54 protein-coding genes (2 of these 54 running past the window's edge) are annotated in these 57671 nt (G+C 46.5%); 16 read left to right on the top strand and 38 right to left on the bottom strand.

Annotated elements, in window-relative coordinates; translation table 11 throughout:
• Positions 1 to 1198, top strand: the 3' portion of a protein-coding gene (locus ACPUEK_RS03240) for an aminotransferase class V-fold PLP-dependent enzyme (protein WP_425642313.1). The gene continues 20 nt to the left of window position 1, outside the view; 1198 of the gene's 1218 nt are visible here — the last part of the coding sequence; the start codon falls outside the window, past its left edge; its stop codon occupies positions 1196 to 1198.
• Positions 1191 to 1583, top strand: coding sequence for a SufE family protein (locus ACPUEK_RS03235; protein ID WP_425643050.1), 393 nt, complete (start codon positions 1191 to 1193; stop codon positions 1581 to 1583). Before ACPUEK_RS03240 ends, ACPUEK_RS03235 begins: the two co-directional genes overlap by 8 nt.
• Before the next feature lie 15 nt (positions 1584 to 1598).
• On the opposite strand, the gene ACPUEK_RS03230 is transcribed toward ACPUEK_RS03235, so the two are convergent.
• Together ACPUEK_RS03230 and ACPUEK_RS03225 are read right to left on the bottom strand one after the other, a co-directional pair.
• Complete coding sequence (locus ACPUEK_RS03230; protein ID WP_425642312.1) at positions 1599 to 2183, bottom strand: LysE family translocator; 585 nt, start codon at positions 2181 to 2183, stop codon at positions 1599 to 1601.
• Between the two features lie 138 nt (positions 2184 to 2321).
• Positions 2322 to 3209: a LysR substrate-binding domain-containing protein gene (locus tag ACPUEK_RS03225; RefSeq protein ID WP_425642311.1), complete on the bottom strand. Its 888-nt coding sequence runs from the start codon at positions 3207 to 3209 to the stop codon at positions 2322 to 2324.
• A 102-nt stretch (positions 3210 to 3311) separates the two neighbouring features.
• On the opposite strand from ACPUEK_RS03225, the gene ACPUEK_RS03220 reads away from it, so the two are divergent.
• Positions 3312 to 4070: an SDR family NAD(P)-dependent oxidoreductase gene (locus ACPUEK_RS03220; protein ID WP_425642310.1), complete on the top strand. Its 759-nt coding sequence runs from the start codon at positions 3312 to 3314 to the stop codon at positions 4068 to 4070.
• A 63-nt stretch (positions 4071 to 4133) separates the two neighbouring features.
• Positions 4134 to 5297, top strand: a complete 1164-nt coding sequence (locus ACPUEK_RS03215) for an MFS transporter (protein WP_425642309.1) — start codon at positions 4134 to 4136, stop codon at positions 5295 to 5297.
• Between the two features lie 47 nt (positions 5298 to 5344).
• Here the strand turns inward: ACPUEK_RS03215 and ACPUEK_RS03210 are convergent, their stop codons facing one another.
• Positions 5345 to 6181 (bottom strand): AraC family transcriptional regulator, encoded by an 837-nt coding sequence (locus tag ACPUEK_RS03210; RefSeq protein WP_425642308.1) that lies wholly within the window; start codon positions 6179 to 6181, stop codon positions 5345 to 5347.
• A gap of 72 nt (positions 6182 to 6253) precedes the next feature.
• On the bottom strand, positions 6254 to 7039 hold the full coding sequence (gene tcdA / locus ACPUEK_RS03205; protein ID WP_425642307.1) for a tRNA cyclic N6-threonylcarbamoyladenosine(37) synthase TcdA: 786 nt from the start codon (positions 7037 to 7039) through the stop codon (positions 6254 to 6256).
• 216 nt (positions 7040 to 7255) lie between these two features.
• On the opposite strand from tcdA, the gene ACPUEK_RS03200 reads away from it, so the two are divergent.
• Positions 7256 to 7996, top strand: coding sequence for a TrmB family transcriptional regulator (locus tag ACPUEK_RS03200; RefSeq protein ID WP_425642306.1), 741 nt, complete (start codon positions 7256 to 7258; stop codon positions 7994 to 7996).
• A 102-nt stretch (positions 7997 to 8098) separates the two neighbouring features.
• Here the strand turns inward: ACPUEK_RS03200 and ACPUEK_RS03195 are convergent, their stop codons facing one another.
• The 15 genes from ACPUEK_RS03195 to mnmG all read right to left on the bottom strand — a co-directional run bounded on the left by ACPUEK_RS03195 (position 8099) and on the right by mnmG (position 22255).
• Positions 8099 to 10003, bottom strand: a complete 1905-nt coding sequence (locus ACPUEK_RS03195; protein ID WP_425642305.1) for a propionyl-CoA synthetase — start codon at positions 10001 to 10003, stop codon at positions 8099 to 8101.
• 128 nt (positions 10004 to 10131) lie between these two features.
• Positions 10132 to 10569 (bottom strand): F0F1 ATP synthase subunit epsilon, encoded by a 438-nt coding sequence (locus ACPUEK_RS03190; RefSeq protein ID WP_425642304.1) that lies wholly within the window; start codon positions 10567 to 10569, stop codon positions 10132 to 10134.
• A gap of 176 nt (positions 10570 to 10745) precedes the next feature.
• Entirely contained in the window at positions 10746 to 11165 is a 420-nt protein-coding gene (locus ACPUEK_RS03185; RefSeq protein ID WP_067035531.1) for a F0F1 ATP synthase subunit epsilon, read from the bottom strand.
• A gap of 60 nt (positions 11166 to 11225) precedes the next feature.
• Entirely contained in the window at positions 11226 to 12602 is a 1377-nt protein-coding gene (atpD, locus tag ACPUEK_RS03180) for a F0F1 ATP synthase subunit beta (protein ID WP_067035528.1), read from the bottom strand.
• A gap of 28 nt (positions 12603 to 12630) precedes the next feature.
• Positions 12631 to 13491, bottom strand: coding sequence for a F0F1 ATP synthase subunit gamma (gene atpG, locus ACPUEK_RS03175; RefSeq protein WP_067035525.1), 861 nt, complete (start codon positions 13489 to 13491; stop codon positions 12631 to 12633).
• A 78-nt stretch (positions 13492 to 13569) separates the two neighbouring features.
• Positions 13570 to 15114: a F0F1 ATP synthase subunit alpha gene (gene atpA / locus ACPUEK_RS03170; protein WP_067035522.1), complete on the bottom strand. Its 1545-nt coding sequence runs from the start codon at positions 15112 to 15114 to the stop codon at positions 13570 to 13572.
• Positions 15115 to 15150: 36 nt separating this feature from the next.
• Positions 15151 to 15687 (bottom strand): F0F1 ATP synthase subunit delta, encoded by a 537-nt coding sequence (locus tag ACPUEK_RS03165; RefSeq protein WP_067035519.1) that lies wholly within the window; start codon positions 15685 to 15687, stop codon positions 15151 to 15153.
• An 11-nt stretch (positions 15688 to 15698) separates the two neighbouring features.
• Positions 15699 to 16169: a F0F1 ATP synthase subunit B gene (locus tag ACPUEK_RS03160; protein WP_067218933.1), complete on the bottom strand. Its 471-nt coding sequence runs from the start codon at positions 16167 to 16169 to the stop codon at positions 15699 to 15701.
• Between the two features lie 60 nt (positions 16170 to 16229).
• Positions 16230 to 16487 (bottom strand): F0F1 ATP synthase subunit C, encoded by a 258-nt coding sequence (gene atpE / locus ACPUEK_RS03155; protein WP_067035513.1) that lies wholly within the window; start codon positions 16485 to 16487, stop codon positions 16230 to 16232.
• Between the two features lie 67 nt (positions 16488 to 16554).
• On the bottom strand, positions 16555 to 17376 hold the full coding sequence (gene atpB, locus ACPUEK_RS03150; RefSeq protein WP_067035510.1) for a F0F1 ATP synthase subunit A: 822 nt from the start codon (positions 17374 to 17376) through the stop codon (positions 16555 to 16557).
• 46 nt (positions 17377 to 17422) lie between these two features.
• Positions 17423 to 17827: an ATP synthase subunit I gene (locus ACPUEK_RS03145; RefSeq protein WP_067218937.1), complete on the bottom strand. Its 405-nt coding sequence runs from the start codon at positions 17825 to 17827 to the stop codon at positions 17423 to 17425.
• Between the two features lie 180 nt (positions 17828 to 18007).
• Entirely contained in the window at positions 18008 to 18898 is an 891-nt protein-coding gene (locus tag ACPUEK_RS03140) for a ParB/RepB/Spo0J family partition protein (RefSeq protein WP_067218940.1), read from the bottom strand.
• A gap of 22 nt (positions 18899 to 18920) precedes the next feature.
• Positions 18921 to 19694, bottom strand: a complete 774-nt coding sequence (locus ACPUEK_RS03135; RefSeq protein WP_067035500.1) for a ParA family protein — start codon at positions 19692 to 19694, stop codon at positions 18921 to 18923.
• A 7-nt stretch (positions 19695 to 19701) separates the two neighbouring features.
• Positions 19702 to 20328 (bottom strand): 16S rRNA (guanine(527)-N(7))-methyltransferase RsmG, encoded by a 627-nt coding sequence (gene rsmG, locus ACPUEK_RS03130; protein WP_067035498.1) that lies wholly within the window; start codon positions 20326 to 20328, stop codon positions 19702 to 19704.
• A gap of 37 nt (positions 20329 to 20365) precedes the next feature.
• Positions 20366 to 22255: a tRNA uridine-5-carboxymethylaminomethyl(34) synthesis enzyme MnmG gene (mnmG, locus tag ACPUEK_RS03125; RefSeq protein WP_067218944.1), complete on the bottom strand. Its 1890-nt coding sequence runs from the start codon at positions 22253 to 22255 to the stop codon at positions 20366 to 20368.
• A 664-nt stretch (positions 22256 to 22919) separates the two neighbouring features.
• On the opposite strand from mnmG, the gene ACPUEK_RS03120 reads away from it, so the two are divergent.
• Both ACPUEK_RS03120 and ACPUEK_RS03115 read left to right on the top strand, forming a co-directional pair.
• Positions 22920 to 23546 (top strand): TetR/AcrR family transcriptional regulator, encoded by a 627-nt coding sequence (locus tag ACPUEK_RS03120; RefSeq protein ID WP_231872583.1) that lies wholly within the window; start codon positions 22920 to 22922, stop codon positions 23544 to 23546.
• Positions 23547 to 23590: 44 nt separating this feature from the next.
• Positions 23591 to 24571 (top strand): MDR family oxidoreductase, encoded by a 981-nt coding sequence (locus ACPUEK_RS03115; protein WP_425642303.1) that lies wholly within the window; start codon positions 23591 to 23593, stop codon positions 24569 to 24571.
• Between the two features lie 194 nt (positions 24572 to 24765).
• On the opposite strand, the gene ACPUEK_RS03110 is transcribed toward ACPUEK_RS03115, so the two are convergent.
• The 5 genes from ACPUEK_RS03110 to rpmH form a co-directional block, all read right to left on the bottom strand.
• The gene (locus ACPUEK_RS03110; RefSeq protein ID WP_425642302.1) at positions 24766 to 26889 is read right to left on the bottom strand and encodes a methyl-accepting chemotaxis protein; all 2124 of its coding nucleotides are present in this window, start codon (positions 26887 to 26889) and stop codon (positions 24766 to 24768) included.
• Between the two features lie 558 nt (positions 26890 to 27447).
• The gene (gene mnmE / locus ACPUEK_RS03105) at positions 27448 to 28827 is read right to left on the bottom strand and encodes a tRNA uridine-5-carboxymethylaminomethyl(34) synthesis GTPase MnmE (protein ID WP_425642301.1); all 1380 of its coding nucleotides are present in this window, start codon (positions 28825 to 28827) and stop codon (positions 27448 to 27450) included.
• A gap of 105 nt (positions 28828 to 28932) precedes the next feature.
• Complete coding sequence (gene yidC, locus ACPUEK_RS03100) at positions 28933 to 30585, bottom strand: membrane protein insertase YidC (RefSeq protein WP_067035482.1); 1653 nt, start codon at positions 30583 to 30585, stop codon at positions 28933 to 28935.
• Positions 30586 to 30680: 95 nt separating this feature from the next.
• Positions 30681 to 31076, bottom strand: coding sequence for a ribonuclease P protein component (gene rnpA, locus ACPUEK_RS03095; protein ID WP_067035478.1), 396 nt, complete (start codon positions 31074 to 31076; stop codon positions 30681 to 30683).
• A 6-nt stretch (positions 31077 to 31082) separates the two neighbouring features.
• The gene (rpmH, locus tag ACPUEK_RS03090; protein WP_082856320.1) at positions 31083 to 31217 is read right to left on the bottom strand and encodes a 50S ribosomal protein L34; all 135 of its coding nucleotides are present in this window, start codon (positions 31215 to 31217) and stop codon (positions 31083 to 31085) included.
• A gap of 528 nt (positions 31218 to 31745) precedes the next feature.
• Here rpmH and dnaA point away from each other — a divergent pair.
• The 4 genes from dnaA to gyrB are packed head-to-tail and all read left to right on the top strand — an operon-like array spanning position 31746 to position 38003.
• Positions 31746 to 33302: a chromosomal replication initiator protein DnaA gene (dnaA, locus tag ACPUEK_RS03085; RefSeq protein ID WP_067035474.1), complete on the top strand. Its 1557-nt coding sequence runs from the start codon at positions 31746 to 31748 to the stop codon at positions 33300 to 33302.
• Positions 33303 to 33335: 33 nt separating this feature from the next.
• Positions 33336 to 34433 (top strand): DNA polymerase III subunit beta, encoded by a 1098-nt coding sequence (gene dnaN, locus ACPUEK_RS03080; RefSeq protein ID WP_067035471.1) that lies wholly within the window; start codon positions 33336 to 33338, stop codon positions 34431 to 34433.
• 51 nt (positions 34434 to 34484) lie between these two features.
• Positions 34485 to 35579 (top strand): DNA replication/repair protein RecF, encoded by a 1095-nt coding sequence (recF, locus tag ACPUEK_RS03075; RefSeq protein WP_425642300.1) that lies wholly within the window; start codon positions 34485 to 34487, stop codon positions 35577 to 35579.
• The gene (gene gyrB, locus ACPUEK_RS03070; RefSeq protein WP_067035464.1) at positions 35580 to 38003 is read left to right on the top strand and encodes a DNA topoisomerase (ATP-hydrolyzing) subunit B; all 2424 of its coding nucleotides are present in this window, start codon (positions 35580 to 35582) and stop codon (positions 38001 to 38003) included.
• 82 nt (positions 38004 to 38085) lie between these two features.
• Here the strand turns inward: gyrB and ACPUEK_RS03065 are convergent, their stop codons facing one another.
• Positions 38086 to 38940 (bottom strand): SDR family oxidoreductase, encoded by an 855-nt coding sequence (locus ACPUEK_RS03065; RefSeq protein ID WP_425642299.1) that lies wholly within the window; start codon positions 38938 to 38940, stop codon positions 38086 to 38088.
• Positions 38941 to 39024: 84 nt separating this feature from the next.
• On the opposite strand from ACPUEK_RS03065, the gene ACPUEK_RS03060 reads away from it, so the two are divergent.
• Complete coding sequence (locus ACPUEK_RS03060) at positions 39025 to 39420, top strand: winged helix-turn-helix transcriptional regulator (RefSeq protein WP_425642298.1); 396 nt, start codon at positions 39025 to 39027, stop codon at positions 39418 to 39420.
• A 129-nt stretch (positions 39421 to 39549) separates the two neighbouring features.
• Here the strand turns inward: ACPUEK_RS03060 and gmhB are convergent, their stop codons facing one another.
• The gene (gene gmhB, locus ACPUEK_RS03055; RefSeq protein ID WP_425642297.1) at positions 39550 to 40107 is read right to left on the bottom strand and encodes a D-glycero-beta-D-manno-heptose 1,7-bisphosphate 7-phosphatase; all 558 of its coding nucleotides are present in this window, start codon (positions 40105 to 40107) and stop codon (positions 39550 to 39552) included.
• 148 nt (positions 40108 to 40255) lie between these two features.
• Between gmhB and ACPUEK_RS03050 the strand changes: the two genes are divergently transcribed.
• Positions 40256 to 41158: a lysophospholipid acyltransferase family protein gene (locus tag ACPUEK_RS03050; protein WP_425642296.1), complete on the top strand. Its 903-nt coding sequence runs from the start codon at positions 40256 to 40258 to the stop codon at positions 41156 to 41158.
• A 47-nt stretch (positions 41159 to 41205) separates the two neighbouring features.
• Here the strand turns inward: ACPUEK_RS03050 and ybaK are convergent, their stop codons facing one another.
• The 6 genes from ybaK to def form a co-directional block, all read right to left on the bottom strand.
• Positions 41206 to 41676: a Cys-tRNA(Pro) deacylase gene (gene ybaK, locus ACPUEK_RS03045; protein ID WP_067035452.1), complete on the bottom strand. Its 471-nt coding sequence runs from the start codon at positions 41674 to 41676 to the stop codon at positions 41206 to 41208.
• A 21-nt stretch (positions 41677 to 41697) separates the two neighbouring features.
• A complete protein-coding gene (locus ACPUEK_RS03040; RefSeq protein WP_417507349.1) occupies positions 41698 to 43146 on the bottom strand; it encodes a TrkH family potassium uptake protein in 1449 nt (482 codons plus the stop codon).
• 60 nt (positions 43147 to 43206) lie between these two features.
• The gene (gene trkA, locus ACPUEK_RS03035) at positions 43207 to 44580 is read right to left on the bottom strand and encodes a Trk system potassium transporter TrkA (RefSeq protein ID WP_425642295.1); all 1374 of its coding nucleotides are present in this window, start codon (positions 44578 to 44580) and stop codon (positions 43207 to 43209) included.
• 203 nt (positions 44581 to 44783) lie between these two features.
• A complete protein-coding gene (gene rsmB, locus ACPUEK_RS03030; protein ID WP_425642294.1) occupies positions 44784 to 46103 on the bottom strand; it encodes a 16S rRNA (cytosine(967)-C(5))-methyltransferase RsmB in 1320 nt (439 codons plus the stop codon).
• A complete protein-coding gene (gene fmt / locus ACPUEK_RS03025; RefSeq protein ID WP_067035440.1) occupies positions 46100 to 47098 on the bottom strand; it encodes a methionyl-tRNA formyltransferase in 999 nt (332 codons plus the stop codon). Before fmt ends, rsmB begins: the two co-directional genes overlap by 4 nt.
• A gap of 125 nt (positions 47099 to 47223) precedes the next feature.
• A complete protein-coding gene (def, locus tag ACPUEK_RS03020; RefSeq protein ID WP_067035437.1) occupies positions 47224 to 47730 on the bottom strand; it encodes a peptide deformylase in 507 nt (168 codons plus the stop codon).
• A gap of 223 nt (positions 47731 to 47953) precedes the next feature.
• Between def and dprA the strand changes: the two genes are divergently transcribed.
• The gene (gene dprA / locus ACPUEK_RS03015) at positions 47954 to 49162 is read left to right on the top strand and encodes a DNA-processing protein DprA (protein ID WP_425642293.1); all 1209 of its coding nucleotides are present in this window, start codon (positions 47954 to 47956) and stop codon (positions 49160 to 49162) included.
• 32 nt (positions 49163 to 49194) lie between these two features.
• On the opposite strand, the gene hslR is transcribed toward dprA, so the two are convergent.
• Positions 49195 to 49611, bottom strand: a complete 417-nt coding sequence (gene hslR / locus ACPUEK_RS03010; protein ID WP_425642292.1) for a ribosome-associated heat shock protein Hsp15 — start codon at positions 49609 to 49611, stop codon at positions 49195 to 49197.
• A gap of 63 nt (positions 49612 to 49674) precedes the next feature.
• Here hslR and cysQ point away from each other — a divergent pair, with 63 nt between their 5' ends.
• Positions 49675 to 50520: a 3'(2'),5'-bisphosphate nucleotidase CysQ gene (gene cysQ, locus ACPUEK_RS03005; protein ID WP_425642291.1), complete on the top strand. Its 846-nt coding sequence runs from the start codon at positions 49675 to 49677 to the stop codon at positions 50518 to 50520.
• 38 nt (positions 50521 to 50558) lie between these two features.
• Here cysQ and ACPUEK_RS03000 read toward each other — a convergent pair whose 3' ends face one another.
• Entirely contained in the window at positions 50559 to 51164 is a 606-nt protein-coding gene (locus tag ACPUEK_RS03000; protein ID WP_425642290.1) for a TetR/AcrR family transcriptional regulator, read from the bottom strand.
• A gap of 91 nt (positions 51165 to 51255) precedes the next feature.
• Between ACPUEK_RS03000 and fabF the strand changes: the two genes are divergently transcribed.
• Positions 51256 to 52530 carry a beta-ketoacyl-ACP synthase II gene (gene fabF / locus ACPUEK_RS02995; protein WP_425642289.1) on the top strand — a complete coding sequence of 425 codons (1275 nt, stop codon included), beginning with the start codon at positions 51256 to 51258 and terminating at the stop codon, positions 52528 to 52530.
• Between the two features lie 114 nt (positions 52531 to 52644).
• Here the strand turns inward: fabF and ACPUEK_RS02990 are convergent, their stop codons facing one another.
• From ACPUEK_RS02990 to ACPUEK_RS02975, 4 genes are all read right to left on the bottom strand, one after another.
• Positions 52645 to 53964, bottom strand: coding sequence for a TRAP transporter large permease (locus tag ACPUEK_RS02990; protein ID WP_197467799.1), 1320 nt, complete (start codon positions 53962 to 53964; stop codon positions 52645 to 52647).
• A complete protein-coding gene (locus ACPUEK_RS02985) occupies positions 53964 to 54515 on the bottom strand; it encodes a TRAP transporter small permease subunit (protein WP_067218990.1) in 552 nt (183 codons plus the stop codon). The genes ACPUEK_RS02990 and ACPUEK_RS02985 overlap by 1 nt, the downstream gene beginning before the upstream one ends.
• 70 nt (positions 54516 to 54585) lie before the next feature.
• Positions 54586 to 55611 carry a TRAP transporter substrate-binding protein gene (locus tag ACPUEK_RS02980; protein WP_425642288.1) on the bottom strand — a complete coding sequence of 342 codons (1026 nt, stop codon included), beginning with the start codon at positions 55609 to 55611 and terminating at the stop codon, positions 54586 to 54588.
• A gap of 432 nt (positions 55612 to 56043) precedes the next feature.
• Positions 56044 to 57671 carry the 3' portion of a methyl-accepting chemotaxis protein gene (locus tag ACPUEK_RS02975; protein ID WP_425642287.1) on the bottom strand. It continues 259 nt past the right edge of the window, so only the last 1628 of its 1887 coding nucleotides appear in the window; its start codon lies beyond the right edge, outside the window — the gene reads right to left on this strand; its stop codon occupies positions 56044 to 56046.

Genomic DNA, 57671 nt, shown 5'->3' with positions numbered 1-57671 from the left:
AATTCGAGATGAGTTTCCAATCCTGTCAATGGAAGCGAACGAGCACCCGTTGGTGTACCTCGACAATGCGGCCACCACTCAAAAACCACAGGTGGTATTGGATGCTCTGATAACCTATTACACCACCAGCAACGCCAATGTTCACCGGGGAGCCCATTACCTTAGTGATCGCGCCACCGCTCAATTTGAACACGCCCGCGATCGCGTCGCACAGTTTCTGAATGCGCCCGAAAACAGCTATGTCATTTGGACAAAAGGCACCACGGAAGCCATTAACCAAGTGGCTCATGGCCTTGAGTGGTGTATCACACCCGATGATGAAATCTTAATCACCAGTCTTGAACACCATGCAAACCTTGTCCCTTGGCAGCAATTAGCGTTTCGGACTGGCGCGCGCTTGCGTGTACTACCACTTACATCAAAGGGTGAGTGGGAGCCGGAATACGCCCATTACTTTAACGAACACACGCGTATTTTTGCCTGCACTCAGATATCCAATGCCATTGGAGTAAAGACTCCGCTCAAAGACATGCTAGCGGCGGCGAAAGCCGTAGGCGCCTTTACCTTAGTGGATGGCGCACAAGCCGTTGCTCATTATGAAGTGGATGTGACTGAGCTGGATTGCGACTTCTATGCTTTCTCCGGCCACAAGATGTACGGTCCAACAGGCATTGGCGCGCTATACGGTAAAGCCCATGCACTGGACGTGCTAACGCCTTTGCAAACCGGCGGTGAAATGGTCAGCCACGTGACCTACAACAGCACCGAGTTTAATACACTGCCCTACCGGCTTGAAGCGGGCACACCCAATATCGAAGGCGTGATTGGCCTTTCAGCAGCGTGTAATTTTCTAGCCTGCCAAGATCGTGAAGACATGCTGATCTGGGAGCAAAAGCTGGCGCGCTATGTCTACGACGAGCTGAAATTCAACAATGACATTGAAATTTACTCGCCTGCCACAGACACCACAGTGGTGTCTCTCAGTGTGCCCGGTATTCATACATTGGATTTAAACGGCTACTTGGACAGCCAAGGCATTGCGGTTCGTGCTGGCAGTCACTGCGCTCACCCGTTGATGGCACAATTAGGCGTCAGCAGCACCCTACGTGCCTCATTTGCTTGCTACAATACCCTATCGGAAGCCCGCCGCTTCTGTGATGTTCTTCTCGAAGCCATAGAGATATTAGGTGATGACTGAATTAAACCGCGACGCTATCCAAGCACAACTACAAACCTGCACAAGTAAAGAAGCTACCTTTAAAGAGTTAGTAAGCCTTAGCAAACAGCTTGAGCGACTGACGGATGCTGAAAAGATTGAAGAGAACAAGGTAAAAGGCTGTGAAAGTGCCGTCTGGCTGATTGAGCGCCAAGAAAACGGAGTGTGCACTTTCCAAGCCGACAGCGACGCCAAACTCATGCGTGGTGTCCTCGTAGTGATCTTAAGCCTTACTAATGGCCACAGCAAAGCCGAGTTACAAGCAATGGATCTGGCCGCAGAGCTGAATGAGTTTAACCTGTCTAGCTACCTCACCAGCTCTCGTACTAATGGGATATTGAGAATTTTACAGCAGATTCAGACCTAAACTGTCTCTGCTTTGTTAAAAGATAAAACCACTAATTCCTAATGCGATAAACATCACACCGGTAGCGCGATTAATCGCGACGAGGTGGTGTTGTAGCAAATGTGAGACTTTGTCGATCGCTGATGACACCAAAATATGAATGACCAAGGTAATCAATACCAGCTCTAAGGTCAGTAAGATCGCATAGGAAATAAAATGCCCTTGATCAGGAATAAACATTGGAAAGAGCGCCCCGAAGAACACTAGGGTTTTCGGGTTCAACAGCGAAATCAGTACGCCATTTTTAAAGCTGTAACCCTGTGCGGCAATGGTCATTTCACGGCTAGCATAATACAGCGCCTTAGCTCCCAAATAAGCAATATAGCCACTGCATAACCAGGTCATTACCTGAAACGCCATTTCACTGGAATGAATCACCGCCAACAGCCACGTATTGGCCAATAAAGATGCCAACATCAGCCCTGTGGCAATACCAAAAATCACCGGCAAGGTACGGCGAAGATTGTGGTTAATACTGTTACTGACCACCGCCAAACCACCAGGACCTGGGGAGGCAGCAGACGCCAAACAAACGGCTAAAAAGGCTAACTGACTTTCCATAACGCTCTCATTGATCGATTAAGACCATTAGGTTAAGCCGATTGCACGTTCTTATCTTGTAAAAAATTGCTGTCGATTTATGCAAGGAGCGAATAATAAGGTGGGATAAAAATACATCATACCCAACCAATATCAGCGTCATGACTCTGCCGCGAACGTCTCAATAGCAAAGTTAATAAAACTACGTAATCTTGGCGTCATACGCTGATCGCGATAATACAGTAACGACATGTGGCGCTCTTTGAACTGCCAATCTGGAAGCACCTGTACCAGAGTTCCCTTATTCAAAGGCTCATCCAACAATACTTTAGGCTGTAATATTAATCCTAAGCCAGCTAAAGCCGCATTCAACAAAGCATGACCACTGTTTAGAGAGACCATGGATGAAAAAGTCACCTCTAAACTCTTTTCAAATTGGTACAGTGTAAACGTCGTTCTTGCGCTAGGTGAAAAGCTGATCAGTTCATGGGCATGTAAGTCATTCGGATGTTTTGGTATACCACGCAAGGATAAATATTCAGGGGAAGCAGCCAGTACCATTTTGTAAGGCAAAAGCTTACGCTGAATTAGACGACTATCGGGGACTTTTCCAATACGGAAGGCAATATCAATCCCTTCAGAAATAAGATCAACATTACGATCCGTTAGTAGTATATCTAATTGCACTAGAGGAAAGGCTGCTCGATACGCACTGAGCGCTTTCATCAGCTTTGTGGCACCAAAAGTCTGAGGCGCCGTCACTCGCAAAAGACCGCGCGCATCATTTTGCTGAATTTCAGCCTCTAATTCTGCCGCAGCAACTCGTTCCAGAATATCTTTACATTGTTCAAAATAGCTTCTGCCAAAGTCGGTAAGATGCTGGCTACGAGTCGTTCGATTAAGTAATTTCGTCCCCAATTTTGACTCGAGGCCGCTAATATATTGCCCTACCATCGCAGAGGTAACATTCAGCTTGTCTGCAGCACGGGTCATTGAACCTGTCTCGACCGTTACAGTAAAGCACTGCATAGCCTTAAATAGATCCATTTAAAAGTAATCCTTTAAAGTGTTTTAAATATAACCCCAATTATACATCTAAAGTTTTTAATTATGATGCTTGATAACAAACACATTCACAGGAGCATCGTAATGATCGAAAGATTTCATGGCAAAAAGGTATTAATAACGGGCGCAGGGACAGGTATGGGCAAAGCTGTAGCGCTAAGGCTAGCGCAGGAAGGCGCTCAACTTATATTGATCGGTCGTCGAGCCAACCTTATTGATGAATTAGTCGCTCAAATAAATCAATCAGGAGGAACAGCTTTAGCCATTTCCTGCGATATGAGTGATGAATCGTCTCTCTTAGACACCATGACGCATATTCGTGAGCACTTTGGAGAGTTACACGGCCTATTTGCCAATGCTGGTATTTTAGGTGAATTCAGTCCATTAGTTACAACAAAGAAAGACACATTCGCTAAGCTAATAGAGACAAATCTATATGGCACTTTCCTAACCATTCAACAATGTCTTCCTTTGATGAAGGATGGCTCGATTGTAATTAATGCCTCTTGGACTACCCAGTCCGTTATGCCTGGAGCAGGAGCCTACGCAGCCACTAAGGGCGCCTTGCTTAGCATAATGAAAACGCTCGCGATTGAAGAAGGCATGCGAGGTATCAGAGTCAACACAATCAGTCCGGGCATTATTCTAACGCCTATGGCCGCTGACGCTCTGGATGACACTCTCAGAGATAAACTGGCATCACATTCCGCACTTAAAAGGAATGGTACGCCGGACGATGTGAGCGGCACTGTAGCTTGGCTACTTTCAGACGACTCCACCTTTGTGACAGGGCAAGACATTACAATCGATGGCGGTTACACCATTGGTGGTGCCCGGCTCTAATCCCAAAGCACACATTTCATATTCTCAATTATTTACTCGTCACTTTATCTGGAGATTGAATTCATGCCTGCTGCTATCAGAGCTTTGGCCATAGGAGCTTTTGCTATTTGTACCGGTGAATTTATTATCATGGGGCTTTTGCAAGAAATTGCTAACGACCTTAATACAACGCTTGGACAATCAGGTTTTCTGGTTTCAGGATATGCACTGGGGGTTGTTCTTGGTGCCCCCTTGCTGACCCCTCTGTTAATAGGATTAAACCGAAAGCCTGTGCTTATTGGTTTAATGCTTGTATTTACACTAGGTAATATTCTATGTGTCCTCGCACCAAACTATTCAACGCTAGTATGGGCAAGATTGTTTACCGCCCTATCACAAGCGTCATTCTTTGGGTTGGGTGCCGTTGTCGCAACAAAACTCGTGCCGGTTAATAAACAAGCTAGCGCCATCGCCGCTATGTTTTTAGGGGCTACACTTGCTAATATTTTCGGTTCCCCAATAGGCGCCTTAATCGGCCAAGCTTTTGGCTGGCGTATTACTTTTATTGTTATTGCATGTTTCGGGGGAATTGCAATGTTATCAATTGCTAAATTCGTTCCAGAAATACAGCGTGAACAAACAACAAACCTCGGCACAGAATTCAAAACTCTTATTCAGCCTCGAACGATTCGAGCTCTGTTGATCACCATGTTTGGTTTCGGAGGTAGCTTTGCAGCGTTTACGTATATTGCCCCCATGCTCTCTAGCTTAACGGGCATTGAAGATGAGTTTATACCACTAATACTTCTTGTATGTGGCCTTGGTATGGCCGTCGGCAATCCTCTAGGGGCGATACTATCTGGCCACAATGCCATTATAGGGGTACGAATAGCTTTAGGCGCATTAGTACTGTCCTTAGTCGTATTGCATTTTAGTGTGTACTCAACCGTCGCAATGATCATTGCTTGCTTACTATTTGGTGTTGCTATGTTCGCAACCATTCCAACCTTACAAACCTACGTTTTATCAGAGACTAAAAACGCTCCAGTGCTAGCTTCTGCTTTTAACATTGCAGCATTCAACTTAGGTAATGCAGGAGGAGCATGGCTGGGAGGTGCAGCAATAGATACTGGCACACACTTATCTCAGCTACCACTTATAGCAGCCGTTATTTGCACAATTGGTTTTATTTTAAGTGCGACAGTCAGTCAACAAATGCTAACTGCTAAAGGCAAGTTGATATCTTAGAATCTCCGAACATAGATCTTCTATCGATTCACTATCTTTGAACGGATCTAGATGTTGAATTGCTGTTTGTTGAATTGTTGTTGGTAAGCACTTGGCGAAATGCCCATGGCACTGACAAAGGCTTTGCTGAAGTGACTTTGATCGTGGAAACCACACTTTAGCGCCACATCCACAGCGCTGATACCGTGTTTAAGTTGCGCTCGGGCGTGATTTAAGCGTTGCTGGATTTGAAATTGATGCGGGGTCAGTTGGTAGCGACGTTTAAATTCTTTCATAAGATGGAACTTACTGATACCCGCCTGTTGCGCCACCGCATCCAGGGACAGTTTCTGGTCATAGCAATCGGCCAGTAAATCGCGCACCCACTCGATATTGGATTGTGCCTTGCTCAACGTCAGTGCCGCAGTTTGCTGGCTTTCTTGTAGTAACAAGTTTACCAGCAACATTTCCCAATGCTCTTCCACATCCAAAGCTTCAGAGCCGTGGGTCAGTTTATTCAACAAGCCGCGCATCTGCAGACTAAGACGCGCATCGTTGATCACACTTTGGCGAAAGTAAGGCGTTTGTGCCGTGCCAAACAATGAGTGGTTGAGCGCTCTCATACGCTCTTGAGATGGATATAACGCACGATAACGCCAACCTTCACCCTGTCCTTTGGAACCGGTATGCAGCTCATCAGGGCTGACAATAGAGAGTTGCTTCGGTAGCGCATTATGGCTCTCACCACGATGACTAAAATGCATCACACCAGCATCCACTACAGAAATAACAAAGCCTGCGTGGGCATGCTTACCAAATACCGTTTCGGTAAACCGCGCTTCAATCATTTCCAAGCCGCCTAGGGTCTGACTGGTAGAAACGTTGCAGAATTCGTTGGCGTGCATCCGGCCTCCAAGATAGCGTTACGTAGACTTCACACTACCAGCTTACAAGGCAAGACTCTTGTAAAAAATTGCTTAGGCTTGGTTGGCTTTTACTGCCAACTTTTCCAAAACGCGTCCCACCGCAACAAAGCCGAAGGTAGCAGTAACGACCGTGCTAGCGCCAAACCCTGTATCGCAATTCATCTTGGTCTCTGTATCCCCTCGACGACGTTGCTGAGAAACTGTACCGTCTAGCTGTGGGTATTTCAGCTGTTCTTGCGAGTACACACACTCAATATCAAAACGACGCTTAGTATTTCGAGTGAAGTTGTAATGGCGACGTAGAAAGTTTCTCAGTTTCGCCGCGAGCGGATCGCGCTCGGTACGCGCCAAGTCACAAATCTCAATTCGAGTCGGATCTAGCTGACCGCCTGCTGCACCGACGGTTATAACAGGACGCTTATTACGCTTACACCAAGCGATCAGAGCTGCTTTAGGTTTGATGCTGTCAATCGCATCTATAATATAGTCAAACGGCGTATCGAGCAGCTCAGGGATGTTTTCGGGCGTGATGAAGTCTTCAATGCAGTTCACTTGGCAGTTGGGGTTGATCAACTTAATACGCTCTGCCATAGCGTCGACTTTCGATTTGCCTATGTTGCCATCTAGCGCGTGGATTTGGCGATTGGTATTGGTGACACACACATCGTCCATATCGATTAAGGTAATCTGACCAATGCCTGAACGCGCAAGAGACTCAGCACACCAAGAACCTACTCCACCGATACCAATCACACAAACGTGGGACTGTTGAAAACAGTCATAGGCAGCATGGCCGTATAGGCGACGAATACCACCGAAACGCTGATCATCACTCACTCTTTTAACTCCTTGCAGAATCTTACCGATAAGGCAAAATAACGGCTTAGCCTAGCGGCGTCTAAATCATGACAAACACAACGCCCAAGGATGGGCGGGCGCGCCCTTCGCGGACAGGGACGTCCGCAGGGCGATGTTGTCATGTTTAGACGCGCGTCACTAAGGTCTCTATTCAACCATGCCTCTGGCGGCTGCGATTAAAACGATTAATAAAATATGCTGCATCAAGTGTTAGAACAACTCGGTCTTACAGAGCGTGAAGCCACGCTGTACCAAACTTTGCTTAAACTTGGGCCAGCGTCGATTCGCGATATTGCGGAACAATCAGGCGTTAACCGGGGTTCCGCTTACGAATCTCTCAAACAGCTGCAAAATAAAGGCGTCGTCAGCTACTTCCCAAAAGGCAAACGTCGCTTCTTCATGGCTGAGAATCCGGATATTCTGCTCAACCTTGCTGAAGAGCGTAAGCAGAACATAGAGAAGACCATTGATTCGCTCAAACACACGATTATTCCAAGCTTGGTGCAGTCCCAACCAATCTTTCACCACACCGACGTGCGTTATTACGAAGGTGACGATGGTATTGAGTGGGTATTGCGCGACATTTTAAACGTGGTGTCCCAGCAAGACCATAAGGAATACTGTGTATTTTCCTCCAAACCGATTCGTCCGTATTTATATCGACCGTTCCCAACGTACACTAAGCAGCGAGTAAAGCTGGGCATTAACGTAAAAGTGATCGCTTTAGGCGACGGTGGTGAAGAGGCTGAGCTGTCCGAACGTAAATGGATAAAAACTGAAGGCAGCGTCGATGCCAGCTACATCGCCATCTACCCACCCAAGTGTGCCATCATTTCGCTCGCGCGCGATAACTTCCCTTCGGCCGTGGTTTTAGAATCCAACGACATCGCCAAAGCACAACAAATTATCTTTGATACCCTATGGCGACTGTTGTAAGGCAAAAAATAGCCGTTATAAAAAAGCCCGAGCGTAGGCTCGGGCAACAGTGGAGTAACATGGCGCGGCCATGTTGGCTTGCTGAAAAACTCAGCTAGGCTGCTAACCCGCCAGTTTGTCGACAATGATGCCGCGCTCGGCCATTAAATCCTGAATGTCATGAATACTGTTTGGGTCGTCGATGGTGGAAGGAATATTAAACTCTTCTCCCGAAGCAATCTGACGCAGTAATTTACGCAGGATTTTACCAGAACGGGTTTTCGGTAACTTCGGTACCACCATAGCAATCTTAAAGCAGGCCAAGGCACCAATTTCTTGACGAACCAAGGCGACTAACTCTTCTTGGATTTTATCGGTGTGTTCTTCATAGCCATTTTTCAACAGTACCAATCCTAATGGTAACTGGCCTTTTAGATCGTCATTGATACCGATCACACAGCATTCAGCGACAGCATCGTGCATGGCGACAACTTCTTCCATTTCACCCGTTGATAGCCGATGTCCTGCCACGTTGATAACGTCGTCGGTTCGCCCCATGATAAACACATAACCGTCTTCATCAATGTAACCACCATCTCCAGAAGTGTAATAGCCGGGGTATTCACTTAAGTACCCCGACTTAAATCGATCAACGTCCCCCCAAATAGCCGGTAAACAACTGGGGGGTAGCGGTCTTTTTAAGGCGATACTGCCCTGCTCCATTGGTGCGAGCGGCTCGCCTCGATCATCCAGTACATGCACTTGAAACCCTGGGGATGGCACTGTCGAAGAACCTGGTTTGGCAATCTTCATTTCCAATCCTATTGGGTTAGCGCAAATCGCCCAGCCAGTTTCCGTTTGCCACCAATGGTCAACAACACATTTACCGGTGACGGCTTTAGTCCATTCGTACGTAGGGGGATCTAAACGTTCTCCTGCCATAAAGATGACCCGCAAACCGGCTAAGTCTTCTTTGTTGAGTAACTCTGCATGCGGATCTTCTTTACGAATGGCACGAAACGCCGTAGGCGCAGCAAACAAAGTCTTCACATCGTATTCTTTACAGACCCGCCAAAACTCACCGGCATTCGGCGTCATGATTGGCTTACCTTCGTACATCACAGTGGTACAGCCATAAATCAAAGGGCCATATACGATGTATGAATGGCCGACGACCCAACCGACATCCGATGCCGCCCAGAACACCTCACCCGGAGACATGTTGTAGATGGCTTTCATAGAATAGTTCAAGGCAACAGCATGACCACCATTGTCGCGAACCACACCTTTCGGTTTTCCGGTCGTCCCCGACGTGTATAGGATATAGAGTGGATCAGTGCCTTTAACAGGGGTACAGTCACACGGAAAAGCACTTTTTACTAGCTCGTTCCAGTCGTAATCTCTGCCTGCTTTAAGCTCTGCAAGTTCTTGTTCTCGTTGATAAACAATACAAGCATTGGGTTCATGCTTGGCTTGTCTCAAAGCTTCATCAAGTAACGGTTTGTAAGACACGATACGGCACACTTCAATGCCGCAGGAGGCCGTCACGATGGCTTTAGGCTTAGCGTCATCAATGCGTACCGCTAACTCATGGGCAGCGAAGCCACCAAAGACAACGGAGTGAATCGCCCCTAATCGTGCAACCGCCAACATGGCCATCAAAGCTTGAGGGATCATCGGCATATAAATAACGACTGTATCGCCCTTACCGACCCCTTGCTGCTTCAGTGCGCCCGCAAACACAGACACTTCACCTAACAACTCTTGATAGCTGTAAGTCTGCTTGGTGTTGGTCACTGGGGAGTCATAAATCAGCGCTGCTTGATCAGCACGGCCGTTAGCGACGTGATGATCAAGCGCGAGATAGCAGGTATTGAGTTCGCCATCAGCAAACCATCGGTCCATGCCATGCTCATCCTGTGAGAGCACGGTATGCGGAAATTGGAACCACTCTAACGCTTGCGCTTTTTCGCGCCAAAATGCCTCTGGTTCAGTACAGGCACGTTGATACTCTATTTGATATGACATGCAGGCAGACCTTTTATGTTTATTCTTTGCCAAACTTCAGATTGTCTACAATCTGAAACGTCGAAACCAAATATAGACGAAAAAAGCGCCAAAAAATCTAATACTAAAGGCTAATATTTGAACATTATTTATTTTTTGTCGACAAAATGAACCGATCTACGATTCTGTTCAATCACTTTAAGGCGTGCTACCGCTTCGCTTAGCTCTTTCAAAGCGCGGGTATGATCAAGATCATTGCCGGAGCTGCCTAAGTGCTCTTCCGCATGCTGCTTAGCCGCAAGAGCTTCTGCTTCGTCTAACTCGCCCGCTCGCTCTGCAAAGTCCGCTAACAGAATGACACGATGAGGCTGCACTTCCATAAAACCACCCGAAATATACAACAGCTCTTCACTGCCATCCTCTTTTACCAGACGAGCACTGCCCGATTTTAATAAGGTCAATAACGGGGCATGCCCTGGAAAGATGCCAACTTCACCCTGATCTGAAGGCGCAACAATATACCTCACAGGGCTCGAGTACAGCGTGCGTTCGGCACTAACAATGTCGCAAAGAATGGTATGACTCATAAAAACTCCTTTTTAAACTAAGTTGGGTGTTGTGCAGGATGCATAAACCCTTCCAACTTTCACAATGCTACTCCTTTTATAAGTCAGCATGTTGGGTAGATGCTTCTCATCACCAAATTATAGACATAAAAAAAGCAGCCCTAAGGCTGCTTTTTATGATCTGGATAACGTCTAGCTTATTTGCTTTGACGGAACTGCTGGATAGTACGTAGACGAGCTACGGCTTCCGCCAATTCAGCCGTTGCACGGCTAATATCCAAATCAGCATGTTGCTGATCCAACAGATCTTGAGCATGTTTCTTCGCTTCAAGTGCTGCCGCTTCATCAAGGTCGTTCGCACGAACAGCGGTATCTGCTAAGACAGTTACACGATGAGGCTGAACTTCAAGGAAGCCGCCAGATACAAAGATAATTTCTTCGTCACCGTTTTGCTTAATCACACGAACAGGGCCTGGTTGCAATGTAGTCAACAAAGGCGCATGACCTGGGTAAACACCTAGATCGCCATAACTACCTGCAGCCACAAGAGTCTCAACAGAACCTGAGAAGATCTCTTGTTCAGCGCTTACGATATCGCATTGTACCGTGATAGCCATAAGTTGCCTCTTTTCAGTCAGGCTTTGTCAGTGAGCCAAGGCTCACTGACACTGCGTGGATTAAAGTTTCTTAGCTTTCTCAACAGCTTCGTCGATGCTACCGATCATGTAGAACGCTTGCTCTGGAAGTTCGTCGAATTCGCCGTTAAGGATACCTTGGAAGCCACGGATAGTGTCTTTCAAAGAAACGTATTTACCAGGAGAACCAGTGAATACTTCCGCTACGAAGAAAGGCTGAGACAAGTAACGCTGGATCTTACGAGCGCGGTTTACAGTCTGCTTATCTTCTTCAGAAAGCTCGTCCATACCCAAGATCGCGATGATGTCTTTCAGCTCTTTATAACGCTGAAGAACCATCTGTACGCCACGTGCTACGTCGTAGTGCTCTTGACCAATTACAAGTGGGTCAAGCTGACGTGAAGTAGAATCCAATGGATCGATCGCTGGGTAGATACCCAAAGATGCGATGTCACGTGACAATACAACGGTTGCGTCCAAATGCGAGAACGTTGTCGCTGGAGAAGGGTCAGTCAAGTCATCGGCAGGTACGTATACCGCTTGTACAGACGTGATAGAACCCGTCTTAGTCGACGTAATACGTTCTTGAAGCACACCCATCTCTTCTGCAAGAGTTGGCTGGTAACCTACCGCAGAAGGCATACGACCTAGCAGTGCTGATACTTCCGTACCCGCTAGTGTGTAACGGTAGATGTTATCGACGAAGAATAGTACGTCACGGCCTTCATCACGGAATTTCTCCGCCATGGTTAGACCTGTCAATGCTACACGAAGACGGTTACCTGGTGGCTCGTTCATCTGACCGTATACTAGAGATACTTTGTCGATTACGTTCGAGTCAGTCATCTCATGGTAGAAGTCGTTACCCTCACGAGTACGCTCACCAACACCTGCGAATACAGAGTAACCGCTGTGCTCGATTGCGATGTTACGGATAAGCTCCATCATGTTTACGGTTTTACCTACACCGGCACCACCAAACAGACCAACTTTACCACCTTTCGCGAAAGGACAAACAAGGTCGATTACCTTGATACCTGTTTCAAGCAATTCGTTGCTTGAAGACTGCTCAGCGTATGAAGGAGCTGAACGGTGGATAGACCAACGCTCTTCTTCACCGATGGCGCCTTTTTCATCAATTGGGTTACCTAGAACATCCATGATGCGGCCTAGAGTCTTAGTACCAACAGGTACCAACACTGGATTACCAGTGCTTTGAACTTCTAGTCCACGCTTCATACCTTCGGTAGAACCCATGGCGATAGTACGTACAATACCATCACCTAGTTGTTGTTGAACTTCCAACACCAACTCTTTTCCCTCAATAGTAAGGGCGTCGTATACTTTTGGCACGCTATCACGTGGGAATTCCACGTCGATAACCGCACCGATGATCTGTACGATTTGTCCGCTACTCATGTTCGGATCCTCTTAATACCTAAATACCTTAAACCGCTGCCGCGCCGCCAACAATCTCAGAAATTTCCTGAGTAATGGCTGCCTGACGTGCCTTGTTGTACACCAACTGCAATTCATTAATGATATCGCCCGCGTTGTCCGTTGCGTTTTTCATAGCCAGCATTCGAGCGGCTTGTTCACACGCAATATTTTCAACAACGGCTTGGTATACCTGAGACTCAATGTAACGAACCAGTAGATCATTTAAGATCTCTACTGCATCAGGTTCGTACAGATAATCCCAGTGGTGCTTCAGTTCTGCATTTTCTTCTGCTTGTAGCGGCAAAAGTTGCTCGACACATGGTTTCTGAGTCATGGTGTTAACAAATTCGTTAGACACCAAAACTAGACGGTCGATGCGACCTTCATCAAACGCATCCAACATAACCTTCACACTACCAACCAAACGTGATGCTTCTGGTGCATCACCTAGGCCAGTTACTGCTGCGGATACATTACCACCGTAGTTTTTGAAGAAAGACACGGCTTTTGAGCCAACGGCACAGATCTCAACTTCGACCCCTGCTTCGACAAATTGCTTCATGTCTCTAATAGCCGCTTTAAACGCGTTAACGTTCAAGCCACCACACAAACCACGGTCACTGGATACGATGACGTAACCAACTCGCTTGATTTCACGCTCGGTTAGGTAACGGTGCTTATACTCAGGATTCGCGTTTGCCAAGTGACCAATCACTTGACGAATGCGATCTGCATACGGACGAGAAGAGGCCATACGATCCTGAGCTTTACGCGTTTTACTTGCAGCTACTTTTTCCATAGCGCGCGTAATTTTTCGCGTATTGTTAATGCTCCCAATCTGAGCGCGTATCTCTTTTCCGACTGCCATATTAGACCTGCCCTTGTGAGAATGTTAATTCACAAACTGCAGAGATGATTGGTGGCCAGCAAGCCAGCCACCCAATCATTACCAAGTTTGTGTAGCTTTAAACTTCTCAATCGCTGACTTGAAAGTACCTGCGATTTCGTCGTTGTAATTACCAGACTTGTTAATGTCTTGCATCATGGCAGCGTGTTCGCTGTTCATGTAGCTCAACAATGAACTTTCAAAGCTAGCAATTTTGCTTGTTTCAACATCTGCAAGGAAGCCTTCGTTGGCAGCGTAAAGGATTACGCCCATGTCACCTACTGACATTGGACTGAATTGCGGTTGCTTCATCAATTCAGTTACTTGCTTACCGTGCTCAAGTTGCTTACGAGTCGCATCATCAAGGTCAGAAGCGAACTGAGCAAACGCAGCCAATTCACGGTACTGAGCAAGAGCAAGACGAATACCACCGCCCAACTTCTTGATGATTTTAGTTTGCGCTGCACCACCTACACGAGAAACCGAGATACCAGCGTTCATTGCAGGACGGATGCCGGCGTTGAATGAGCTCGTTTCAAGGAAAATCTGACCATCGGTGATAGAGATAACGTTCGTTGGTACGAACGCTGATACGTCACCACCTTGAGTCTCGATGATAGGTAGAGCTGTTAAAGAACCCGTTTGGCCTTTAACTTCACCGTTAGTGAACTTTTCTACATATTCAACGCTTACACGTGATGCACGCTCTAGAAGACGAGAGTGCAAGTAGAATACGTCACCTGGGTACGCTTCACGACCTGGTGGACGACGAAGTAGCAATGAGATTTGACGGTAAGCCCAAGCTTGTTTCGTCAAGTCATCAAATACGATCAACGCATCTTCACCGCGGTCACGGAAGTATTCGCCCATAGAACAACCAGAATATGGTGCTAGGAACTGCATCGCTGCTGGGTCAGATGCACCCGCTGCAACGATAGTCGTGTATTCCAATGCGCCATGTTCTTCTAGCTTACGTACTACGTTAGCGATCGTAGATTGCTTTTGACCAATCGCAACGTACACACACTTAATGCCAGAATCTTTCTGAGCAATAATAGTGTCGATTGCTAGAGCCGTTTTACCAATCTGACGGTCACCGATGATCAACTCACGTTGACCACGACCGATTGGCACCATAGAGTCGATTGCTTTGTAACCAGTTTGCACTGGCTGATCAACACCCTGACGAGCGATTACACCAGGTGCAACCTTCTCTACTGCGTCAGTTAGTTTCGCATCAACTGGGCCTTTGCCGTCGATTGGGTTACCAAGTGCGTCAACAACGCGACCTAGTAGCTCAGGGCCTACTGGTACTTCAAGAATACGACCAGTACATTTTGCTTTTTGACCTTCTACAAGGTCTTGGTAGTTACCAAGTACTACGGCACCGACAGAGTCACGCTCTAGGTTCAATGCCATACCAAAGATACCACCAGGGAACTCAATCATTTCCCCGTACATTACGTCAGCTAGACCGTGGATCAATACGATACCGTCTGCAACGCTGACAATTGTGCCCTCATTCTGGGCATCTGAAGTCACATCAAGTGTTTCGATGCGCTTCTTAATGATCTCGCTGATCTCAGATGGATTCAGTTGCTGCATGCTAAATTCCTCAACCCTGGTTTCGCGAATGAAACCTTAGGAGTTTATCGCTTCGGCCAGTTTCGCCAGTTTTCCGCGTACTGAACCGTCGATGATTAAATCACCGGTACGGATTACCACGCCACCAATAAGGCTTGCGTCTGTTTCACTGGTAAGGTTGATCTGACGATCTAACTTTTTACCCAGTGAAGCGGCCAGTGTTTGCTCTTGTTCAGCTGATAAATCAAAGGCAGATGTCACTACAACATTTACCGCTTTTTCATAGTTCAGCTTGAACTGCTCAAATAACTCAGAAATCGCTGAAAGAAGCGTTAAACGCTTATTCACAGCAAGACTTAGCAAATATGCTTTACCTTGCTCAGTGATCACTTCGTTGCACACTTCCGCTAGAGCTGCTGCCTTCTCTTGCGCACTAAAAGCTGGATTTTGAAGCGCTGTTTTTAGCTTTGGCTCAGTTGTAGCAGTAGCCAATATGCTAAGCATATTGGCCCACTCAGCTACTTGGCCTTGCTCACGAGCTACTTCAAAAGCTGCTTTGGCGTATGGTCGCGCGACTGTTTTTAATTCAGCCATAGGACCCTCGCTTATAGCTCTTTGGCGAGTTGTTCAACGATCTCGCTGTGTGCTTTTTGATCAACGCTGGCGCCCAAAATCTTCTCTGCACCGATAAGAGCTAGAGCTGAAACTTGACTACGCAGCGCTTCTTTAGCACGTACGACGTCTTGTTCGATCTCTGACTGAGCTGAATCACGTAGGCGTTTGCCGTCTGTGATCGCTTGCTCTTTCGCTTCATCAATGATTTGGTTAGCACGTTTGTTGGCTTGTTCAATAATCTCGGCCGCTTGTTCCTTGCTTTCACGTAGTGTCTTAGTCGCTTGCTCTTGAGCTAGCTCTAGATCACGTGAAGCACGGTTAGCTGCTTCCAAACCGTCTGCTATTTTCTTGCTACGCTCTTCGAGCGCAGCAATTACTGGTGGCCACACGAACTTCATGCAGAACCACACAAAAATAGCAAACGAGATAGCTTGGCCTATTAGTGTGAGATTAATATTCACGCAAATATCCTCGCTCTAGTCGTTCAAAATTAATAAATCACTTCAAAGTAAAGCGACGTATTAGCCAGCAACCTGAGCAACGAATGGGTTTGCGAAAGTGAAGAACAATGCAATACCAACACCGATCATAGTTACGGCATCAAGAAGACCCGCTACGATGAACATTTTAACTTGCAGCATTGGAACCATTTCTGGTTGACGCGCAGCGCCTTCCAAGAATTTACCACCAAGTAGACCAAAACCAATCGCAGTACCTAGGGCACCAAGACCGATAAGAAGGGCTACAGCAACAGCGGTTAGACCAACTACAGTTTCCATTTTAACTCCTAATTTTCACAGTTTTTAAGATTTCAAGGTTTTAATAAATCGTTTTAACAACGCGATCTTAGTGATCTTCGTGCGCCATACTCAGGTAAACAATTGTCAGCATCATAAAGATGAATGCTTGCAATACGATTACTAGAATGTGGAAGATCGCCCAAGGCACAGACAGAGCCCATTGAATGCCCCAAGGCAAGATCGCGATCAAGATGAAGATCAATTCACCAGCATACAAGTTACCGAAAAGTCGTAATGCTAGAGAAACAGGTTTAGCCAATAGACCCACACCTTCAAGCAATAAGTTGAATGGAATCATCCACTTACCGAAAGGTTGCAATGTCAATTCGCCAACAAATCCGCTCACGCCTTTCACTTTGATGCTGTAATAAATGATCAAAATGAAGACTGAAATAGACATACCAAGTGTCGCGTTAAGATCTGTCGTCGGTACCACACGGAAGTATGGAACACCCAACAAAGACGCTAAATGAGGTAAAAAGTCGACCGGTACTAAGTCCATCGTGTTCATCAAGAACACCCAAACAAAAATCGTCAATGCCAACGGCGCGATGACTTTGTTCTTACCATGGAACGTTTCTTTCACGCTCTGGTCAACGAATTCCACCATCAGCTCAACGAAGTTCTGAAGACCAGAAGGGGTATCAACCGATACTTTCTTCGCCGCTTTACGGAATAACCAAAGGAACAGGATACCTAGGCCGATCGAGAACAACATTGTGTCCAGGTGAATCGCCCAGAACCCCATTGCCGCAGCTTCTTCAGCACCGTGAGCAATACCCCACGTACCATCAGGATGTTGACCATAGGTCAAATTCTGAAGGTGATGCTGAATGTAGCTTGACGCTGTGAGATTTTCACTTGCCATATTTACATCCACACTCTTTCAATGATTAAAACCGTTACCTTTGCTGCTAATACTTTAGCAACAAAGGGCTGAGCCAATGGCTCAAAATTGCAACACCGAAGCCGGCAAATAACGCGCCTGCAGCAATTGGCTTGATAAAAATAAAGACAGCGGAAAGTAAGATAGCCGTCAGTACCAATTTACCTGCTTCACCCCGGTAAAATGACTTCACCACGTCTTGCGCGGCTCTCGTCCCAGCATGGCCAAACACACGCCATGCCATATATAAACTTGGAAGTACGCTGGCTAACGCTCCTGCTAAAAAGGAGTAGGCGTGTAGACCATCGTACATCGCATAAATTCCAACACTAAGGCAAAAAACTAACACGAGTTGTGTTGCAATAAAGCGAAACACAGCGCGTTTTTTGGCGGCTAATAAAGCACTCGCCTTGAGCGGCTTAGTATGAGCCATCAATTTCCCCTAGTTGACGCACAATGATGATGCGTTTAAATACGCACACAATGTGATCAAATTTAAAATCCGACGCATTATATGGGTTATATTAAGGCGGTTCAATACAAACGCGGCACAGAAAGTGCACTATTAGTCTAATGTCGATTATTTTAGTGCTTTAACGCACCAAATTTGCAGCTATACCCCAAAAAACTCATTCATCATCGCTTCTAAATGCGCTTGATCTCGATATTCGATGACTAATTTCCCCTTCCCTTTAGCGCTTGGCTGCACCTTCACGCCAGAATTAATTTTTTCTGCAATCTTAGAAGCATGCTCAGAGAAGTCCGGTAGCGCCTTTTTTACCTGCTCTTCGGCTGGCGTTTGATAAGATTTCACTAATTTCTCTGTCTCTCGAACAGAAAGTGACTTAGTGATCACGACTGATGCCGCTTGCGGCTGAAGCTCAGCATCAAGCCCTAACAGAGCTCGGGCATGCCCCATTTCAATGTCACCATGTTCTAATAAACGTCGTACGTCAGGCGATAAATTCAACAAACGAAGAAGGTTTGCAACGGCAGAACGTGACTTACCGACCGTATCAGCGACTTGTTGCTGGGTTAGCTTAAATTCGTCCACCAAACGCTGAAGGGCCATGGCCTCTTCAACAGGGTTCAAGTCTTCTCGTTGAATGTTTTCGATTAACGCTAAAACAATGGCATCAGAATCTTCTACGTGACGGACTATCACCGGTACTTTATCTAGACCAGCGATTTTAGCCGCACGCCAACGACGTTCACCGGCAATGATTTCGTAGTTTTGTTCGCTAATTGGACGCACAACAATCGGCTGCATGATACCTTGATTACGAATCGAGTTCGCCAGTTCATCCAACTGATTGGGGTTCATGTCGCGACGTGGCTGGAATTTACCTTTGCTCAGCCAATCAACGGGCAAGTACGTCAGCCCTTGAATAACATTATCAGCCGTTTCAATGGCGTCGCCAGCGGCCGTATCTTGAGCGGGTGCCGCTTTCGGCGCCAACAAAGCATCTAATCCGCGACCTAATCCACGCTTTTTCATCGTCATTCCAATCAAACCTTTTAACTGTTTAAGCGGCGACCGCACGCTTACGAATAAACTCGCCAGCCAGCGCTAAATACGCGACAGCGCCTCGAGACTGCTTCTCGTATTGTAATACTGGCAAACCATAGCTCGGCGCCTCGGCTAAACGGATATTTCGAGGAATAACCGTATCAAACACTTTATTGCCAAAATGCTCGACAAGTTGCGTCGATACATCGTGCGTTAAGCTTGGACGAGGGTCATACATAGTCCGTAATATGCCTTCGATCTCCAACGCTGGGTTTAGTGCCGTGGAAATTGTTTCAATGGTTTGCAGCAGTGCCGTCAATCCTTCCAAAGCATAGTATTCACATTGCACAGGAATAAGCACGCCCTGAGCTGCAGCTAAGGCATTGACCGTCAACATGTTCAAGGAAGGTGGGCAGTCCAGTAAGATGTAGTCAAATTCATTTTCAACTTCATATAGGCCTGCACGTAAGCGCGTCTCTTTACTGGGTAAGTCCAGCAATGCGACTTCTGCGCCCGTCAAATCACCGTTAGCAGGCAACACCGTAAAACCAGCCGTTTCACTGTAGACCATGGTTTCTTTAACACCATGGGTTCCAACTAGGACATCATACACAGATCGTTCTAGCTCATCTTTCGATAAGCCACTGCCGGTGGTGGCATTTCCCTGTGGATCGAGATCAATCAAGAGTACACGACGCTTCATTGCGCCCAGTGATGCGGCTAAATTAACACAGGTTGTGGTTTTGCCTACGCCACCTTTTTGATTGGTCACTGCGATGATACGCGCCATAGTTTTACTATCCTTTGCGGGTCATAATCACCATATGACGCTCGGCGTCAATGGTGGGAACACTCAATGCTTTAATCTCTTTTACCGTTACCGTATCTGGTAGGCTTTCCAGCTCGTCTTCAGGATACACGCCTTTCATGGCCAAAAAATTACCCTTTGCTGACGGCAATGGTAAGCACCAATTAATCATGTCTTCAAGCGATGCGAAAGCACGGGAAGTGACATGATCGTATGCGCCTTGATTAACGTGGTTTTCAACTCGCTCATTCGCAACGGTAACGTTGGTCAGCCCCATTTCCATTTTTACTTGGGTCAGGAAACGCGTTTTTTTACCATTACTGTCCAACAATGTGAAATCATGCTCTGGTAAACAGATAGCCAATATCATGCCAGGCAAGCCTGGACCGGTACCAACATCGATAATTTTTTTACCGGTAATAAAAGGCAATGTTGCAAGACTATCCAGTAGATGTAGCGACACCATTTTGTCTGTGTCACGGATAGCAGTGAGATTGTACGCCTTGTTCCACTTCTCAAGAAGTCCTAGATACTGAACAAGACGTTCAATGGTTTCGTCAGATAACGAGATGCCCATTTGTTCGGCACCTCGTTTGAGGGTATCAAAATAACTCACAGTCGTTCCTAGAAATGCATACTATTGGCTGCTGATTCTAGGCACTTTTGTGGCTTATGGCACGTTTTTTCAAATGAACCAAGAGTAAAGATACCGCAGCGGGTGTAATGCCTTGAATACGGGACGCGGCCGCAAGTGTAGCCGGACGTGCCGCTTCAAGCTTTTGCTTCACCTCATTAGACAAACCATCAATGATGGAATAATCCATGTTTTCAGGCAGCGCTGTATTTTCTTGTCGACGCAAACGCTCAATATCCTCTGCTTGGCGAGAAATGTACCCAGCGTATTTCACTGAAATTTGTACCTGCTCGGCCACTTGCTCATCAACTGGCTGCTCCGGTGCATTTTTCAGATTAGCAACATCCGAGTACTCCACGCCAGGGCGCTTTAATAAGTCAAGTAAGCTGTACTCATGGGAAATCGGTGTTTCCAGTTTTGGATTGATCGATTCCGCTTCCGGTGTATTGGGTACAATCCAAGCCGCTTTCATACGTTGTGTTTCAAGCTCAATGGCTTCACGTTTCTTATTGAATGCAGCCCAACGCTCTTCGGATACCAAACCTAATTGATGGCCCTTTTCAGTCAATCGCAAGTCAGCATTGTCTTCACGAAGAATTAAACGGTATTCGGCACGACTGGTAAACATCCGATATGGTTCATCGGCTCCCATGGTGATTAAGTCATCAACCAATACGCCTAAATACGCCTCATCACGACGTGGCGTCCAAGGCTCTTTGCCTTGTGCCTGCAAAGCCGCATTCATCCCGGCTAACAAACCTTGTGCGCCCGCTTCTTCATAACCCGTTGTGCCATTGATCTGGCCAGCGAAGTACAAACTTTCCATGTGCTTAGTTTCAAGCGAATACTTTAAGTCTTGCGGATTAAAGAAATCATACTCAATGGCATAACCTGGCCGCGTGATATGTGCATTTTCCAAGCCTTTCATAGAGCGAATCAAATCCAACTGCACATCAAATGGCAGTGACGTCGAAATACCATTTGGATAAAGCTCGTGCGTCGTTAACCCTTCGGGCTCGATGAACACTTGGTGCGAGTTTTTATCCGCAAACCGCACAATCTTGTCCTCGATTGATGGGCAGTAACGTGGTCCTACCCCATCGATGACACCTGCGTACATAGGTGAGCGATCCATACCTGAACGAATGATGTCGTGTGTTTGCTCATTGGTATGAGTAATAAAGCAATTTATTTGCTCTGGATGCAAAGCACGGCTGCCCATATAAGACATCACCGGAGTAATGTCATCTCCAGGCTGAGCTTGCATAACTGAAAAATCGACAGTACGAGCATCAATACGTGGCGGGGTTCCGGTTTTCAAGCGGTCAATACGAAACGGCAGAGCGCGTAGCTTTTCCGCTAAACCAATGGAAGCAGGGTCTCCTGCTCGTCCACCTGAGTAATTTTGCATACCCACATGAATAATGCCGCCTAAAAATGTGCCGGTCGTCATGATGACTGTCTTACTTAAAAAACGAATACCACTTTGAGTAATAACGCCACGAGCGGCACCGTTTTCAACAATTAGGTCTTCACATGATTGTTGAAACAACCATAAATTTTCTTGGTTTTCTAACGTATATCGAACAGCCGCTTTATAAAGAATTCGATCGGCTTGAGCACGTGTTGCACGGACTGCAGGCCCTTTTCGGCTGTTTAGCGTACGAAATTGGATGCCCGCTTTATCCGTAGCTAGAGCCATCACGCCATCCAAGGCATCAATTTCTTTAACTAGGTGGGACTTCCCAATACCACCAATCGCTGGGTTACAAGACATCTGCCCCAACGTTTCAATATTGTGAGTAAGTAAAAGGGTTTTTACACCCATGCGAGCTGCAGCAAGAGCGGCTTCGGTACCAGCATGGCCACCACCGACCACAATCACATCAAAGTGAGTTGGGAAATCCACACGAACCTCGGGTAATGAATAAAAAATGAACAGTTGATCTAACAGGGCGCTTAGTATATCGAGTAAATTCCAAATTGAAAGAGACCTTTCAGGCTATTAACCCGGTCATCAATAATAGTATAAATAGGTTATATATGATTTTTTTATGTTTAAGTTATTTATATAGCAAGACAATTTCTGTTAGTAACTTATAAAAAACTATATACATCATAATCTTATACACATAACAACATGTTAAGTTCCCACCTGTAATCCTGTGATGTGGATAACCAATTGCTGTGTATAAATATGTTAGTTATACAGACCGTTTTTTTACTGACCTACTTGTGCAAAACTGTGCAAAACTTCTTATGGACTTATTACCGTGTTTGTCCACAAGCTAAATTTACGGGGAAGATGTTTATAACCTACTAATATTGTTAATAATTATGTGTTTTTTTGGTTATACATACAGCAAAAATCTGAAAATTTAGTCCACAGGTAAAAAAGTTAAATTTTTCTTCATCTTCATCTTTTTTGCGCAATAATTTTGTGAATAAAATTTCTTGACAGCCACTTAGGTCTCTTTCAATGGTTATGTGCATAACCTATCTAACGATGCTGGTTGCGAATTTGTGCATAACCAACTATTTTTAGACAGGAGGTCTAATTAAGAGGAATGTTAATGGAAGTACTTCAGAGCCGACGCGGTCGACCGAAGCAAAATGATTTGAGTTACCGTGATACAAAGGACGCACTGTTGCAGGCTGGCTTAATTTGGCTGACCCAGAACGGATTTCATGCCACAGGATTGGAGCCGATGCTGCGATTTGCGGAAATACCAAAAGGTTCTTTCTACCATTACTTTGATAGCAAAGAAGTATTTGCTCTAGCTGTACTCGAACGATACAGGCATTACTTTGAAAATAAGCTTGATCGCTATTTGCTGGATGATGATTTACCTCCAGTAACGCGATTGCGTAACTTTATCGAATCGGCCAAAGCCGGTATGGAGAAATACGCTTATCAACGTGGCTGTTTAGTGGGTAACCTAGAGCAAGAAGCCAATGCATTACCTGAGACGATCCGCTTAGCAGTGCTTGACACTTATCAAAGCTGGCAGAGTAAAGTGGCGGACTGTCTGACGTTGGCTCAACAGCAAGGGTTATTGGCTCATGATGCAGATGTCGATGCGTTAGCACATGTTTTTTGGATTGGTTGGGAAGGTGCTGTGGCGCGCGCTAGATTACTGCAGTCTAGTGGACCATTGATTCAGTTTGAAAAATTCTATTTAGCGGGCTTGCCCCGTTAGAAATTTAACTATTTATAGACAACTGGTCTAATTAGGAGGACCGCATGTTTAAAGCACTGGTTATAACGAAGGACGAACAAGGTTACCAAGCTCAGCTAAGCCAATTAGAAACAGCTGACTTACCGCAAGGAGACGTTCAGATTGCGGTACGTGCAAGTACTCTAAACTACAAGGATGCCTTAGCGATTACAGGTAAATCGCCAGTGGTGCGTCAATTTCCAATGGTGCCAGGGATTGATTTGGTTGGTGAGGTCGTGGCGACTGAAAGTGACCGTTTTCAAGTAGGTGATCAAGTCTTGTTAAACGGTTTCGGTGTAGGGGAAACTCATTGGGGTGGTCTAGCGGAACAAGCCAGCTTAAACAGTGACTGGTTGATTGCGTTACCCAGTGCATTCAACGCCCAACAAGCGATGGCGATTGGTACTGCCGGCTATACAGCGATGCTCAGCGTGTTAGCGTTGGAAAAACATGGTATTACGCCCTCTCATGGTCCTGTTTTAGTCACTGGCGCCAATGGCGGCGTCGGCAGTTATGCCGTACGCATTTTAAGTAAATTAGGCTTTGATGTGGTGGCCAGCACTGGACGACCACAAGAGTCGGAGTACTTAAAGCAACTGGGAGCTAGTGATGTGATGGATCGTGCAGAGTTATCCGAAGCAGGAAAACCCTTGCAAAAAGAGCGCTGGGCGGGAGTGGTTGATTGTGTTGGCAGCCATACTTTAGCGAACGCATGTGCGAGTGTGAAATACGGCGGTGCGGTCACAGCGTGTGGACTCGCGCAAGGCATGGACTTCCCAGCATCAGTGGCGCCGTTTATTCTTCGAGGGGTGACGCTCTATGGTATCGACAGCGTGATGCGTCCATTAGCCGATCGCGAACAAGCATGGCAGCGTCTTGCTGAGCTATTAAATGCTGAGGATTTAGACCAGATCGGTGCAACGATTGGTTTAGAGGATGCCGTGGAATACGCGAACAAGCTTTTAGACGGAAGCGTTCGCGGGCGAGTTGTGGTGAAGATGAATTGATTATATACGCTTACTATTCTGACGTTACCATCAAAGCTCTTATTATTCGTTCTGCTTGAATGCAGAGTCATGGCAAGCTTTTAGATGCCACAGGGCTTTAAAAAACAAGACCTCAGCAAAAACTGGGTTAATCTACATGCTGAAATGGGTAGCTTTTGCTACCCATTTTCAACCGATCGTTTTATCGAGCTTTATTAGCTTTTCAATCGGTTTAATTGACGATCTAACTCATCTAATTGATGAGTCACCTGTTCACTACTGTCATTTGTTTGATTAGCAAACTGTGCCAATACCTCGGCCGCATCTTCAATTTTTCTTAGCATTCCTGTGATATCCACGCTCACTTGGCTTTGCTCTTCTGCCGCTGCCGCCACTTGTTGAATATGATCGTTAATCAGCTCTATTTCATTGACCACTGCAGCAAGACTGTTATTCACTTCTTCCGTAGATTTAACAGATAAGGCTACTTTTTCGCCACTGTTCGCAATGCTGCTTACCGCGATTTTCACTTCTTGCTGTAGATTGCTGATTAGACTATCGATTTCTTCCGTTGAATTCTGCGTTTTAGAGGCAAGACTACGTACTTCATCCGCCACCACCGCAAAGCCTCGACCTTGCTCCCCAGCTCGTGCTGCTTCAATCGCTGCGTTGAGAGCCAATAAGTTGGTTTGTTCTGCAACACTGCGGATCACTTCAAGAATTTGGTTGATATCGTTGGAACGGGCAGACACTTTATCGATGGAACCTTTTGCACTTTCCATGCTGTGACTAAGCTCTTGGACAGTATTGGTTGACGTAGCAATGCTGCTTTGAGATTGACGAACGGTACTGTTCATCAACTTCATCTTATCAGCCAAGCCTGCGGTAATTTTCGCCACTTCATGAGCAGTGTTGGACATTTCTTGAGTAGAAGTCACCACATTGGCAAGCTCCGCTTTTTGATGAGCGGTTTCTTCCAATGAACTATGGCTGGCACTGACATTCTTGCCTGAAGATTCACGCACAGTGACGCCAATGGATTTTAACGAATTCACCATATCGCGAAGCTTTTGTAAGAAGAGATTAAAACCTGCACTGAGCTCATTTAACTCGGCGTGAGCATTGAGATTGAGTGTCTGCGTTAAATCACCATCATTACCAGATAACTGAGCCACTTGCTCATTTAATAACTGTAAAGGACGAATAATAGAGCGAACAATCAATAGCATTAATATCGTTGCCACAATGGAAACAATCACGGCTAAGGTTAACTGCTCAATAAGCGCTCTTTGTTTAACACTTTCCATCAGTGCTAATTTGTCATCCAACTTAGCCATAGCGACCGACATAGGTAAGCTCACAAGGAAGCTCCACTGAGTATCGGTATTACCCAGTGTCAGAGGCTGAGCAATAATTAATTGGTCATCTTGCTCGATGACACCGCCTTTATTGGCTAACTCTAATAAGGCTTGACCATGTTTCGTCTCAGCGCTTTTAAACGGTTTTCCTAAACTCTCAGTGTATTGAGTCGAAGCAACAATTAACCCTTTCTTACTTAGAATGGAAACAGAAGCCTGACCATCGTAAAGCCCTTTAGATAATTCATCTGCAAACTCTTGCATAACAGGCAAATCAAGATCGGCACCTACAATACCTTTGAATGAACCAGATTCAATAACAGGCACTGCTAGGCTCGTCATCAGAACCTTAGTGCCATTAGGCAAATCAAACAAATAGGGTTCAACAATGCAGGCTTTTTTGGTTTCTTGAGGACACAGGTACCACTCAGAAATACGTTGGCCATAGTCGTCTCTATCAGTGATGTATTTAATTTGAGAGCTTTCAATTGGGTAGTAAGTTACGTTTCCATTTTCATCAAGTGCCACGGTCACGCCAAAAGAGCCATCATCTTTCGCATTCACTTTGGTCTCTTTACCTACGTATTCGCTGTCCTTGTTATCAAACGCATTGGGTTCATAAAAGGTATATAAAACGCTAGCTTGAGGTGCGCTTTTTTTAGCGCCTTCAATTAAGCGAGAAACCTGCTCTCTAGATAGCGGGGGGGATATTGTCGAATTTTCAGACAGTTGGGAGGCCAAAACATGAGCTACATCAAGGTTTTTTTCAACATAAGCTTGTATTCTTTCACCAGCAATACGCGTATTGAGTTCAAGCTTTGATACCGCCGATGCTTTTAGGTCTATTACGGCATCTTGCTTTAAATCATCGCTCAAAGAAGTGATTTTTGAATAAGTCTGCCATGTAAATAATAAAGAAATAAATAAAATTGACCCGATGCTAATAAGCAATAACTTATTTTTAAGAGAGACACTTTTCATAATAGACCTTCATAGTTTCCGAATGCGAAGTTCATACAAATCGTCATAATAGTTAAGCACAAAATTGCTATCCTATTAGTGGTTTGTATCGAAACGTTTTATTCAGCCCAGTTTTTCTATCAATGCTGCTTCGAAAGGCTCCATCGCTCAACTGAAACTAAAAATACTCTTTCTTATCCTGATAGCTTCTACCAGTTACTTTAGTTACTCAGGTATAGTTTTAGTGAAGGGAATATGGCATCTCCTCCGTGCGTCTTGCAACATTCATTATCCCCAAACCTGAGTATAACGTTCACATCCTGTCACCGTTTTTTAACCATTCATACCCTGTTTCTAAAGAGATGTCTACTTTGACGCTGGTATCTATATACTTTGGCGCTGATATTTTTCGGGGGGATTACCGTTGAAAAGAGTCCTGAATTTAACACGAAGCTTTTATAGGTTCTGATTGGGTGCAGAGTTCTCGCATACTCTTAAAACAACAGCGCTTAAAGAGTAAAAGCCCCAGTCAGAAACTGGGGCTGTGACATCCTGAGAATTACAAAATACAGACGTTTTCTATTTACCAATACAGAAAGAGCCGAAGATACGACCGAGCAAGTCATCGCTGGTAAAAGCACCTGTGATCTCACTGAGAGCTTGCTGCGCTTCTTTTAGATCTTCTGCTAACAACTCTCCTGCACCATGGCCATGTAGCTGTTCAAAGCCTGCGTCAAGGAAGCTGTTGGCTTTCTGCAGCGCTTCGATATGGCGACGACGAGCGATAAAACCGCCTTCCGTTGTACTGTCAAAGCCCATTACAGTTTTCAAATGCGTGGTTAACGCATCGATGCCATCATTGGTTTTTGCCGATAACGAAATCACAGGCAGTCCGTTACATTCTTCATAGCCCGTGCTTTCTTTGGTTAGATCGACTTTGTTTCGGACCAGTGTTAGGTGATCTTTAGAGGTCAATTGCCCCATAAACTCTGGCCAAATATCGTTTGGATCATTGGAATTGACCGATTGGCTGTCGACCATCAATAGAATGCGATCGGCTTTATGGATTTCTTCCCAAGCACGCTGAATACCGATGCGCTCCACTTCGTCTGGGCTGTCGCGTAACCCCGCGGTATCAATGATGTGCAGTGGCATACCATCTAGATGAATATGCTCTCGCAGTACATCGCGAGTGGTGCCTTCGATCGACGTCACGATTGCAGAGTCTTTGCCTGATAATGCGTTCAAAAGGCTCGACTTACCCGCATTCGGACGCCCTGCGATCACCACACTCATACCTTCACGTAGCAGTGCGCCTTGGTTCGCCTCTTTCATCACGCTTTGCAGTTTATCGCGAATCTCTTGCAGCTGAGCGGCGACTTTACCGTCGCCGATAAAATCGATTTCTTCTTCAGGAAAATCAATGGCGGCTTCTACGTAAATACGCAAATAAATAAGGGCTTCCACCAGTTCGTCAATGCGTTTGGAAAACGCACCTTGTAACGAGCGTAAAGCACATTTTGCCGCTTGTTCGGACGATGAGTCGATTAAATCGGCAATGGCTTCAGCCTGTGTTAAGTCCATCTTATCGTTCAAGAAAGCACGCTCTGAAAACTCACCAGGACGCGCTAGACGCGCGCCAAGCTTCAGGCAACGGCTTAATAACATATCAATAATGACAGGGCCGCCATGGCCTTGTAATTCGAATACGTCTTCACCGGTAAAGGAGTTTGGCCCCGGGAAGTAAAGTGCAATGCCCATATCCAACTGCTCGCCTTGAGTATCGTTGAATGGAACATAATGAGCGTAACGAGGCGTTGGTTCAAAACCGATAATCGCCTGTGCAATTTCGAGACTTTTGGCGCCGGAAACTCGCACGATGCCGACACCGCCACGACCAGGAGCGGTGGCTTGCGCGACAATGGTATCTTGGTCGATGAGTTGCTGAAAATCTGACATAACGGCCTGTATAAACGATAAAAATAATATGCTTAGTGTAAGACTTTAATAACAAAAAGGCTTCCCGTAGGAAGCCTTTTTTAACAATGGAATGACGGTAAATAACTAGCCGTTTTTCTCTATGTTCTTAGTGATCACGTATTGCTGGATGATCGAAAGCGTGTTGTTCACAACCCAGTACAGTACAAGACCAGACGGGAACCACAAGAAGAAGAACGTAAATGCGATCGGCATAATCTTCATGATGCGCGCTTGCATTGGATCTGGAGGCGTTGGATTCAGCGCTTGCTGACCTAGCATACTCAGACCCATTAGGATCGGCAGTACAAAGTAAGGATCCATTGCTGACAGGTCAGTGATCCATAGCATAAATGGCGCGTGGCGTAGCTCTACCGATTCCATCAATACCCAGTAAAGGGATAGGAATACTGGCATTTGTACCAGAATAGGAAGACAGCCACCCAGAGGATTGATCTTCTCTTTCTTATACAGGGCCATCATCGCCTGGGACATGGCTTGTCGATCATCACCGTGCTGTTCACGAAGGCGAGCAAGCTCAGGACCAAATTTACGCATTTTCGCCATAGAGCGGTAACTTGCTGCAGACAGTTTGAAGAACAATGCCTTCACACAGACTACGATCAAGATAATCGCCACACCCCAGTTAATAACAACCGATTGAATCGCCGTTAATAACCAGAACAACGGTTGTGCTAACCACCATAACCAGCCGTAATCTACGGTTAAGTCTAGGTTTTCAGCCGTTGCGGCTAATTGATCTTGCAGTTTAGGTCCCACGTAGAAAGTCGAACTTAGCGTGCCTTGCTGACCCGGTGGTACTTCGACAGCAGAACCTGTGAAACCAATTAGGTTAAAGCCATTGTTCGTACGCGCTTGCAGCGTCACTTTTTGACCTTGCTCCGGAATCCAAGCCGATACAAAGTAGTGTTGCAGCAATGCTACCCAACCTTTCGTTGTTGTTGACTTAACTGGATTTTCCGCCATGTCATCGAACGAAATTTTATCGTATGGGTTTTCTTCATTAGAGATTGCACCACCGATAAATGGTTGCAAGCCCATATTTGTTGCTGTGCTAGGGTCTTCACTGTTATCACGTTTGATTTGCGCAAACTGATTACCGCGCCATGTTTCAGAGCTGGTGTTGTTTACGGTAATCAACTGACGGATGCTGTAAGCGCCGCGTGTGAAAACGAAGGTTTTAGTGTAGCTAATGCCTTTGTCATCCGTGTAGTAAAGGTTCACATCCATTGTGTTATCACCCTCTTCAAGGGTGTAAGACGTTTGCTCTGCACTGTATGTTGGTCGAGTGCCGCTTGCATCTGGGCCGTCGCGTCCAATCAAACCACTTTGCGTGACATAAAGGCGTTCACCGCCATTATCTAAAATCACAAATGGCTCTGTGCCATTATTGGTTTTCATGTATTGCAACAAAGAGGCTTCAACCAAATCGCCACCCAAAGGGTTGATTGCCACATCAAGAGTATCGGTCTTAACGTGAATCAGTTGGCCTTGAGCAACAGGTGTTGCTTGATCTGGAATATCCGCATTGCTCGCCGCTTGGGTAATCGAGTTCGCGCTTGGAAGATCGGAATCTGCATTAGTTGCTACAACCGTTTCACTTGGCGTGCTTGCAGATTGTGCTGTTGCAGCTGTGCCATAGTCTTGGTTCCACTGCAGGAACAGCAGGTAGCCACTGACAAACAGAGCTCCCCATAATAAGTAACGTCTGAAATCCATGGTATTCAACTAGTTTCTTTGGTTGGACGATGGAGGTGAAAACACCCGTTTTAAAATCACGCCGTATTAAACCAGCCTTTAGCTGATTTTTCAGCCTATTTCTGCGATGTCTTGCGTTGTTTTTGCTCAAAATTTGGCTTTTGGGCTTTCTTGGCCAGTTGCTTCCACGCTTTTTCTAAGCGTTTGTGCAAATCTGGGTTATCTACATCGCGAATGCCGTGGCGAGCTAGAAAAATGATATCTAAACCATTTAACAGGTCTTTCTGGTGACGGAAGGAATCGCGTACCACGCGTTTGATGCGGTTACGGCCTACGGCTCTCTTGTCTGTTTTCTTGGACACTATTAAGCCAAGACGTGCCTGACCTTCGTGTTTTCGAGCTAGTAAGAGAAATTCGCCAGCAAAGACTTTGGAGGAGGTGTCATTAAAGACGGATTGGTAGTCCCCGGCATTCAGGAGCCTGACCTGCCGGGGAAACATAAAGCGTGTCATCAAAGATTACGCGCTTAGAACCTTGCGACCGCGAGCACGGCGAGCCGCCAATACTTTACGACCGTTTTTTGTTGCCGAGCGAGCACGGAAACCGTGTGCGCGTTTACGTTTTAGTACGCTAGGTTGGAAAGTTCTTTTCATTTCAATTCTCTCACTGAATCAGTGTTCTGAGTGTGAGGGTTAGCGTCCGCCAAGCCTCTTGGTTTGATTACAAAATCAGGGCGCGGATTTTAGAGGGTTTACCGGCACAATTCAATCCAGCACAGACGCTTTTCTGTAAATAAATTAACCACCAATGCTTCAATAACTTACGCACAGCGTTATACCGAAGATGTGCGTAAAAAATAATTTTCGCTCTAATAGTTATGCACATAGCATTATGTGAACCATATAAATTGTTTTATTAACAAATAGTTGAGTGACGAAATACCTGTTGATAAAAATATTCTAAAGCCGCTGTTAATATGTGGGTAAGTAGGTGTTTTATGCACACTAGATACGGTTCATTCACTGCTGTGCATAAGTCTTCCTGTTATTAACATTTTTTTATTTTTTATGATTTGAGCTAGATACTGCATTTTTTGTGGATAACTGCGAATGCTCACGCTAAAATCCCCCTCTTGCTTAAAATTTGTCGAATTTAAAACTCAATCAAGGAGAGCGTTTATCGTGTCTTTGCAGTATTGGGAGCGCTGTCTTGTTACCTTGCAGGAAGAGTTTTCCACATCACAGTTCAATACCTGGATTCGTCCGCTGCAAGCGCAAGCCGAGTCTAATGGGGATCTGTGCCTGTATGCTCCAAATCGTTTTGTGCTCGATTGGGTAACGAATAAGTACCAAGCGCGCATCAAAGAGTTGTTGTCTGAGTTTGCGGGAAATGAGCCAGCGCCAAGCCTAGTCTTGGCGGTACGCCAAAATAATTTCGTCAATCCTACTCCGCCACCACCCCAGCAACCGCCAGCGGCCAAAGCACCGGAGCCTGCACCACGTTCAGGGTCTCATTCGGAACCTGTGTTTGAATCAGGTTATAGCCCTGGTTTTAGCTTGATGGACCATAACGATCGCGACGGCCCAGAAATCGAATTCGAGGCACCGCTTAGTTTAGGCGACAATTATGTTCGCCCTGAACCGGAGCCTTATGAACAAGGTCAATTGCCGCTTACCCCGCCTAATCGTAAGGTTGAAGTTGAAGGGGGTATTAATCACGGCGCCAATTTAAATAACTCGTTTACCTTTGAGAACTTTGTCGAAGGTAAGTCGAACCAACTTGCCCATGCGGCCGCGCAACAAGTGGCTGAAAATCCAGGGGGCGCTTACAATCCGCTGTTTATTTACGGTGGTGTGGGTTTAGGTAAAACCCACTTAATGCAAGCCGTGGGCACAGAACTAATGCGTCATAATCCCAATGCCAAAGTGGTGTATTTGCATTCGGAACGTTTCGTGGCGGATATGGTAAAAGCGTTGCAACTCAACGCAATTAATGATTTTAAACGCTATTACCGTTCTGTTGACGCCCTTTTAATCGACGATATTCAATTCTTTGCCGGTAAGGATCGAACTCAGGAAGAGTTTTTCCATACCTTTAATGCTTTGCTTGAAGGCGGTCAGCAGATGATTTTGACTTGCGACCGTTACCCAAAAGAGATTCAAGGTTTAGAGGATCGTTTGAAGTCGCGCTTTGGTTGGGGTCTAACAGTAGCGATAGAGCCGCCGGAACTTGAAACTCGTGTGGCGATTTTGATGCGTAAAGCGGAAGAAAGCGGTGTTAAACTGTCTTATGATTCGGCATTCTTTATAGCGCAAAAAATACGCTCGAATGTGCGAGAATTAGAAGGCGCTTTAAAGCGAGTGATTGCCAATTCTCATTTTACCGGACGTTCCATCACGCCCGACTTTGTGCGCGAGTCATTAAAAGACTTATTGGCCTTGCAGGACAAGTTAGTGAACATTGATAATATTCAGCGTATTGTCGCCGAATATTACAAAATTAAGATCAGTGACCTGCTGTCTAAACGTCGCAGTCGATCCGTTGCTCGTCCGCGTCAAGTCGCTATGTCGTTGGCCAAAGAGCTGACCAACCACAGTTTGCCGGAAATCGGCGATGCCTTTGGTGGTCGAGATCATACGACGGCGCTGCACGCGATTCGTAAGATAAAAGAGCTGCAGGATACGGATTCGGATATCCGTGAAGACTACAAGCAATTGATGCGCATTCTGACCACCTAATTGGTCTAAGACTTTGAATTAACGAGGAAAAGAATGAAATTTTCAGTCGTCCGCGAAACGCTCCTTAAACCGCTACAATTAGTAGCTGGTGTGGTTGAGCGTAAACAAACGATGCCAGTATTAGCCAATGTGTTGGTGGAAGTAAAAGATCAAACTCTGACATTGACGGGTTCAGACCTTGAGGTGGAACTGGTAGGTCGTGCGCAGCTAGATGAGTGCGAAGAAGGCCGCATCACCGTCCCTGCTCGTAAGTTAATGGACATTTGTAAAAGCTTGCCTGACAGTGCTGTGATCGAATTCTCAGTTGATGAGTCAAAAGCCGTGATCCGTTCTGGCCGTTCACGCTTCAGTTTATCTACCTTGCCTGCGGAAGAGTTTCCAAACATTCAGGATATGCAAGGCGAACTTGTGGTGAAGATCCCACAAGGAAATGTACGTAAGCTGATTGATCGCACTGGCTTTGCTATGGCAAACCAAGACGTACGTTATTACCTAAACGGTATGCTGTTTGAAGTGGCAGATGGCCAACTTCGCGCGGTGGCAACAGACGGTCACCGACTGGCGACGGCGGTTGAAGATGCTCACGTACAAGGTGATCTGACGCAAGTTATCGTACCGCGTAAAGGTGTGTTGGAATTGAACCGTCTACTGAACGACTCAGAGGACGAAGTTGAATTGACCATTGGCTCGAATCATATTCGTGCTAACGTCGGCGATTATACCTTCACATCGAAGCTTGTTGACGGCAAGTTCCCTGATTATCATCGCGTTATTCCACGTAATAACGAGAAAACGGTCACGGCAGATCGCCTTGAGCTACGCCAAGTCTTCTTGCGTGCGTCGATTTTATCGAACGAGAAATACCGTGGTGTGCGTTTGATTCTGTCCAATGGCATGTTGCAAGTGTTTGCTAACAACCCAGAGCAAGAAGAAGCCGAAGAATCCGTACTGGTTCAGTACCAAGGTGATAACCTTGAGGTTGGCTTTAACGTCGGTTACTTGCTCGATGTGTTGGGCGTTGTCAATTCTCAAGAAGTGCGTATTTCTTTGAATGACTCCAACAGCAGTGCTTTGATCGAAGAAGGTCAAGGCCATGCATCGCAGTACGTTGTGATGCCAATGCGACTGTAAACCCAATAAAGAGGGTGCGCTCGTGCCCTCTTCTTACTTTATAAGACCCCTATGCCACTGGCTCGTCTCGACATTTCTCGTCTTCGTAACCTTACCCATGTGCGCTTTGAACCGTCCCCTCAGGTGAACATCATTGTCGGGGAAAATGGCAGCGGTAAAACCTCGATACTGGAAGCGATCTATTTACTGTCCTTTGGACGTTCGTTCCGCAGTCATAAGTACAAAACTTACATCCAGTATGAACAGCCGGAATGTGTTGTGTTTGCGCAAGTTGATCAAGGTACTCAGCAGTTACCCGTCGGCATCAAACGTGGTCGTGATGGCCAAGTCGAAGTACGTATTCAAGGTCGTGCCGCACAGTCAGCTATAGAATTAGCCGAATGTTTACCCGTCCAGCTAATTAACCCAGATGCGTTCCGTTTATTGGAGGGCTCGCCTAAGATTCGACGCCAATTTGTCGACTGGGGTGTGTTCCATTTTGATGGGCAGTTTATAAATGCCTGGCGTGGGTGGCAAAAAGCGTTAAAACAGCGGAATAGCGTGCTCAGACGTGGTAAAATATCTGCCAATTTACTGGCGGCGTTTGATCAAGAGTTGATCCGCTTAGGTGAGCAAGTCAATCATACGCGTAAAGCGTATGTGGCCGCGCTAACGCCGCATTTTGAAAGCGTATTACAGCAGCTCGCACCAGATCTTGATGTGCATTTAACGTTCTTTCAAGGTTGGGACGCACAGCGTTCCTTAGCGGAAGCCGTTGAACACAGTTATCAGCGAGATATAGATGTTGGTTACACCAACACCGGACCTCAACGGGCCGATTTACGAGTTAAAACCCCGACAGGGGATGCACTCGATACGTTGTCTCGCGGCCAACAAAAGCTGGTGGTCTCGGCGTTAAAAATTGCCCAAGGGCAATTGCTGATTGAGCGTGGTAGACAGTTAGTGTTTTTAGTCGACGATTTACCCGCTGAACTGGACGCTAATCACCGCCGCAAGCTCTGTCAGCTGCTGGAATCTCTGGATAGCCAAATTTTTATTACAAGCGTTGGGCCAGATAGTATGGACTTTACTTGGTCTGATCAGATAGATGTTCGTCACTTCTCCATGAGACAAGGCGAATTGTCCCCAAACGCACAGGAGAGTTAAATGAGTGAAAATAATTACGATTCGTCCAGTATCAAGGTGCTTAAGGGGCTAGACGCTGTGCGTAAGCGTCCCGGTATGTATATCGGTGATACGGATGATGGAACCGGTCTACACCACATGGTGTTTGAGGTAGTGGACAACTCCATTGACGAAGCGTTAGCGGGTCACTGTGACACAGTCAAAGTCATCATTCATCCAGACGAATCCATTTCTGTATCGGACAATGGTCGTGGTATTCCAGTTGAGATGCACGAAGAAGAAGGTGTGTCGGCAGCTGAAGTGATCATGACGGTCTTGCACGCAGGGGGCAAATTCGATGACAACTCTTATAAAGTTTCCGGTGGTTTGCACGGTGTAGGTGTTTCAGTGGTAAACGCCCTGTCCGAAACGGTGACACTGACGATTCGCAAGAACGGCAAAGTCTATGAGCAGAATTATGCGCACGGTGTACCTCAAGCGCCTCTTGCCATTGTGGGAGACTCCGATGGTGCTGGTACCACGGTACACTTCAAGCCGTCGGCTGATACCTTCTCAAACATTCTGTTTGTCTACGACATTCTAGCTAAACGCCTACGTGAACTGTCTTTCCTAAACTCGGGTGTGGCCATTCACCTGAAAGACGAGCGTACGGGGAAAGAAGAATTCTTTAATTACGAAGGTGGTTTGAAGTCCTTCGTTGAGCATTTGAACACCAACAAAACGCCAATCAACGATATTTTCCACTTTATTTGTCAACGCGATGACTTAGAAGATGGCATCGCCGTAGAAGTGGCACTGCAGTGGAACGAAGGTTTCCAAGAAAATATCTACTGTTACACCAACAACATCCCACAGCGCGATGGCGGTACCCACCTTGCTGGTTTCCGTGGTGCGTTGACACGTACACTTAATAACTTCATTGAGTCTGAAGGCTTGGCGAAGAAGCAAAAAGTCGCGACCACAGGTGATGACTCCCGTGAAGGTTTAACGGCGATCGTATCGGTAAAAGTGCCGGATCCGAAGTTCTCTTCTCAGACCAAAGATAAATTGGTGTCGTCTGAAGTGAAAACCGCGGTTGAGCAAGAAATGGCGAAGCGTTTTGCTGAATACTTGCTAGAGAAACCGAGCGAAGCCAAAATCATCGTTAACAAGATGTTGGATGCGGCCCGTGCGCGTGAAGCCGCACGTCGTGCTCGTGATATGACACGTCGTAAAGGTGCCTTAGACATCGCCGGACTACCCGGTAAACTGGCTGACTGTCAGGAGAAAGACCCAGCGCTTTCTGAAATCTACCTAGTGGAGGGTGACTCGGCCGGTGGTTCTGCGAAACAAGGCCGTGACCGTCGTACGCAAGCGATCCTGCCACTGAAAGGTAAGATCCTCAACGTTGAGAAAGCGCGTTTTGACAAGATGTTGTCTTCTGCAGAAGTCGGCACACTGATTACGGCATTAGGGTGTGGTATCGGCCGTGACGAATTCAATGCGGACAAACTGCGTTATCACAGCATCGTTATTATGACCGATGCTGACGTCGACGGCTCGCACATTCGTACCCTGCTGCTTACGTTCTTCTTCCGTCAAATGCCGGAAATCATCGAACGTGGTCACATCTTTATTGCTCAGCCTCCGCTGTTTAAAATCAAGCGTGGCAAGCAAGAGCAGTACATCAAAGATGAACCCGCGCTGGAGCAATACCTTATTGAGGTCGCACTGGATGGCGCGAAATTCTTCATCAATGCCGATGCACCTGGTATTCAAGGCGAAGGCTTATCTAAGCTGATCCGTGATTACATTCGTGTTGAAGAAGACATTGAACGCTTGGCTCGTGTGTATCCGAAAGATGTTATGAACAAGCTTCTGTACTGTAAAGAGTTGACCGTTGATCAGTTGAACGACGAAGCGACGGTTCAATCTTGGGTGAATACGTTAGCACAGCAAATGCCATTAGACGTACGTACAGGTTTCCGTTTTGACTTCGGTGTCGAAAAAGATGCGGAGCGTAATACCTTCTTACCTGTCGTCGACATCATGTCTCACGGTGTGAACACGCGTTACCGTTTTGAGTCTGCATTCTTCTCATCGCCAGACTACAAACGCATTGTTGAGTTGTCACAAACGATCGATGAATTGTTTGAAGAAGGTTCGTACATCCAGCGTGGTGAGCGTAAAGAACCTGTGACGACCATCGAAGGTATGAAAGCATGGCTGATGAAAGAAGCGTCTCGGGGTCTAACGATTCAGCGCTATAAAGGTTTGGGTGAGATGAACCCTGAGCAGCTTTGGGAAACAACGATGGATCCAGATGCGCGTCGTATGCTGCGCGTTACCATTGATGATGCAGTAGCAGCGGATCAGATGTTTACCACCTTGATGGGTGACGAAGTGGAACCACGTCGTAACTTTATCCAAGAAAACGCTCTGAAAGTTGCGAACTTAGACGTTTAAGTCTAAATGTTTTTTGCAATGTAATGAAAAAGCCAGAGTTGACTCTGGCTTTTTTGTGTCTTGTTTAAGGCGTTGCTGAGTCTTATTTAAGTGCGACTTTAATACTGTCTTGGATCGGTGTAGTGGGTCGTCCGATGAGCGTTGAAAGCGTATGGCTGTCGTCAAATAAGCCGCCTTTTGCTGCACCGACATCTGAGTCGGCTAAGATCGTAGCCAGCCCTTCTGGTAAGCCGACGTCTACTAATACTTTCGTGTATTCAGCTTCAGATAAGTTTTGATAAACCACTTCTTTACCACTGATAGACGCCAAGAGAGCGGCGTATTCGGCCAATGTGAATGCCTCATCACCTGCAAGCTCGTACACCTTACCGGCTTGATCTTCCGACGTAATCACGATGGCCGCAGCGTCTGCATAATCTGCACGAGTCGCGGTTGCGTATTGGCCTTCATCGGCGCTGCCTAATACGGCACCATGCTCAAGTGCCATGGCTGCGGAAGCGGTGTAGTTTTCTGAGTACCAACCGTTACGCAGTACAACGTGTGGTATGCCTGATGCTTTTAGAGCCGCTTCGGTTACGCGATGCTCTTCGGCTAATGCTAAAGGCGACGTTTCAGCGTGTAAAATGCTGGTGTAGGCTAACAGCTCAATGGCGGCTTCTTTTGCGGCATCAATTACATTTTGATGTTGCGGAGCACGTTGGCCAACCTCGCTGGATGACACCAAAACCACACGCTTTACGCCGACCATTGCTGCTTTTAATGACGTTGGGTCGGTATAGTCTGCTTTACGAACGATGACGCCAAGTTGGGCTAAATCATCTGCTTTATCTGGGCTACGAACGGCGGCAACGATGCCATCGGCCGCGATTCCGCGAGCTAATAAACCTGTAATAACTAATTTACCCAATTGGCCTGTTGCACCGGTTACTAAAATCATACTGCACTCCTGTTCATTGGTTAGTGTCTGAATATAGGTTAGACTTAAAACTTACTTTTAGTAAGTACGCACAAAAAGGTAAGTATGAAAAAAATTACTGATGTGAGTTCCGATGCCATGGCGATCAAATTTGATCGTGGTGATGTGTTCTCAAATAAATGTCCATCCCGAGAAGTGCTGCGACACGTGACTGGCCGCTGGGGGATGTTGGTGTTTTTGGCTTTACGTGATGGTGAAGCAAAGCGTTTCAGTCATTTGCGTCGCACCATTCAAGGTGTGAGTGAAAAGATGCTCGCGCAGACGCTGCAACAGCTGGAGGCTGATGGCTTTGTAACACGTATTGTGTACCCGGTTGTACCGCCCCATGTGGAATACCAACTGACGCCACTAGGGATAGAGTTTGGGCAAAAAGTGATTGATCTAATTGGATGGTTGGAAGATAACTTAATGGGGATTTTGAATAATCGCCAGCAAGCTTAGGTAAAAAGCGGATTTTTGTAAAAGTAATAAGCCCTCACGGCCTTTGAAGAGCTTATTACGCTATTACTGTGTATCAAATTTAACTATTGTAACGATATGTGAGCACTCACTATCTACACGGTTTCGGTACTATGAGTATTTATGCAACGTGGCAATGGCAAATGCAGCGAGATCGGTGTAAATATCAAAATGAAAGTCGATGTCTTTGTATTGGGTTTCACGACCTTTGCCTGTCAGTACTAAAACTGGCGCGCAGCCACGTGCCTTGCCTGCCTCTAGGTCTCGCAATGAATCGCCGACCATAATGGCAGGGGTGTCATTAAAACTAACCCCAAGTTTCGCTTCAATGGTTTCAATCATACCGCTCTTTGGTTTACGGCATTCACAGGCATCATCTGGCCCGTGGGGGCAATATTCTATGCCTTCCACTTGGCCGCCTTCGGCCTCTAATAAGTCCAGCATTTTGTCATGCATCGCATGCAATGTCGCTTCGTCATAGTAACCACGGGCAATACCAGATTGGTTGGTTGCGATAAAAATTTGAAAACCTGCTTTGCTAAGTGCTGCCATGGCTTTGATGCTACCGGATAGAGGGATCCATTCATCGACGGATTTCACATACGCATCCGAATCTTGGTTAATGACGCCATCGCGATCAAGAATGATAATAGGCTTGTTATTGGCCATAATTGTGTCTGCCTCAGATAAATGAACGGTATTAGATGGTAGTATAATGGTTTCAGGTTGGCTTAGGTTGAGTTTTCACGTGAAACACTTTTTTGTTTCCGCCAGTTTGCCAAGAACCAATAGTTAGTGAATTTACTAAGTGGGTGTTATGTCCGATCAAGTTTCCTCTTCGCCAATGACGAAATTAATTACCATCATTGGCAAGCTTCCGCTTCCATTTGTTCGTTGTGCAGGACGCATTTTCGGCTTATTAAGCCTTCGTTTTGATCGTCGTACACGCCGTGCTATTGATCGAAACTTAGAACTTTGCTTACCCCACATGGACAAAGAGCAACGTACGCGTTTACGCAATCGTCGTTTACAACACATGGGCCAAACTTTCGCTGAAATGGGCCATCTGTGGACACGTGATGTGAAGTTTATATTGAATCAGTGTTATGACGGAGAAGGCGCTCAAGCTCTCAAAGAAGCGGTAGAAGGCAAAGGCGGGGTTATTCTTTTAGCGCCGCACTTAGGGAACTGGGAAGCCGTAAACGTCTATATCAGCTCTATCCGTCCGATGACGGCCATGTACCGTCCTTATAAAGACGAGGCTTTGGATGCGTTTATTCTTAAGGCCCGCAACCGCGCAGGTGGTGAGCTGGTGCCAACGAATCGCCGTGGTGTAATGCAAATTGTGAAAACACTTAACGCAGATGGTGTGGTTGGGATGTTACCTGATCAAGTGCCACAAAAAGGCAGTGGCGAGTTTGCTCCATTCTTTGGTCACCAAGCCTATACCATGACATTAGCAAGCCAACTTGCGCAGAAGACCAACGCGAAAGCATTTGTTGTAGGCTGCATTCAAACAAAAAAAGGCTTTGAAATGACGGCGCTAGAAGTGGATCCACGCTTCTATGACGCGGATGTAAGCACATCTCTTGAAGGCATGAATACGACGATTGAGCAACTTGTTAAACGTGCACCAAGCCAGTACCAATGGGAATACAAACGCTTTAAGATTCAGCCGCACGATGCACTGAATCCTTACAAAGAGCACGATCAACAATAAATCGGTAAGTTATATCCGTAAAAATGGGGCTTTTTACGCCCCATTTTTTATTGCTCAGCAATGTGTGAGAAAAGCGTTTGCCGGCACACAGTCGCGAGATCGCTTGGTGCTAAACCAATATCAAACCCTCGCTTACCGCCACTGACATACATTTTATTTAAAACCTGAGCGCTGTCATCAATGACCGTTATAAGGGCTTTTTTCTGCCCTATGGGGCTGATGCCTCCGACAATATACCCGGTCAGACGTTCTGCCTCTTTTGGTTCAGTCATGCGTAGCTTCTTCACTTTCAGTGCTGCTGCGGTACGCTTCAAATTCAGTTTTCCTGTCACTGGCACGATGGCAACAAACACGTCTTTGTCATCTGTGACCAGCAACGTCTTGAATACTTCTTCTTGTGCCAGTCCAAGTTTGCTGGCCGCCTCTTCACCAAAATTTTGGCAATTCGGGTCATGCTCGTATTCATGCTGCGTGAAAGCAATCTTACGTTTCTTCAATGTTTGAGTCGCAGGTGTCATGGGACTATTTCCTTATATTGCTTACTTCTGCCAAAACATAGGCGTGAATAATACCAATAAGGTGAACACTTCTAAACGCCCTAGTAACATCGCAAAACACAGCATCCATTTAGATGGATCATTGATTGAAGCGAAGTTAGCCGCGACTTCACCCAAACCTGGACCTAAGTTGTTAAGCGTTGCGGCCACAGCCGACCACGCGGTGACTTGGTCGATACCCGTAGCCATCAAGCCAATCATTAACATGACATAGACCAATAAGTAAGCGGAGAAGAATCCCCATACCGCAGACACCACACGTTCTTGAATCGCTTTACCACCGACTTTGATAGGAATGACAGCATTCGGATGGACTAGACGTTGAATCTCACGAAAGCCCTGCTTAAGAATCAGTAGAATACGGATAACTTTCATACCACCACCAGTGGAGCTCGCACAGCCGCCAGCAAAGGATGTGACGATTAACAAGAACGGCAGGAAGTGAGGCCACACGGAGAAGTCTGATGTACTAAAACCAGATGTCGTAGCAATCGACACACTTTCAAATACGGCGTAGCGGAGCGAGGTTTGCCAATCGAACGTCGCAGTAAGAATCAATACCAGCGTTGCTAACGAAATGGTTGATAGCAACATAAAGAAAAAGAAGCGCGCTTCCGGATCTTTAAAGTAATGCCACACACTGCGTGTACGCCATGCATAGAAATGCAAGGCAAAGTTCAACGCCGATATCACCATGAAAACCGTACAGATGATTTCAATGGTGACGCTGTTGAAGTATCCAATGCTGGCATCATGGGTTGAGAATCCGCCGATTGCGACGGTAGAGAAGCTGTGACACAACGCATCAAAAAATGTCATGCCTGCGGCCCAGTAACCCAGAGTACAGGCGAGTGTCAGAGTGGCATAAATGTACCAAAGAGCTTTGGCGGTTTCAGCGATACGAGGCGTCAATTTAGAATCTTTAACGGGCCCTGGGGTTTCGGCACGATACAACTGCATTCCCCCAACACCAAGCATTGGCATGATCGCAACGGCTAGCACAATGATACCCATACCACCTAACCACTGTAGCCATTGGCGGTAAAACAGTATCGACTCTGGCAGATTATCAATGGACGTTAGAATGGTCGCACCCGTGGTTGTCAAACCGGACAGGGATTCAAACAAAGAGTCGGTAAATGTTAGATGTGGTTCCGTGGCAAGTAAGAAAGGCACCGCACCAAACAATCCCAGTGTTGACCAAAACAAAACGGTCACTAAGAAGCCATCGCGTATTTTTAAGTCTCCACGATGATTACGAAACGGAAACCAAATCACCAAGCCGCCAATTAAGTTGATGACCAAGGCATAAAGAAACGCGAGTATTGCGCCATCTTGATAAATTAAAGAGACAGCAATCGGAGGTAACAGCGTTAAGCTGAAGATCATAATGAGCAAACCGATAACGCGTAGGATTACCTGAATATGCATGCAGTAGCCTTGTTAAAAATGTCCCACGCAAGCGTGGGACAATCATCAAATGAGTAGTGTTTAAAAGAAACTTAATCCAACTTGGAACAGCTGCTCGACTGCAGGAATCTGCTTTTTGTTGGAGACGAAAATAATCAAGTGGTCTTCTGCTTGGATCACCACTTCACCGGTAGCGAGTATTACCTCATCACCCCGAACAATCGCTCCGATGGTGGCACCTTCTGGCAAATTGATATTAGCAATGGAACGCCCCACTACTTTTGAAGAACGGTAATCCCCATGAGCCACCGCCTCTAATGCTTCCGCAGCCCCTTTACGCATGGTATGAACGTTGACCACGTCACCACGACGAATATAGGTCAGCAGCGAGCTGATGGTCGTGTGCTGTGGTGATATAGCAATGTCGATCATGCCTTCTTGAACAATATCGACATACGCTGGGTTATTAATAATGGTCATTACCGTACGTACTCCCAATACCTTAGCCAACATAGACGACATGATATTGGCTTCGTCGTTGTTAGTGATGGCACAGAACACATCCGTTGACTCGATGTTCTCTTCTAATAATAGCTCTTGCTTCGACGCGTCACCGTTTAACACGATGGTGTTATCTAGGTTTTCAGATAAGTAGCGGCAGCGCTCAGGGTCGCGTTCGATGATCTTAACGCGGTATTCTTTCTCAAGGCTCTGCGCCAAGCGTTCGCCAATGTTACCGCCACCGGCAATGATGATGCGACGATAAGGCGTATCCAGTGGACGTAGCTCGCTCATCACATCGAGCACATCCCGTTGCGCAGCAAGGAAGAACACCTCATCGTTCGCATGGATATGGGTGTTACCGTCTGGTTTAATCGATTGGCCATTACGATAGATTGCCGCAATTCGTGTCTGAATTGATGGCATGTGCTCACGTAAGAAACTGATCGGTCGATCAATCAGTGGTCCACCCTTTTCGGCTTTTACCACTACCAGCTGAACTTTGCCTTCGGCAAATTCCATGACCTGCAAGGCGCCTGGATAACGAATCAAACGGCTTAAATGCTTGGTCACTTCCTTTTCTGGACTGATGCGTACGTCCATCGGTAGTGCGGTATCTGCAAAAATCTTAGGGTATTTAGAATAAGCGTTAGAACGAATTCGGCCGATTTTGGTTGGCGTCTTGAATAAGGTATAAGCCACCTGACAGGCGATCATGTTGGTTTCGTCTTGGTTACTCACGGCGATAAGCATGTCGGCATCATTACAGCCGGCTTGATCTAATACATCGGGATGAGATCCACTGCCTTGGATCGTTTGAATATCCAGTCGATCTTGCAGTTCTCGCAAACGGTTCAGATCGGTATCGATTACTGTAATATCGTTGTCTTCATTTGCTAAGTTCTCAGCAAGCGTCGCACCAACTTGGCCAGCGCCAATAATTATGATCTTCATGGATCGCCTTAGAGCCTATTTCGCTCATCGCATTGTAAAAAGAACCGGCCTCAAACGGTTTGAGGTGATAGGACTCATTCTAAACTTGAATGCCTAAAGTTTTAATGGTGTTTGTGTGAATAATGCGCATATATTTTCATAAGGTATGAACCATACTCCTCATTAAGGAAGAGTATGGTAACAGGAACCGTATGGTGTGCTGCTTAATGCTTTTGTAATAAGCAGTAGTAAAAGCCGTCTTGTCCATCGACCGTTGGAAACACTTGGACGCCGTGTGAGACAGGTTTACCAAATGCCAGTGTCTGATCTGGGGCCAACTGATTCAGCGGACATTCACTGGCATCCCATTGGCGGTTAAGAAACGCGGCCATTTGTTGCTCATTTTCTTCTGGCATTAAAGAGCATGTTGCATAAAGCATGTAGCCGCCCTGCTTTAACGTTTGCCACGTCGCGTCTAATATCGCCGCTTGAATCTCAACCAAATCATCTATGTCATCTGGTTTACGGTTGATCTTGATATCTGGATTACGGCGAATCACACCCGTTGCAGAGCATGGCGCATCCAATAGAATCTTATCGAACGCTTGCTTGTTCCACCATTGCGCTGGCTGGCTGGCATCACCGCAGATCAGTTCTGCTGACACGCCAAGACGTTCTAAGTTTGATTCAATACGAGTCAAACGCCAAGGTTCTAACTCCACTGCCGTCAGCTCGATGTTTGGTTGTTTTTCTAACAGATGACCCGTTTTGCCACCGGGTGCTGCGCACGCATCTAGAATGCGTTCGCCTGCTTGAGGGGCAAGTAAGCTTGCGGCTAACTGTGCGGATTCATCTTGAACACTCACGTCGCCTTGATCAAAATTGGGTAACATAAATACTGGAACAGCTGACTCTAGGTACAAACCTGATGCTGAAAAAGCTGTTTCACGTGAAACAGTATCCTGTTCTAACAGCATTGATTGGTATGTTTCACGTGAAACACGTGACTCGTTCACGCGAATACACATTGGCGGATGAGTGTTGGTGGCCTCGACGATTTGCTCGAACGACTCAGGCCAATGCTTTTTAAAGCGTTTCACCAACCACTTAGGCATGTTGAACTCTACCGACGGCTGCTTGGTGAGGTTTGCTAAAATTGCATCACGATCACGTTGGTAACGACGAAGTACGGCGTTCATTAACTTCGTTGCCCACTCTTTATCAAGTTGGCGGCACAGCTCTACCGACTCGTTTACTGCAGCATGGTCCGGAGTGCTCATGTGGTCGATTTGATACAGGCCCATCAATAAGGCGGCATACAAATCAAAATCCTTTTCTTCAAACGGCTTGCTGAGCAGGCTAAGTGCAATACTGTTTAGTTGCGGATAATAACGGCAGACACCAAAACAAAGTTCTTTTGTTAAACCTTGTTCATCATAGTCCACCTCGCCAATTTGTTTGCCAATCTGTGTCGATAAAGAACCACGTTGCAGTAGTACTTGCTCGAGGATTTTGGCGCTGATTAAACGAGCGGATTGACTCATTCTTGGCTCCCCAGTGTTTTGCCTAATTGCAGTTGCTCTTTGAATTTACCGTTCAGTGCATCTTGAACGGACATGCGCTTACCGCCAGGGAACTGCAGTTCAGTAATCAAAATAGAGCCTTTGCCAGTAGCAACGACGATACCCTCTTTGCTGACCATCGTGATTTCACCACATTCGAAATCTTGATCTTGTGTGTCTAGTAAGCGTGCCGCGTGAATTTTCATTACCCCAGATGGCGTTTGTGTATAGGCACCTGGCCATGGTAATAGACCACGAATTCGACGACTGATGATCGACGCATCCAAACTCCAATTGACTTCCCCTTCTTGCTTGGTGAGCTTCTCTGCGTAACAAGTTAGGTCTTCGTTTTGTTTTTCCGGTTTGGCATGGCCATGACGAATGGCTTCAAGACCGTCGATCAAAGCATCGCCACCGAGTAGCGCTAGACGATCGTGTAAGCTGCCAGACGTGTCTTCAGGTTTAATGTCACATTCTTTCTTGAGCAACATATCACCGGTATCTAAGCCTACGTCCATTTGCATGATCGTGATGCCAGTTATACTGTCACCCGCAATGACAGCACGATGAATCGGTGCTGCACCACGCCAACGTGGTAATAAAGAAGCGTGAACATTAATACAACCAAGCTTGGGCGTATCCAACACGGTCTTAGGTAAAATTAAACCATAAGCTGCCACAATCATGATGTCGGCATCAAGTTTGGCAAGTGTCTTACGGTCCGCTTCGTCTTTAAAGTTCAGCGGTTGATAGACTGGAATATCGTGCTCTAGCGCCAATTGTTTTACTGGGCTGGCAACGAGCTTTTGACCGCGTCCAGCTGGACGATCAGGTTGGGTGTAAACGGCCACAACATCGTAATGGTTAACGGCTTGTTTATCTAATACCGCTTGAAGGCTGGACGCTGCAAAGTCTGGTGTGCCAGCAAAAATGATACGCAGCGGAGTATTTGGGTTTAGCTGAGTTGAGTCGGTCATAGTGTGGTTCTTGTCTCATGTAACAAAAAAATCAGGCCGAAGCCTGATTTTTCATGAAGGATCATGTGCGGCACTGTACAAGTTCAAACAACGTTGAATAGAACGAATGCGCTTCTAACTGTTAATTATGCACGCTGCTTTTGTGCTTTCAGTAATTTGGTTTTGATACGATTCCGCTTTAGCGGAGAAAGGTAATCTACCATTAGCTTACCATCTAAGTGATCAATCTCGTGTTGAACACAGACCGCCATCAATTCATCCGTTTCCATTTCAAACGCTTTGCCGTAGCGATCTAAGGCTTTTACTTTTACTTTCGCTGCACGGTAAATGTGCTCGTAGTAACCTGGTACGGACAGGCAACCTTCTTGGAATTCGTTGGGTTCCTCATCTAACACCTCAAACTCAGGGTTAACGAAGACAATGGGATCGTCGCGCTCTTCAGAGAAGTCCATCACGACAATACGGTAATGGAAATCAACTTGCGTCGCCGCAAGGCCGACACCATTCTCATCGTACATGGTGTCTAACATATCATCGATCGTCGCTTGTAACGCATCGGTGAACTCTGTAACAGGTTCAGCAACTTTGCGTAAGCGCGGATCTGGATACTCTAAAACGGGTAATACTGCCATATGGTTTTCCAGTCACTCATCAGTTCTTTGTTCTACTAAAACATCGGGTTTAGCAGGATGAATTTCAATAACCCTATTGTAACTCATTAATCACAAAATGCGTGTATGAAGCTGGCTAAATTTTGTGCAATATGGTTAAATGCGTCGCAATTTTTTAGCGTATTTACAGTGCTTTTTCGATTCAAACCACTATTTTATCCCGATGCTTGCAAAGGATTGCCGCATGAATATTGTTCACAATGGTTTTACGCAACGTGACTGGATGGCTCTAAGCTTCATCCCTGGAGTCGGTCCTAACCGTCTTGCCCATCTCTGGACCTATCTTGATGCATGGGCGTCAGAAGACACGGATTCAGGTGACTTATTCGAAGATCCTACAACGGTTCATCGTAACGCTGCGCAATCGGTTGATTATCACGTTCTACGTGCTTTAAATTGGTCTGACAACACCGCTCGTGCAGCGATGCTCTATCTGAAAACAGGTAAACTCCCCTACGATGCCGAAGAGCGTTTTGACGTAACCGAACGCTGGTTGGCACAATCCAATCAGTCCATTGTATTTCGCGACGATATGAACTATCCCCACCTATTGCAGACCATTGCTGTACCGCCAACGTTTTTCTATGCGCAGGGCAATACTCAATCTTGGGCTAAGCCCTGTATTGGTGTGGTGGGGGCACGTAACGCATCTGGCTACGGCAAGAAAATCGCAGAGCAATGGGGGTTGGAGTTATCTGAGCGTGGTTATTGTGTTTGCAGTGGTGGCGCAAAAGGCATTGACGCCCACGCTCATCAAGGCGCACTTAACGCGCAAGCGGAAACAATCGTAGTCATGGGAACGGGGCTCTTTAACCTGTACCCACGCCAAAATCAAAAACTGTTTGAGCGTGTTCTAGATAATGCAGGTGTGTTGATTAGCGAGTACCCACTGACCACCAGCCCTAGACCGCAATTGTTCCCGCCGCGTAATCGTATTATCAGTGGTATGAGTCATGGTGTGTTGGTGGTTGAAGCCTCCGAAAAAAGTGGCTCTTTAATCAGTGCTCGCTATGCGTTGGAAGAAAACCGTGAGGTGTTTGCGGTACCTGGCCGTGTGGGCGATCCGCAAGCCTCTGGAACAAACCATCTGATTCGCCAAGGCGCTACTCTAGTGCGCTCCGTTGATGACATCGTCGCGGAAATGCCGCGAGAGCTTCGTGAGCAGCCATCGGTGCCAACGTTGATAGATTTTGACGTGGTTGATGCTTCGAACCTTTCTTCTCATGCTGCGGGGTTGTTAACCGTCCTGAGTACAGAGCGTATCAGTTTTGACTTTGATGCATTGGTTCGCCGAACAGGATTAGGGGCGGCGGATTTATCGCAGACCTTGATGGAATTGGAGTTGTCCGGAATGGTGGTGAACACTCAGGGGCAATATCAGTTTGCCCCGTAGTGTTTCAAGAGTTCGTTCTCAGAGTTCGATACTCAGTCAGAACTGAAAATATCACGCTTTAATTGCTGGATGTCACGGCGCTCTTTCTTGTTTGGACGATGATCGGCCATGATCCGCCCGCCAAACGATTTATGCTCGACCGCTCGACGCTCCCGTTTTTCAATAGACTCTGCGGTTTCGCTGTAAAGTAATTGCGCTTCTGGTGCGCCCCGACGTTGCTCACTCAGGCCTTTAATTTCAACGGTCATTTCGTCCCAGCCTTTACGGATAGTGACCAGTGCGCCGAGCTCAACATTGCGAGAGGCTTTACCTTTAGAGCCGTTGTACATGACTTTGCCGCCGTCTACGGCTTCTTTACACAGCGAGCGAGTTTTGTAAAAACGTGCCGCCCAAAGCCATTTATCTAATCTTACTGCTTGTGATTGCTGATGTTTTTCTGCTTTACTCATGCTTTTCTGCTTTACTTATTAAAGTGGACACACGAATGATGAAACGAAAGAATTAGTACCATTATGATGGATGTAAGTCGTCACCCTAGTTTTAAGGCACTGCAAGACATAATACACAATGCCGCCGATGCGATCATGGAGATTTATCAGAAAGCCGACCTAGGGGTCGAGCACAAGTCTGATGATAGCCCTGTCACGTCTGCCGACATTGCCGCTAACCGTATTATTATGGCAGGCTTGGCATCGTTTACCCCAGAGATTCCGATCTTGTCGGAAGAAGCTGTGGTGACCTTTGAAGAGCGTAAAGATTGGCAACAGCTTTGGGTCGTTGATCCACTTGATGGTACCAAAGAGTTTATCAAACGCAATGGCGAGTTCAGTATTAACATCGCGCTGGTGGTGGGTGGCGAACCGATCTTAGGCATTGTTTATTTACCGACTACGGGTGAAGGCTACTTCGGCGTGACGCAAACATGGCATGAGATTGAACCGTGTGCGATCAAATGGCACGGTGAGGCATTTGAATCGATTTCTGTGCGTGAGCCGCGTGAGCCGCTGGTCGCCATGACCAGTCGTAGTCATGGTCCTGCCCTGCCCGACGATTTAAAAGACACGCTTAAAGCGTCTTACGAGCAAGTTCGTGAATTGCCCAAAGGCAGTTCGATTAAAGGTTGTCGTATTGCTGAAGGTATTGCAGATTTACACCTACGTCGTGGCCCAACCAGTGAGTGGGATACCGCAGCGCAACAAGCGATTATCGAAGCCGCCGGCGGTCAGCTGGTTGCACCAAGCGGCAAACCGTTCCGTTATAATCAGCGTGAGTCATTACTCAATGGGCACTTTATCGTAGCAGGGCCTGAGATCACGCCCGTGATTTTGGATTGGTACGAGCAAAACGAAGACGAGTGAGACTATTTTAAATAGATTCACTCGGGTATCTTGGTTAGTTAACGTGTTAGCGGCTTCCCGGTAAGGGATGATTCTTGATTGAGACGTTGCAGAATACGCGCTCGGGCGCGCTTCACAAACTCCTCTCTTAAGGGGGCTGTAATGGAGCGCGCGACTGATACGGTTCCTACAAGCGATACAACTGTTTCTTCCGCTAAGCTCTGGGCGTTATCTGTGCCCCGTTTAGTTAAAATAGTGGCCAGTCGGGTGACTAAATTTTCAAAACAATCCTGATAGGTCTGACGCACCTTCTCGTCTTTATGAGCTGCGTCGGTGACTAAAAACTCTAATGGCGAGGGTTTATTTGTATCAGGTCGGCTCCAGCTCAAATAACGTGTAATGAGTGCTTTTAAGTGAGTGTCTTTCGCTTCGCTACCTTTCTCAGACCGTGCCCAAAAGCTTTTCGCAGTCGCAAACTTCAATGCGGCTTCGTACAAAGAGCTTTTACCAGAAAAGTGCGCATAGAACGCCCCGTGGGTCATATTGGCTTGTTTCATAATTTGACTTAGCGTGACACGATCAAATCCTTTTGAACAAAATAGCAACGCCGCAGCTTGCAAAATACGCTGGCGCGATTGTTCTTTGTGCTGTGGCGAATAAGACATATCACTCTCCATAAAATATTATCTTGATCATATATAGATCAACTTTAGCATAAGGGTTTTCAACCATGCGCAAATAAATGTGGAGAACACTATGTTAACCAGCCAACGCTATGTCATCACAGGAATGGGAATCGTCTCACCATTAGGAATCGGCGTCGATGCGGTCTGGCAGCGAATGATTCATGGAGAGTCCGGGGTGCGAACTCTACCGACCGAATTATCAGAAGGGTTAACCACACATATTGCTGGGCAAGTCCCAAGCCATGAGCAATTGGAAAATGGTTTAAATCAAGACGATTATCTGTCTCCAAAGGAACGTAAACGAGTTGATCTGTTTACTTTATTTGCCATTGCGGCGGCGCAAGAGGCACTTGATCAAGCCAATTGGAAACCGGAAAGCGCAGCAGACCAACAAGCAACGGCCACCATCATTGCCACCGGTATCGGTGGTTTGCCGACTATTACCCATGCAGAAAGCGTGCGCAAAGCCCAAGGTGCTAAGCGTTTGTCGCCGTTTACTGTTCCGGCATTCTTAGCCAATTTGGCGGCTGGCAATGTATCCATTCGCTATGGCTTTAAAGGCCCCTTGGGCACGCCTGTCACCGCTTGCGCAGCGGGCATTCAGGCGATTGGCGATGCCGTACGTTTACTCAAAACAGGTGAAGCGAAAGTGGCGTTAGCGGGAGGTACGGAAGCCTGTATTGATCCACTCTCGCTGGCCGGTTTTGGCGCCTTGAAAGCCTTGTCCAAACGCAACGATGCGCCCGAGCAAGCTTCTCGCCCATTTGATGCGGACCGCGAAGGTTTTGTAATGGGCGAAGGCGCAGGGTTAGTGGTCATTGAGACCTTAGAGCATGCGCTAGAGCGCGGGGCAAAACCGCTTGCTGAAATTGTTGGTTATGGCACCAGTAGCGATGCTTATCATCTCACAGCTGGGCCAGAGTCTGGAGAAGGCGCAGCCAGAGCCATGCAGCAGGCTATCAACATGGCCGGCATTCGCGCCTCAGATATCGGATATGTGAACGCTCATGCTACCTCAACCCCAGTCGGCGATCGGGGTGAAATCAACGCCCTACGCACCGTCTTTGGCGAGGCTGTCACAGAGGTGGCCATTTCCTCGACCAAGTCTGCAACAGGACATTTATTAGGCGCAGCAGGCGGCGTGGAAACGATTTTTAGTGTTCAGGCTCTGCGTACCGATACCCTACCCGCCACGCTTAACTTGCATCAACCCGAAGACAGCATGGCCGATTTGGATCTCATTCCTCTCATAGCACGCGAGCAAGCGGTGGAGTATGTATTGTGTAACGGCTTTGGTTTTGGTGGCGTGAATGCGGCATTGCTATTAAAACGCTATCGTGAATGAGGTGAGAAGCGCGTTTATTTAAATAGTGAAGCCGTCATCTCCTGTATTAAAAAAGCCCCTTAGGGATCAATCTAAGGGGCTTTTTAACGTCGCGAGAGTCGTTGTTAACTGCCGCTAATCCATGAGTTTATTTGGCAACCACGTCACAAGCTCTGGGTTGAACATCACGATCAATAGCACCAAAAGCTTAATCAAGACGAAGGGTGTGACCGAGCGGTAGATGTCGAGCATGGTGATCCCCGGTGGAGCGATCCCCTTTAGGTAGAACAACGCGAAACCGTAAGGCGGTGTTTGTACCGCGATTTCGATGTTCAGAATCATTAAGATACCAAACCAGATTGGGTCAAAGCCAAGCGATACGGCAATCGGTGTGAAGATCGGTGCACACATCAAAACGATGATGAATTCATCAATGATGAACCCCAGCAGCAGCATGATCAGTTGGAACAACAAAATGACCATCATTGGCGGTAAGCCAAGATCTTGAGTGAAGCCCGCCACCATGTTTTGCACACCCATCAATAGATGGAAGTTACTGAACACCGTAGCACCAAAGATGATCCACATGGCGACGCTGACAAGAACCGCGGCACGTAGCCCTGCACTTCGTACCATTTTAGGCTTAAAGCGCTTAAAGAAAATTGCCAGAATGATGGCGCCCACAACACCAATGGCGCCTGACTCAGTTGGCGTCGCGATACCCATGATGATGCTGCCTAAAACCGCAACGATCAGCAGCAGTGACAAGCCGCCATCACGGGCCGTTAGTAGCTTCTCTTTGGTGGTTTGTGGCACGTCCGGTACTTTGTCTAACGGTGCTTTCTTCGGGTTCATCTTACAAGAGATCACCACGTACGTGATCAGTAGCACAATGGTAATCAATGCTGGAATCAACGCACCGATGAACATACGGCCGACAGAGTTCTGCGTCGATGACGCGAACATGATCATTGGAATGCTGGGTGGAATCAAAATACCCAACCCACCACCGGCCATGATAACGCCCAGTGCTAAGCGTTTATCGTAACCACGCTCAAGCATAGGACGCAGTGCAATACTGCCAGAGGTCATGATACCTGCGCCGATGATACCCACCATGGCACCAATCATGGAACATACGATGATGACACTGATCGCCAATGAACCACGGACTTTACCAATCAACATTTGGCTGGCACTGAACATGGCATCGCCAATACCAGAGCGTGTTAGCAGTTGCCCCATGTAGATATACAAAGGAATGGCTAACAGAATAAAGCTGAAGTAGGTGCCTTCAAGCGTGGTGGGAATCACGTTAAATAACGCATCGCCCCATGTAATGTAGCCAACACCCATGGCAATGCCACCTAGCGCTAGACCGACTGGTGCCCCAAGGGCAAACGTCACTAAGATACAGACCAGTAGGACGCCGGTTAATACTTCGATACTCATCATTATGCGTCGTCCTCGTCGTCAACATTCAGCTCAGGTAATAAGCGTTTACCAGTAAACAGATGCACAGCATCGTCCAACCAATCGCTTGATAATTGCGCTATCAACAGGCTGCTGGCAATGCAGATCATGACCCAGAAATGGTGCATGTGTGGGGCCCACTCACTCTGACGGCGGTAGTTAAATTCAATGGCTTCTTCAAACTTACCCACGCTCATTTTGAAAACGATCACTAAGAAAAAGATGCCTAATGCAAAGGAAAACAAGTTAAACAAGCTGCGAATGCGTGGGGGAACTTTGTTGTACAGGATGTCGACGTTGATATGGCCACGGCGCTGTTGTGCGTAGGCACCCCCTAGCGCAGCAATGTAACCGAACATAAACAATGATAAGTCATAAGCCCAGATTGTCGGCTTATTCAGGAAGTAGCGAGAAAATACTTCGAAAGCTACGACAAACGCCAAGGCAGGCATGACATAAGAAACGGATTTGCCTACGAATTCCACCACTCGGCGGACCGCATGACAATATAGCCTCATCGCAGTCAATAACATGGAAATGTACCTCGAGATTTAAACAAAAAAAGGCGAGCGTGGAGACGCTCGCCTTTGGAGGGGGTATAGATTATTTCTGTTCTGCGCGTAACACGTCGATTAGACGCTTGCTGTATGGATCCGCGGCAGCGTATTCGTCCCAAAGACCGGCACCGGCTTCAGCCCAAGCTTTTTTATCAGCTTCGCTTGGTGCTGGAGACCATTTCAGACCTTTAGCTTCCATTTCAGCAACGGCTTCAGCTTCCCATTGCTTAGATTTAGTTAGCTGTTCTTCTGCATGTGTTTTTGTCGCTGCACGAACTTCTTCTTTTTGCTCGTCCGTTAGTTTATTCCATGCATTACGGTTAACAACGATTGGCAGTACTTGCGCGCCAGCTAGAGGCAGTTTGTACATGTACTTCGCAACTTCAACGTGGTTACCGTCACGGTGATCGATCATGTTAGAACCGATAGACCCATCGATTACGCCCGTTGAAAGAGACGTATAAATTTCAGACCAAGCTAGAGAGACAGGTGAAGCGCCTAGATTACGAAGGAACTTGCCGTATGCGCCTGGTGCGCGGATTTTTAAGCCTTTGAAGTCTTCAATCGAGTTGATTGGCTCTTTGGTGATAATGTAAACCGGTGGCTGAATGTACGGGTCAAGCCATACTAGACCTTGAGAACCGTACGCTTCGGTTAGGATTTCGCCCCAACCTTTGTCGTAAAACAGTTCATGCAATTTGTCTGTATCATCAGTACCACCTGGTAGACCGATCTCTACAACCCCTGCAGGTAATTCACCCGCGTGCATCGATTGGAACGGTGCGCCCATCGTTACAAGGCCAGATTTTACTGCGCCAAGAATACCGGTTGTACCGACACCTTCACCCGAGTAAAGAACTTGTACTTTTACTGCGCCATCGGTATTGGTTTCGATATTCTTTGCTAAGTTTTCGTAGATTTCACCGAACGCTGTGCCGCGACCGTATAGGTTGGCGAAACGCCAGTTGTAATCAGCTGCATGAGCTGAAGTTGCTACTGCGCCAGCGCCTAAAGCGACAGCAAGAGAACTCGCGACTAAATGTTTTTTTACTTTTTGTAGTGTTTTTAACATGAGTAACCTCTTGATAAAGAGTTGCTAGATTTAGCCATGTCCTCCCCGACGATGGCGGCTTTTACGGATATTTTCAAAAAGCTTGCACAAATTAAACCATACAAAACCTACCTAAAGTTTTGTTGTGACCAAACAATAGAACGTATTTTAAAAGTCTTTATAAATCAGATGTATAGTTGGTTTAGATTCGTGCGTGTGCCCTATATTAGGGCTCAAATAGTGTCACAATTATGACGCGCCCATGATGATCTAGTAATTTGATTATTAAAGCATTTTCAAAAAATTACGGTGGTTTTTGTTGATCAATAAATGCCCAACAATCAGAGTGTATTATAATGCACTCTTATGGTGCAATTAAGGCGATGATTAGACCGTAAAAAAGGGGAAGCGATGCTTCCCCTTTTTCTCAAACTAATTCTAAAAAATGAATGACTATCTAATTTCAAATTGCGCAATTTGTTGGGTTAAGCTGGAAACATGACCATGGATGTCTTGGCCGGATGCTTTGATATTTTGCGTCGCATGGTAGTTATGTTCGATGCTTTGAGCAATATCATCCATATCTTTGGCCATGGTCTGTGTCGTCAGTACAACTTCTTGAATCGAAGCAGAAATCGATTGTGTCCGCTCTGCAGCATCTAAGGTTAACGCTTCCACTTCTTTGATGGTAAAGACAGCCGTTTCGCCTTTCTCTTTTCCAGCGGCGACTTGTTCTAAGCTGGACGCCATGGCCGCGATAACATTTTGGGTTTCTCGCTGAATGCCTTCAATTTTGCTGGTGATACTGCTGGTGGCTTGAACGGTTTGCTCGGCTAAGGTTCGGACTTCGTCTGCGACCACCGCAAAGCCTCGGCCTGCTTCTCCGGCACGTGCGGCTTCGATGGCTGCGTTCAGAGCGAGTAAGTTAGTTTGCTCTGCAACGCCCACGATTAGGTCGATCACAGAGTCAATTTCTTTGGAGCGCTCACCGAGCTGCGACACACTGACATGGGTTTGTTCAATGGAAGAGGCAACCGCTTGAATGGCGTCAATCGCATCACCAATCACACGCGCCCCGGTTTGAGCTGAGTTGTAGGCATCGTTAGTGGCCGCATTGACCTGTTGTGTCATATTGCCGACATCCGCAGATGTGTGAGAGATTTCTTCAGTCGCAGCAGCCAAAGTATTACTACGGTCGCGAATCTGCTCACTGCCAGACACGATCGTAATCGCATCCTCGCTTAATTGGTCGGCGGTGCTGACCAACGCTTGATTGCTATTGCGTAATTGGCTGACCAGAAGACTGAGGTTGTCCGTCATTTCATTCGAGGTCATTAAAATCTGATCGAATTCATCGTTTGGATTCATCGTGTTGTTGTCATGGCGAACCAGTTTGCCGGCCGCCACTTCTTGTAAGCGTTTCAAGATGGTTTGGATTTTTTGATTTAAGCTGTAAATCACCGTCGCAATGATGGCACCGATGAGTAACGTAAGGACGATGCCACCAATGATCAAATTACGGCGCGCATTTGTGGCTGTAACATTGGCTTGCAGCTGTGCTTGTTCTAATAAAGGTGATTTCAGGTACTCTGTCGTATTGTTCAAGGTTTGTGAGTTTTGCTCGCGAGCCTGATTCAGCGCTTGTTTGATTTGTTTGCGCGACAAAGCGTAATTCGCAACGGGTTGAGCGGCCGTGCGATAGGCGTCTAACAATGGATTAAATACATCGCCAAAGCCAATCTCATTCACTTGTGTAACCAGCCCATCTAAAGACTCAAACCATATGACTTGGTTGGCCTGTGTTGGGTAGGCTAAAAAGTCCTTTTCTTTGGTGCGCACTTCTTTAAATGTGGCCGCAAAGCTGGCCAACATTGCGAGGTTTTCCTCAGCGGTCGCTGCGGCTTGGTTTAGAGCCAATAACGCACCACTTTGATTATCTGTACCCAGTTTTTGAGTGGTCTCTAAATAGCGTTGTAAGCGATCAAAGTAGTTTGGAAGGTTTTGCTCAAGTGTCCGCACATTTTGTTTCGCTTGCTCATCTAGGAAAGGATTCGCCAGTACTTGTTGCAGAGCGTCTTCTT

Origin of the sequence: Marinomonas gallaica, from assembly GCF_049821165.1 — a bacterium.
In the GTDB taxonomy this organism is placed as follows: domain Bacteria; phylum Pseudomonadota; class Gammaproteobacteria; order Pseudomonadales; family Marinomonadaceae; genus Marinomonas; species Marinomonas gallaica.
This window is presented reverse-complemented; position numbering and strand designations above follow the sequence as displayed.

Bases quoted from the DNA above. Each gene is read 5' to 3' on its own strand.
- ACPUEK_RS03220 (WP_425642310.1), top strand. From the start codon at position 3,312: ATGATCGAAAGATTTCATGGCAAAAAGGTATTAATAACGGGCGCAGGG.
- ACPUEK_RS03210 (WP_425642308.1), bottom strand. From the start codon at position 6,181: ATGCACGCCAACGAATTCTGCAACGTTTCTACCAGTCAGACCCTAGGC.
- ACPUEK_RS03235 (WP_425643050.1), top strand. From the start codon at position 1,191: ATGACTGAATTAAACCGCGACGCTATCCAAGCACAACTACAAACCTGC.
- ACPUEK_RS03065 (WP_425642299.1), bottom strand. From the start codon at position 38,940: ATGATTTTAGTAACCGGTGCAACAGGCCAATTGGGTAAATTAGTTATT.
- atpD (WP_067035528.1), bottom strand. From the start codon at position 12,602: ATGAGTAGCGGACAAATCGTACAGATCATCGGTGCGGTTATCGACGTG.
- ACPUEK_RS03110 (WP_425642302.1), bottom strand. From the start codon at position 26,889: ATGAAAAGTGTCTCTCTTAAAAATAAGTTATTGCTTATTAGCATCGGG.
- atpB (WP_067035510.1), bottom strand. From the start codon at position 17,376: ATGGCAAGTGAAAATCTCACAGCGTCAAGCTACATTCAGCATCACCTT.
- fabF (WP_425642289.1), top strand. From the start codon at position 51,256: ATGTTAACCAGCCAACGCTATGTCATCACAGGAATGGGAATCGTCTCA.
- ACPUEK_RS03195 (WP_425642305.1), bottom strand. From the start codon at position 10,003: ATGTCATATCAAATAGAGTATCAACGTGCCTGTACTGAACCAGAGGCA.
- ACPUEK_RS03145 (WP_067218937.1), bottom strand. From the start codon at position 17,827: ATGGCTCATACTAAGCCGCTCAAGGCGAGTGCTTTATTAGCCGCCAAA.
- ACPUEK_RS02985 (WP_067218990.1), bottom strand. From the start codon at position 54,515: ATGTTATTGACTGCGATGAGGCTATATTGTCATGCGGTCCGCCGAGTG.
- ACPUEK_RS03165 (WP_067035519.1), bottom strand. From the start codon at position 15,687: ATGGCTGAATTAAAAACAGTCGCGCGACCATACGCCAAAGCAGCTTTT.
- fmt (WP_067035440.1), bottom strand. From the start codon at position 47,098: ATGACCGACTCAACTCAGCTAAACCCAAATACTCCGCTGCGTATCATT.
- ACPUEK_RS03230 (WP_425642312.1), bottom strand. From the start codon at position 2,183: ATGGAAAGTCAGTTAGCCTTTTTAGCCGTTTGTTTGGCGTCTGCTGCC.
- dnaN (WP_067035471.1), top strand. From the start codon at position 33,336: ATGAAATTTTCAGTCGTCCGCGAAACGCTCCTTAAACCGCTACAATTA.
- def (WP_067035437.1), bottom strand. From the start codon at position 47,730: ATGGCAGTATTACCCGTTTTAGAGTATCCAGATCCGCGCTTACGCAAA.
- ACPUEK_RS03000 (WP_425642290.1), bottom strand. From the start codon at position 51,164: ATGTCTTATTCGCCACAGCACAAAGAACAATCGCGCCAGCGTATTTTG.
- recF (WP_425642300.1), top strand. From the start codon at position 34,485: ATGCCACTGGCTCGTCTCGACATTTCTCGTCTTCGTAACCTTACCCAT.
- ACPUEK_RS03190 (WP_425642304.1), bottom strand. From the start codon at position 10,569: ATGAGTCATACCATTCTTTGCGACATTGTTAGTGCCGAACGCACGCTG.
- rnpA (WP_067035478.1), bottom strand. From the start codon at position 31,076: ATGACACGCTTTATGTTTCCCCGGCAGGTCAGGCTCCTGAATGCCGGG.
- atpA (WP_067035522.1), bottom strand. From the start codon at position 15,114: ATGCAGCAACTGAATCCATCTGAGATCAGCGAGATCATTAAGAAGCGC.
- rpmH (WP_082856320.1), bottom strand. From the start codon at position 31,217: ATGAAAAGAACTTTCCAACCTAGCGTACTAAAACGTAAACGCGCACAC.
- ACPUEK_RS03200 (WP_425642306.1), top strand. From the start codon at position 7,256: ATGCTGCATCAAGTGTTAGAACAACTCGGTCTTACAGAGCGTGAAGCC.
- ACPUEK_RS03120 (WP_231872583.1), top strand. From the start codon at position 22,920: ATGGAAGTACTTCAGAGCCGACGCGGTCGACCGAAGCAAAATGATTTG.
- rsmB (WP_425642294.1), bottom strand. From the start codon at position 46,103: ATGAGTCAATCCGCTCGTTTAATCAGCGCCAAAATCCTCGAGCAAGTA.
- ACPUEK_RS03140 (WP_067218940.1), bottom strand. From the start codon at position 18,898: ATGACGATGAAAAAGCGTGGATTAGGTCGCGGATTAGATGCTTTGTTG.
- ACPUEK_RS03185 (WP_067035531.1), bottom strand. From the start codon at position 11,165: ATGGCTATCACGGTACAATGCGATATCGTAAGCGCTGAACAAGAGATC.
- ACPUEK_RS03225 (WP_425642311.1), bottom strand. From the start codon at position 3,209: ATGGATCTATTTAAGGCTATGCAGTGCTTTACTGTAACGGTCGAGACA.
- hslR (WP_425642292.1), bottom strand. From the start codon at position 49,611: ATGAGTAAAGCAGAAAAACATCAGCAATCACAAGCAGTAAGATTAGAT.
- ACPUEK_RS02980 (WP_425642288.1), bottom strand. From the start codon at position 55,611: ATGTTAAAAACACTACAAAAAGTAAAAAAACATTTAGTCGCGAGTTCT.
- cysQ (WP_425642291.1), top strand. From the start codon at position 49,675: ATGATGGATGTAAGTCGTCACCCTAGTTTTAAGGCACTGCAAGACATA.
- trkA (WP_425642295.1), bottom strand. From the start codon at position 44,580: ATGAAGATCATAATTATTGGCGCTGGCCAAGTTGGTGCGACGCTTGCT.
- atpG (WP_067035525.1), bottom strand. From the start codon at position 13,491: ATGGCAGTCGGAAAAGAGATACGCGCTCAGATTGGGAGCATTAACAAT.
- mnmE (WP_425642301.1), bottom strand. From the start codon at position 28,827: ATGTCAGATTTTCAGCAACTCATCGACCAAGATACCATTGTCGCGCAA.
- gmhB (WP_425642297.1), bottom strand. From the start codon at position 40,107: ATGGCCAATAACAAGCCTATTATCATTCTTGATCGCGATGGCGTCATT.
- yidC (WP_067035482.1), bottom strand. From the start codon at position 30,585: ATGGATTTCAGACGTTACTTATTATGGGGAGCTCTGTTTGTCAGTGGC.
- ACPUEK_RS03115 (WP_425642303.1), top strand. From the start codon at position 23,591: ATGTTTAAAGCACTGGTTATAACGAAGGACGAACAAGGTTACCAAGCT.
- dprA (WP_425642293.1), top strand. From the start codon at position 47,954: ATGAATATTGTTCACAATGGTTTTACGCAACGTGACTGGATGGCTCTA.
- ACPUEK_RS03040 (WP_417507349.1), bottom strand. From the start codon at position 43,146: ATGCATATTCAGGTAATCCTACGCGTTATCGGTTTGCTCATTATGATC.
- atpE (WP_067035513.1), bottom strand. From the start codon at position 16,487: ATGGAAACTGTAGTTGGTCTAACCGCTGTTGCTGTAGCCCTTCTTATC.
- ACPUEK_RS03215 (WP_425642309.1), top strand. From the start codon at position 4,134: ATGCCTGCTGCTATCAGAGCTTTGGCCATAGGAGCTTTTGCTATTTGT.
- ACPUEK_RS03135 (WP_067035500.1), bottom strand. From the start codon at position 19,694: ATGGCGCGTATCATCGCAGTGACCAATCAAAAAGGTGGCGTAGGCAAA.
- ybaK (WP_067035452.1), bottom strand. From the start codon at position 41,676: ATGACACCTGCGACTCAAACATTGAAGAAACGTAAGATTGCTTTCACG.
- ACPUEK_RS03050 (WP_425642296.1), top strand. From the start codon at position 40,256: ATGTCCGATCAAGTTTCCTCTTCGCCAATGACGAAATTAATTACCATC.
- gyrB (WP_067035464.1), top strand. From the start codon at position 35,580: ATGAGTGAAAATAATTACGATTCGTCCAGTATCAAGGTGCTTAAGGGG.
- ACPUEK_RS03060 (WP_425642298.1), top strand. From the start codon at position 39,025: ATGAAAAAAATTACTGATGTGAGTTCCGATGCCATGGCGATCAAATTT.
- ACPUEK_RS02990 (WP_197467799.1), bottom strand. From the start codon at position 53,964: ATGATGAGTATCGAAGTATTAACCGGCGTCCTACTGGTCTGTATCTTA.